Origin of the sequence: Limnohabitans sp. Rim8 (assembly GCF_943326455.1) — a bacterium.
In the GTDB taxonomy this organism is placed as follows: Bacteria; Pseudomonadota; Gammaproteobacteria; order Burkholderiales; family Burkholderiaceae_C; genus Limnohabitans_A.
The window spans coordinates 1-48711 of the sequence record NZ_CALPTI020000025.1 but is presented as its reverse complement, the minus strand read 5'-3'; the positions used below and the strand labels follow the sequence as shown (position 1 = coordinate 48711).

Here is a 48711-nt window from a genome sequence, read left to right as displayed (position 1 = left end):
GCCGTGGCCGCTTTCAAGAAAAGCTTTGCTTAATTTCTACCTGATCAAAAGGAGCCTCTGATGGCATCGGGCAAGGAACTACGCACCAAGATCAAATCGGTGGAAAACACCAAGAAGATCACCAAGGCCATGGAGATGATTTCCGTCTCCAAAATGCGCAAAGCGCAGGAGCGTATGCGCACGGCCCGGCCTTACAGCGAGAAGATTCGCAACATTGCGACCCATCTCGGTCAGGCCAACCCTGAGTATGTGCACCCCTTCATGAAGCGCAACGACGGCAAGTCGGTGGGTTTCATTGTGGTCACCACAGACAAGGGTTTGTGTGGCGGTTTGAACACCAACTTGTTGCGGGCAGTGACCGTTCAATTGCGCGAAACCCAGGCACAGGGCAAAACGCCTATGGCTGTGGCCATCGGCGGCAAAGGCCTCGGTTTTCTGAACCGGGTCAACGCCAAGGTGGTTTCTCATGTGACGCAATTGGGCGATAAGCCGCACCTCGACAAGCTGATTGGCCCCGTCAAGGTGTTGCTCGACGCTTATGCTGCAGGCGAAGTGAGCGCTGTTTACCTGTGCTACAACAAGTTTGTCAGCACCATGGCTCAGCAACCCACCATCGACATGTTGTTGCCATTGTCAACAGCCGATATGCAGGCAGAAACCAAAGCAGCCGGTCATACGCACGCTTGGGATTACATCTACGAACCCGATGCCCAAACGGTCATTGACGAGTTGTTGGTTCGTTATGCAGAAGCTTTGGCTTATCAGGCCGTGGCCGAAAACATGGCTTCCGAGCACGCAGCGCGGATGGTGGCCATGAAGGCCGCAACCGACAACGCAGGCAATGTGATTGGCGAGCTCAAGTTGGTCTACAACAAGACACGTCAAGCTGCCATCACCAAAGAACTGTCGGAAATCGTCTCTGGCGCAGCCGCAATCAGCGGTTGATTCCCAGTTCAGCAAATTCAAATTATTTGGAGCGAAAAATGCAAGCCCAAGGAAAAATTGTTCAGTGTATTGGCGCTGTGGTCGACGTGGAATTCCCACGCAACCAAATGCCCAAAGTTTATGACGCACTCAAAATGGAAGGCTCCGCGCTGACCCTGGAAGTGCAACAGCAACTTGGCGACGGCATCGTGCGCACCATTGCGCTCGGTTCCTCCGACGGGCTGCGCCGTGGTCTGGTCGTGTCCAACACCGGTAAAGCCATCACCGTTCCCGTGGGCAAAGCCACACTGGGCCGCATCATGGACGTTTTGGGTTCGCCCATTGACGAACGCGGCCCTGTGAGCCAAGAGCTCACCGCTTCGATTCACCGCAAAGCTCCAGCTTATGATGAATTGAGCCCTTCACAAGAATTGCTGGAAACCGGCATCAAAGTGATTGATTTGGTTTGCCCCTTTGCCAAAGGCGGTAAGGTGGGCCTGTTTGGTGGTGCCGGTGTGGGCAAGACCGTGAACATGATGGAGCTCATCAACAACATCGCCAAGGCACACAGCGGTTTGTCCGTGTTTGCTGGTGTGGGTGAGCGTACCCGTGAAGGCAACGACTTTTACCACGAGATGGCGGACTCCGGCGTTGTGAACCTCGAGAAGCTCGAAGAATCCAAAGTGGCCATGGTCTACGGTCAGATGAACGAGCCACCAGGCAACCGTCTGCGTGTGGCCTTGACCGGTCTGACCATCGCCGAATCATTCCGTGACGAAGGCAAAGACGTGTTGTTCTTCGTGGACAACATCTACCGCTACACACTGGCCGGTACCGAAGTGTCCGCTTTGCTCGGCCGTATGCCTTCTGCTGTGGGTTATCAGCCCACATTGGCTGAAGAAATGGGCCGTTTGCAAGAACGTATCACCTCGACCAAAGTCGGCTCGATCACATCGATCCAGGCCGTTTACGTGCCAGCCGATGACTTGACCGACCCATCACCTGCGACCACCTTTGCTCACCTGGACTCCACTGTGGTGTTGTCCCGTGACATCGCTTCTCTCGGTATCTACCCAGCCGTGGATCCTCTGGACTCCACCAGCCGTCAGTTGGATCCATTGGTGGTTGGTCAAGACCACTACGAAACAGCGCGTGCAGTGCAAGGTACATTGCAGCGCTACCGCGAACTGCGCGACATCATCGCGATCATGGGCATGGATGACTTGGCTCCCGAGGACAAGTTGGCTGTGGCCCGTGCTCGCAAGATCCAGCGTTTCCTGTCGCAGCCGTTCCACGTGGCTGAAGTCTTCACTGGCTCGCCAGGCAAGTACGTGACTTTGGCCGAAACCATCCGTGGTTTCAAAATGATTGTCGCAGGCGAGTGCGATCACCTGCCAGAGCAAGCCTTCTACATGGTCGGCACCATCGACGAAGCTTTCGAAAAGGCCAAAAAGGCAGCTTAAGCCCGCCTTGGGGCGACTGAGAAAGCCTCCCCAAAGCCCGCTTAAAAGCACCTTTTTAAGGAGTAAACATGAACACCATCCACGTTGATGTGGTCAGTGCAGAAGAGACCATCTGGTCGGGCAAAGCCCGATTTGTGGCCTTGCCTGGTGAGTCTGGCGAATTGGGAATTTACCCACGCCACACCCCCCTGATCACCCGCATCAAAGCCGGTTCGGTTCGCATCGAAAAAGCAGACGGCGGCGAGGAATTTGTTTTCGTGGCCGGTGGCCTTTTGGAAGTGCAGCCTGACTGCGTGACCGTTTTGTCAGATACCGCCATCCGTGGCAAAGACCTTGACGAAGAAAAAGCCAATGCCGCCAAACAATTGGCAGAAGAGGCTCTTCGCAACGCCAAAAGCGAAATCGATTTGGCGGTGGCCCAATCTGAGCTGGCTGTTTTGGCCGCCCAATTGTCTGCGCTGCGCAAATACCGTAAAAAGTAACGCGCTCGATCGGCCATGGCTGTCCCCTTGGGTACGGCAACACACACAACCCGGTGCAGCAATGCAACCGGGTTTTTTGTTGGCAAAATGACATGATGCACACGAAAAAACATGAGTATGAAACGTGAAAAAATGAATGCAGCTTTATTGAGCGGTACGCCTGATGATGTGGAGCAGGCTTTCTATGAGGCCTTGCACAATGCTGATCTGGACAAACTCATGGCGTGCTGGGCTGAAGAGGACGACATTGTGTGTGTCCATCCAGGAGGCGGCCGCATGATTGGCGTCGGCGCGATCAGGGCCACCTTTGAAAACATGTTCAACAATGGCAGCGTTCAGGCCTACCCAGAAAGAATCCACAAAATTGAATCCTTGGCGTCCTCCGTGCACCATCTCGTGGAGCGTGTAGAAGTCATCACACCGCAAGGCGCAAAGCATGCCTATGTGATCGCCACCAACGTGTATCACAAGACGGCGCAGGGATGGCGAATGGTGGCCCACCACACCAGCCCGGGAACAGCCAATGACACTGCAGATACCGGCGCGAAACCCACGGTGCTGCATTGATCCGATGAAATATGCTGCACCCGTTTGGCTGCCCGGAGGCCATGCTCAAACCATATGGTCTGCGTTGTATGCCAAGACAAGAAGCCGAACAGCATTGCCACTGCAGCGAACGCGCTGGAATACGCCAGATGGTGACTTCGTGGATGTCGATCACCAAAGTGCAAGTTGTGGAAGCAGACCGATGTTGGTGCTGTTTCATGGGCTCGAGGGCTCATCTGCCAGCCATTACGCGCAGGCCTTCGCCGATTGGTCGGCCGAGCAGGATATCCATCTGGCCATGCCTCATTTTCGAGGCTGCAGTGGTCAGATCAACCTTGCACCGCGCGCCTACCATTCTGGCGATCACGCCGAGATCGATTGGGTCCTCAAACGCTTGAAACACGAGCATCGACAAAGAGGTGGAAGCGTTTTGGTGGCTGCGGGGGTATCCCTGGGTGGGAATGCATTGATGCGTTGGGCAGCCGAACACGGGCAGCAGGCAAGTCAAGTCTCCGAAGCCATCGCCGCCATCTGCTCACCCTTGGATCTGGCTCAAAGCGGTGCGGCCATAGGCCAAGGACTGAACCGCTTGATCTATACCCCAATGTTCTTGAAAAGTATGAAACCCAAAGCTTTGGCCAAATGGGCGCAGTTTCCGGGCTTGTTCGACAAAAAAGCCATGTTGAAAGCTTCTGATCTCTATGAGTTTGACAATGTCTTTACAGCCCCTTTACATGGTTTCAAAGATACCCAGGATTACTGGGCCAAGGCATCTGCTAAACCGTTGATGCATGACGTCCGAGTGCCCGCATTGGCCTTGAACGCCTGCAACGATCCGTTTATTCCCGTTCATAGCTTGCCCCAAAAAAACGAAGTGTCCAGCAGTGTCACTTTATGGCAACCCAAGCATGGAGGGCATGTGGGCTTCGCATCAGGTGCGTGGCCAGGCCATGTCTTGGACTTGCCGAAAGCGGTGGGCAGTTGGCTCTTGGCTGCAGCAGGTCAGCGCACCTTGAGGCCGCAGTCGTGAAAGGGGTGATGAATGGATGACATTGTTCGACAAGCCATGAGCAAGTGGCCCAATGTGCCCGATTGCTTTGGGTGGCTTGGACTGGATGCGCGTGGTCAATGGCTGATGCGCGATGACGGGGTTCAGGCATTGGGGACTTTTCAGGAGGGCCCGGCCGCCGCAAAGGGTTCAGTGTTGAAGCATGAAAAACTCATTGCCTTCATTGAGCGCAATTACGCTTGCAATGAGCAAGGCTGGTGGTTTTTTCAAAATGGCCCGCAAAGGGTTTACATTGAGTTGGCTGTAACGCCTTTCATCTGGCGTTTAAGTGACACTTTTGAGGTGCAAGCACACACAGGCTTGCCAGCCAAAGCTCGGACCTGTTGGTTAGATGAAACTGGCAAAGCCTATCTGGACACCGACTTGGGATTTGGACTGGTGCACACCATGGACGTACCAAGGCTTGCAGCGGCCTTGGAGCGAGGGATATGGGATTGTCAGGAATGCCAATCCAGTGAGTTGCCAATAAACCATGGATTCGAATGCAGCCCGCAGGCTGCACATGATCGGCAAGCCAAACAGACATAAAAAAACGACTCCTCGGAGTCGTTTTTAGAAAGAGCAGAATGCTTATTTGGCAGCTTCAGCGGCAGGTGCTTTGGGTGCTTCGAACTTGCCGCCAGCACTGTTGGCCAAGTAAACCACTGCACGTGCAATTTCGATGTCGTTGAAGTCGCCCCCAGCTTGAGCACCCATCGCGCCCTTGCCTTTCAAGGCAGAGTTGACCAAGCCATCAAGACCTTGGCCTAAACGTGCACTCCAAGCGCTCGCCACTGCGAATTTGGGGGCACCAGCTGCACCGGCGTCGTGGCATGCAGCACACTGTGCTTTGTAGACCTCATCGCCATTTTTGAGAGGGCGGTTGGCATCACGCACTTCGACCGTGCCAATTTTTTGAATGCGAAGTGCGGTGGCTTTGTCGACGTCAACGGCGCCAGCAGCTGGTTTGTTATCCGAAGTCACATAGAACACCAAGCCGATGATGATGAACACGGGAATGACAAATGACGCAAAACTCAGCATCAGCATTTGCATGGGGGTTTTGACGGGGCCGGTGTGGGCTTCGTGTTGATCGTGGCTGTTGTCGCTCATGAAATCCTCATTGGGGAGTGGCCGAAAGGGCTGTCTTGGTTGTCAAAATCAACTGCGAATTATAGCGGCCCACCCTTTACCGTTCTTTCAAATTGCCTCAGTCAATGAACAAGCCGTGTGATAATGATCAAGTCAAAAGTGCGGCTGTAGCTCAGTGGATAGAGTATTGGCCTCCGAAGCCAAGGGTCGTGGGTTCGATCCCCGCCAGCCGCACCAATTGAACTCGGCAAGGTTGACTGACCTTGACGACCTTCAAAGCCTGCTGGATGCCACGATGCCGATCAAATAAGCATGCAGCCAAACCGATGAAATCGGGCCAGGAACCAATTGGACGGTCGATGCAGACGGGTTTGACGCAGAGGAAAACAGGCCTTTTTCTTGCGTGACGATCACCATCGGCAAAGGTGATTGGCCCCGCTTGTTGAATTTCTCGAGAGCTTTCAAGGTTTTCTCTTGCTGCACCAGCGGGGCAGACAGTTCCATAACAAGCATATCTGGGCGGTTGGTAGACAGGTCCAAAATTGCTTCTGTGACCGATTCAGAAAAACTGACATCAACGGGCAAGCCCCACTGATTCAAATTGTTTTTGAATGCTGGAATCCATTCTGAATTTTCAACCATGACATTGATGTGCTGTCGGGTCGCTGTTTTGACTTTGCGATGCAAAGGAATGTTGACTTGGCTTTGGTACTCGGAAATCGAATCGAATGAAATTCGGCGGTGACCACCACGGGTCTTCCAGCCCTTGAGCTCACCTTGGTCCACCAACGTTTGCACAAGCGTTGCCGACAGCCCCAGCATTTTCGCAGCACTGGCCGTGCTCAAAAATTGAGACTGAGTGGCCTTGGATTTGGGCTCTTCCAATTTGGAGGAGTTCAACATTCGATCGACATCCTCAAGTGGTGAACAAACGGTAAGGTCTTTGGCGAGCAATGCACTGGCTCAACATAATCGACGAAAGCAGGCGTGGTGATTGAAATGAATGGACGATGCTTCATTAAAAATGCCAGTTGTCGCAAAAATGTCATTATCAATACGAAGAAACAAAAGTGAATCACCCAAAAGGATTAGCCTGCAAAAAATCGGGAAAAATGTTAAATGATGTCAAGCCATCAATGGGGTCAAAGGCCGCTTTCAGAACGCCAGTGATGAATCAAACACCGTAACGTTCTCTGTAGGCCTGCACAACCGGCAGGTGTTCACCCAATGGGCTTTGACTGTGTTGGGCCAAAAAATCAAGCAAGTCTGACAGTTGAGCAATGCAGCAAACCTGCATACCCAAAGTGTTGCGCACATACTGAACCGCGCTATGCGGGACGTCCTTGACCGAACCATCGGCTTGCTTCTCAGTGGCCATCTCTTGACGGTCCAGTGCGATGGCAATGGCATGAGGAATGGCCCCGGCTGCCTGAATCAGGGCAATCGACTCCCTTGCGGCGGTACCTGCGCTCATCACATCGTCCACGATCAACACCCGGCCCTTTAGGGGGGCTCCCACCAATGAGCCGCCTTCGCCGTGGTCCTTGGCCTCTTTGCGGTTGTAGGCAAACGGCACATTTTTCCCCAAACGCGATAACTCGACCGCCACTGCGGCGCCCAGGGGGATGCCCTTGTAAGCCGGACCAAAAATCATGTCGAACTCGATCTCGCTGGCGAGCAAGGCTTTTGCATAAAATTGCGCCAATCGGCTGAGTTTGGCGCCATCGTCAAACAGTCCGGCGTTAAAAAAGTACGGGCTCATGCGACCGGCTTTGGTCTTGAATTGCCCAAAGCGCAAGACGCCTGAATCGACCGCAAACTGCACAAATTCCTGAGCAAGCGCCTGTGTATCGGCGCTGCTTGCCTGTCCTGTCACCATGGGGAAATCCTTGTTCAAACTCACCAGCCTCAACCTCAACGGCATCCGCTCGGCCACGACCAAAGGCGTTGAAGCCTGGCTGGCGCAAGAAAAACCTGATTGTATTGGCGTGCAAGAGGTCAAAGCGCAGGCCCCTGACGTGGCGGGCAAGTTTGAAGAACTGGCCGGTTTGAAGGGGCACTTCCACTTTGCCGAAAAAAAAGGTTACTCGGGCGTGGCCGTTTACACCCGCCACGAACCCAGCGACGTGGTGGTCGACTTTGACGGCGGCGAGTTCGACGCCGAAGGCCGCTATGTGGAGCTGCGCTTCGACACGCCCACACGCAAGATGTCCATCATCAGTTGCTACTTCCCCAGCGGCTCTTCCGGGCCGGAGCGACAAGAGGCCAAGTTCCGGTTTTTGGACAAGATGTACCCCCACCTGATGGCCCTCAAGGCCGAACGCGACTTCATCGTGTGCAGCGACGTGAACATCGCCCACCAACAAGCCGACCTGAAGAACTGGAAGGGCAATCTCAAGAACAGCGGCTTTTTGCCTGAAGAGCGCCAGTGGATGACCGAGCTGACCACTCAAGGCGGTGTGGTCGATGTGTACCGCCACCTGCAGCCGCACACCACCGACGACTGTTACACCTGGTGGAGCAACCGGGGCCAAGCCTATGCCAAGAACGTGGGCTGGCGTCTGGACTACCACTTGGCCACGCCCGCCCTGGCCGAAAAAGCCCGCAAGGAATCGATCTATAAGGCCGAGAAGTTTTCGGACCATGCGCCGTTCACGGTGGAATACGATTTCAGCCTGTAAGCACGGGTCCAGGCTTCAATTTCGGGTGTAGGTCAGCATGCGGCCCTTGTAGGCGGGTGCAGCTCCCATTGCAGGACGGTCCAGCAACTGCTCATGCAGGCTAAAGCCAGCCAGTGTCATGCGCTTGTGAAAAGCAGCGCGGTTGCCTCGGTTGGGGTCAACCACCCACACCTGCGATTGGGCCGCGGCATGTGCATGGATGAAGCTGGCCAATGCGCCTTCGTCGTCGCGCTCATACAAGATATCGCTGCCCACAATCAGATCAAACAGGCCTACAAGCTGCGTATCTTTGGCCGCACTCAGCACAGGCAATCCGTCTTCGCGCAGTGCCGCACGCCCCCAAAGCCCATGCCGGTAGGGCAGCGGCGGCAGATCATTGAGGCGGGTGTTTTCGTCCAAAAATGCACGCGCCAAAGGGTGGCAATCGCTGGCCGTCACCAAAGCCCCCCGGCGGTGTGCCACCAAACTGGTCAAACCCAGGCCGCAGCCGATTTCCAAAATGCGCTCCCCTGTGACGGGACGCATAGCCATGCGTTCCGCCAAGTGCATGCCAGAGGGCCACAGCATGCCAAACAAGGGCCACGTCGCCGATGAGATGCCCAAATTCAAGGCCTCGCCCAAAGGGTCGTGGAATTGGTTGAGGTCGAGCAAGGCGCGGATGATCAAGTCGTCCGTGCCCTCAACCGCGATGCTGTCCTGACGCGTCAGGTAGCCGGGTGATGAAGGATGCAAAAAGGCAATCGGTGCAGCGCGAGTGCAAAAACCAAAAGGCGCTGGCTGGGGTCACTGTACACCCAGTGAGGTCTGCGCCTTAGCTGGCCATATGGCCAGCTACAGGGGGCGCCATGCATCAAGGACGCACCGCGATCTCGTTGCGCACAGAGTTGACGCCTTTGACACCGCGAGCGATGGTTTCGGCTTTGTTGCGCTCTAAAGTGCTCTTGGCAAAACCGGAAAGCATCACGGTCCTGTTCAGTGTTTCCACGCTGATGGACGAGCCCGCCACGTCTTTGTCTTCAAAAAAGCGTGACTTCACCAAGGTAGTGATGCCCGCGTCGTCGATGTAAGCGCCTACAGATTCTTGTCCACGCGTGACAGCGCAGCCAGATGCAAACACCAGAACCAGAGAAGCGGCCAATGTGGCCCAAGTCGTTTTTCGAATCATGTTGAAGTCCTATCGTGCAGTTGGTCGAAACAGCCAAGCCAAGGCTTGACACCTTGTTTGAAGCCATACCCCACGGTATGGCCATTCAAGAAAATTCATCGTATGCACGAACGGGCGCTGAGTCGGTGCGCTAGAGCGCACAAGGTGCGCCTCATTTAAAGAATCCGCCATTGGTGTGACAACCCACAGACATGTCGTGACGGGCCTCCTAAAGTGAACGTCTCTCTTTTTCATTCACTGCAAAGGCCAATATGTCCGATTTAAAAACCGCAACCGAAAAAATGTCTTCGTTCGGCGCAACCGTCAACAGCAATGTGGATGAGTTGCTCAATGAAGCAAGACCTGTTTTGAGTCGAATGACCGACCGTGTCAAAGACGAGCTGCACGATCTAGGTGAATCCGGCAAAGAAGCCATGTCCGACGTCAAGCACAAGCTGGAAAAAGAAGCCCGTCATGTGCGTGTCAGTACTGAACACTTCATTCAGCACGAGCCCATGGCTTCGGTATTGATTGCAGCCGGTACTGGTGCTGCTGCGGCCTTGGCGGTGTCTTGGTTCATTCGCTCACGCCAACGCTGATGCTCAAACTGCTGCTGAAAATGATGTTGCTGCCACCGGAGCTGATCAAGTCCCATGCCCAAGGCTATGTGGATTTGGCCAGCGAGGTGGGTTCGCGCTACCTGTGCACGCTCAAAAACAGATGGGTGATGTTTGCATTGAGCGCGTTGACCTTGGTGTTGGCCTTGATCTTCGGTGGCGTGGCCTTGATGCTGTGGAGCACAGCCACTCAACTGGACGCATCGCAAGCGGCGGTTTTGTGGGGCTTGCCCAGCACCTTTTTGGTCATCAGTGCGCTGTTAGGGTGGCGCGCAAAAAGCCTGCGTCTGCCGTCCTTGTTGCAAGACATTCAGTCACAGCTGCAGTTGGACCTCGAAGTCATTCGAACGGCTGATGCGCCATGAGTGCTGAATTGACGCCCCTTCAGCGTCTGGCCATTTCACGAAGCCAGTTGGCGCACGCTTTGCGTGATCCTGTTTGGTTGTTGCTGCTGCAGCGCTTTTTGAAGGAAAAACCGCCTTCTTAGTTGAGATCACAACCAAAAAGCCTGCGCCACTTTGTGTGGTGCAGGCTTTTGGGGGAGTCATGTGGGTGGTGCGCTGAGGGTCAGGGCCTTCGACCTTGTATGACACGCACCAAGACCACCACCAAGGCGATCACCAACAGAAGATGGATCAGTCCTCCCAAAGTGACCGATGAGACCCAGCCCAACAACCACAAGAGCACCAGCGCAATCGCCACACTTTCAAGCACAGCGACATCTCACTTTTTGGATTTGTCAATTTCATGACCAATGACGCCCCCGACCGCGGCGCCCCCTAATGTCCCGGTGGTGCTGCCCCCAGTCAGGATCGAGCCCCCAATGGCCCCCACCCCAGCCCCGATGGCGGTGTTTTTCTCTTGTTGTGTCATGCCAGCGCAGGCGGTCAAAGCCAGCGTGGTCATAGCGAGCAGGGAGGTCCCTGCCATGCGAATCAGTGGATGAGCGGTGTGCATAGATGAACTCCTTGTTGAGGCATGCGAAGACTTGACCGCTGTTCGCGACAACACGGCGCAGGCCGATCAAGCCATTTCAGGATAAGGAGCGTGCAGTGCACCGTCTGTGGCTTGGCGCACACGGGTGGGTAACAGGCGCAAAGGCCCTGCATTCCTATAATTCCCGAATGCTGCAATACCAAACCATCCCCGTCACGCCCTTTCAGCAAAACTGCTCCCTTGTGTGGGACGACCAAAGCTACCAAGCTGCAGTGGTGGATCCAGGTGGCGATTTGGATTTGATTTTGGCCGCGGTCCATGGACACGGCCTGAAGCTGGAACAGATCTGGATCACGCACGGCCACTTGGACCACGCATCGGGTACGGCCGATCTGGCCGAGCAATTGGGCGGCCTGCCCATCATCGGACCGCACCCGGCAGACCAATTTTGGATTGACGGGTTGCCCCAAGCTGCAGCCGCTTATGGTTTCCCACCTGCAAGGGTGTTCAAGCCTACTCGGTGGCTGGCCGATGGCGACACCGTCACGCTGGGGGCGCACACCTTGCAGGTGCGCCATTGCCCAGGACACACGCCAGGCCATGTGGTGTTTTATTCGCCGGAGATCAAGCGTGCCTTTGTGGGTGATGTGCTGTTTGCGGGCAGCATTGGGCGCACTGACTTTCCGCAAGGCAACCACGATGATTTGATCGCCAGCATCACCCAGCGTTTGTGGCCCATGGGCAACGACACGGTGTTCATCCCCGGCCACGGCCCCGAAAGCACGTTCGGGCGTGAGCGGCAAAGCAACCCCTATGTCGGCGGCACCTGAAGCGTGCCGGGGTGCTCAGCCCTTGCGGGCTTGTTCGTACAGGTGCTGGACTTTGGGCAGGTTGGCCTGAAGCTCTTCGATGCGGTTGTTGCCACTCGGGTGTGTGGATAAAAAAGACGGCCCACCGTTGCCGCTGGCCGATTGCATCTTTTGCCAAAGCGTCACGCTGGCTTCGGGCTTGTAGCCACCGCGTGCTGCAATTTCAAGGCCTACCAAGTCAGATTCGGTTTCGTCATCGCGGCTGTACTTCAGGGTGAGCAGTTGGGTGCCCAAGTTGGCTGCGGCATCGCCCAAAGCGCCCAAACCCAAAAGCTGTGAGGCGATCGAGAGGCCAAAACTGGTGGCTTGGCTTTTGGCCAAACGAGCGCGGGCATGCTCTCGCAGCGCATGCGCCATTTCGTGGCCCATGATCATCGCGGCCTCGTCGTCGCTCAGTTTCAGCTGGTCCAGGATGCCAGTGTAAAAAGCGATCTTGCCGCCGGGCATGCACCAAGCGTTGATTTGTTTGCTGCCGATCAAGTTGACTTGCCAGCGCCAGTCGCGTGAGCGTGGGTTCCAAGGTGCGCTGTGAGGAATCAGCCTGTTGGCAATGGCTCTAAGTCGCTGCAACTGGGGATGGTCGTCCGGAGCCAATGCGCCTTTGGCTCGGGCTTCGGCCAAGACCTGCGTGTACTGTTGCTGTGCCGAATTTTCGAGGGTTTCGGCAGGCACCAATTTGCGCAGGCCAGACGCTGAGCCCACATCCACCTGGGCCAAGGCGCCTGTCGTGCCCGCAGCTGCAGTGGCGCCAGCGGCCAACAGAAAGGCACGGCGGGCCTGCCAACGGGGTGAGTCCGATGGTGGCGTCGTGTCGGCGGTGGATGATTTGAAATCGCAAAGAAAGCACATGGTTGGCAAATCATAACGAATGCTTCGGGTTTGCCGCATCCCAAAGCGCTTTATTCGGCCCGTGCAGCAGCCGATAATCTGCCCATGCTTGAAACTGCTGCCCCAAATAACCCTTCCACGCCCGCCACCGTGCGCACCTGGCGCGAGGCGCTGCGCTTGTATTTGCAGCCCGCCAGCTTGCGCATGCTGGCGCTGGGTTTTGCAGCCGGCCTGCCCTTGCTGCTGGTCTTGGGCACGCTCAGTTTCAGGTTGCGCGAAGCGGGCATTGACCGCAGCACGATTGGCTACCTCAGTTGGGTAGGCTTGGCCTATGGCGTGAAATGGATGTGGGCGCCCTTGGTGGACCGAATGCCCATTCCTTGGCTCACACGGCAGCTGGGGCGCAGGCGCAGCTGGTTGCTGCTGTCGCAACTCGTCATTGCCGGCGGTTTGGTGGGCATGGCGCTCAATGACCCGTCTCAGTTGCTTGGCCCTTTGGTGGCCTGTGCTCTGGCGGTGGCCTTCGCATCGGCCACCCAAGACATTGCCCTGGACGCCTACCGCATCGAGTCGGCCGAGGTGAACGCTCAAGCCGCATTGGCAGCCAGTTACCAAACAGGTTACCGCTTGGCCATGATCTGGGCCGGGGCAGGCGTGTTGTGGATCGCGGCCTGGGCGCAAGGCGATCAAGTTACAGGCTATGCCCAGTCGGCTTGGCAAGCGGGTTATTTGGTCATGGCGCTCAGCATGTTGCCGGGCATGCTGGTGGTTCTGAGGTCACCCGAACCTGTGCCCGCGCCCTTCAAGCCTGCACGCAATGTGGCCGAGTGGCTCAAAGGTGCGGTGCTCGAGCCTTTTGCTGATTTTTGGGTGCGCTACCGCTGGCAGGCGGTGCTGTTTTTGGCGCTGATTGCGGTCTACCGCATCAGCGACGTGGTCATGGGCATCATGGCCAACCCTTTTTATGTCGACATGGGGTTTACCAAAAGTGAAGTGGCGGGCGTGACCAAGGTGTACGGGGTGATCATGACTTTGGTTGGGGCGTTTGTTGGCGGGCTGCTGTCGGCCCGGTTTGGCGTGATGCGTGTGCTCATGCTGGGCGCGGTGCTCAGTGCGGCCAGCAACTTGTTGTTTGTGTGGCTCAGTGGTGTGGGGCACGACGTGCAAGCCCTGGTGTGGGTCATCTCGGCCGACAACCTGGCCAGCGGCATTGCGTCTGCGGCCTTCATCGCCTATTTGTCATCGCTCACCAATATCAGCTATTCGGCCACCCAATACGCGCTGCTCAGCTCCATGATGCTGCTCTTGCCCAAGTTCATCGCTGGGTTTTCGGGTGATTTTGTCGATGCCTACGGTTACGCCAACTTCTTCACCGCCACGGCTTGGTTGGGTGTGCCTGTGTTGGTGTTGGTGGCGTTGGCGGCGCGGGTGCATGCGCGTGCGCCGGGACATGGATCGCCTCGTTCCTCGCGATGACGGCTCTCCCGTCACTGCGAGCAAAGCGCGGCAGTCCATGGATTGCTTCGTGCCTCGCAATGACCACTGTTTGCCATGGCGAAAAGTCTCACCCGCTTTTCTGCAAACAATGTTGAGAGCCCGGCTTTGCCCACCATGACTGACTTTGGCAGGACTTTAAAATGTACGCTACATAATTGATTCTGCCCAAGCTTCTTTAAATGCTGCAATTGCTCATGTGCGCTTCACCGCACATTTGCGTTACGGCCTAAAGATCGTGGTTATGGAGCAAGTCACTTACTGCAAGTTGTTGACTAGCGGTAGGTACTATGTTGCGTTGTACCGTTTGTAGTTCAATACGCACGAGTGACTATGTTCTTTATAAGGCCAATAGCCGTAAGTTCGGACAAAATGACTTCATGTAGGTATCATGCAGTACCCAATTTGATCTTTTCATAATAAAATAGTTAAAATTACACAGGAGCACAAAATTGTTTATAAATCAACTAAAACTCTCGATCTTGGTTAAAATCATTATCAAATATCCTTTCATTCTGCTTAGTGGGCTATTAAAGGGAAGGCGGTCCGCGAGATTTCTATCGCTACTCCCACCTTTTTTTAAAAATCAACTAATTTTCGATAAAAAGAAGATGTTATTTTTAAATCCGAAAATTCGAAGTTATGTCGACTTCCTAACCCTTCGTCAGATATTTCAAGGGAATGACTACGGACTTGAGAAAATTGGAAGAAGACGGGAGTTATTGGCCCATTACCAAAAAATCGTTCAATCCGGCAAATTGCCTTTGATCATTGATTGTGGCGGAAATATTGGCTTGGCTTCGAAATATTTCAATAATGAATACCCGGAAGCTATTGTTGTATGCATTGAACCTGATCATTTAAATATAGAGCAGGCAAAAGTTAATAATAAATCAAGTAAAGTACATTTTTTGGAAAAGGCAATTGGTTGTCGTGTCGAGAGAGGTACAGTTGTTGACCCTGGCCTTGGGGAATGGGGCTACCGCATGGAAGTTTCTCACGATGGCAGGACAGAAGTTGTTTCAATTAACTCTCTTCTGAAGACTTACGATGAAAATACTTATTCGCCTTTTATTGTGAAAATTGATATTGAAGGTTTTGAGGAAAATTTATTTTCGCAAAGTACTGAATGGATCAAGAGATTCCCACTTTTAATTATTGAGCTGCACGATTGGATGCTTCCAAAATCTGCAAACTCATCAAACTTCTTAAAGGTAATTGCTCCACTGAATCGTGATTTTGTCTTTTATGGTGAAAATATATTTAGCATAGATAATGAGTTCATATGATAAATTTCGGTCGCTACTTTTTAAAGATTTTTTGCTCTAGAGTTGCCTGTCAATCGCACAAGGGCGGACAGCAATCGATTCAGTGGTATCCTTTACTTGGGCCTATTATTTATTGATATAAATTTGAAAATTATGAAGTTTAATAAAATTTTTTGTATACGTATTCCGCCAAAGGTTGCTTGGCCTCTTTCTGGTCTGGCAAAATCCCGACGAATTGACCATTTTATTTGGACGGAATTAAAAAATTATCAGATATCACGGCAATTACACCATGTTGATTGCTATGGGTTAAATGTAAATAGTGAATGTAAAATTACTTTATAAAGCAGTATGAATGTTTTTGTTGTGGGCGGCGCGGGCTACATTGGTAGCCACATGGTCAAACGGCTGGGGCAGCTTGGATGTGCCGTGACCACGCTGGACAACCTGAGCAGCGGCCACCGAGATGCGGTGCTGTGTGGCGACTTCATTCACGGCGACTTGGCCAATACCGCGCTGTTGGCACGGCTGCTGCAGCCTGGTCGCTTCGATGCGGTCATGCACTTTGCCTCGTTCATACAAGTGGGCGAATCTGTGCAAGATCCGGCCAAGTATTACGAAAACAACGTCACCAACACTCTGCTCCTGCTGGACACCATGCGTGCCGCTGGGGTGAACCGCTTTATTTTTTCGTCTACAGCCGCCACATTTGGGGAGCCGCAGTACTCACCTATTGATGAACAGCACCCCCAGCAGCCCATCAACCCATATGGGCGCAGCAAGCTGATGATTGAGCAGGTGCTGGAAGACTACGACCGCGCCTACGGCTTGAAGTCGGTGTGTTTACGTTACTTCAACGCCGCCGGGGCCGACCCGGATGGCGATCTGGGCGAGCGGCACGAGCCAGAAACCCACCTGATCCCCTTGGTGCTGCAAGTGGCATCTGGCCGACGTACGCACATTTCGGTGTTTGGGCGCGACTACGATACGCCCGACGGCACCTGCATTCGCGACTACATCCACATCAACGACCTGTGTGAAGCCCATTGGCTGGCGCTGCAAAGCCTGATGCAAGGCGCTGGCAGCCAGCGGTACAACTTGGGCAACGGCCAAGGCTTTTCGGTGCAAGCAGTTATCGACGCGGCCCAACGGGTGACGGGACACAAAATTGCCGTGCAGTACGCACCTCGGCGCACAGGTGACCCAGCACGGCTGGTGGCCGACGCCACCTTGGCCCGCCAGCAACTGGGCTGGACGCCCCAATTTGCCGATCTCGACACCCTGGTGCGCCATGCTTGGGCTTGGGAAAGAAACTCTCAGATCAAACTGTGATGACCACTGAAACGACGCACCGACACACCAACAAGCGCTATTCTGCGACGCTGTTTTTGCTGACCTACAACCAGCAAAACACGGTAGAAGCCGCCGCCATGTCCTGCTTGAACCAAGCTTGTGAGCCTATTGAAATCGTGTTCAGCGACGACTGCTCCAGCGACGGCACCTTGGCCAAACTCCACAGCATGGCAGCGCAGTACCAGGGACCGCACCATGTCCGGGTGCGCCAAAACCACAACAATTTGGGCATTGCCGATCATTACAACCAAGCTGTTAGTGAAGCGAGCGCCGAACTGATAGTGGTCGCGGCTGGCGACGACCTGAGTGCTCCAAATCGCGTGGCGCGTGTCTTGGAAGCCTGGCGCGCCAGTCATGGGCGCCTCAACCTTATCGCCAGCTATGCCACTAGCATCGACCGCCATGGAAAAGACCTGGGTTTGATTCAAACCGGACACCTGGAAAAATGGCCCGACGCAAAGACCTGGTGCAAAAAAAGGCCCTATGTCATCGGAGCTACATTTGCCTTTCACAAAAAACTCTTCACGGTATTTGGCCCTTTGGACAATGGTGTCGACTACGAAGACCAAGTGCTGAGCTTTCGTGCAGCCACTCTCGGGGGGGGCTTGACCATTCCGGAGCCCTTGGTGCAGTATCGTCAAGGTGGCTTATCTAGCCGATCCGTTCCAAATTCCGCTGAGCTTCTTACTCACGCCCACAGCAAATACAGACGGCAGTTGGCGGTGTACACACAAATCACAAAAGACTTGGGCACAATTGGACAATCCCATCTTTCTAGAACGAAAATCGCAAGGTATATTGAAAAAAGCAATGTTGTCCTTGAATTAATTAGCAAAACATCACCGTCATTCTCAGACTTGCTGCACATCTCCGTTAAATACAAAAAATCTCCAGGGATTTTTTGGACCTTGATGCGATTTTTTTATATTAAATATCCTCGAGCGACTGTTTTTTTTGGTAAAAGAATTTAATTGGCTGCATATGAAAAATCTAATAAAAAAAATTCGCCGCTGGAATAATCAGCGAATTGGAGGTCGACGTGAATCAAACAAAAATATTTTGAATCACCCTCATCGCCTGGGCATTTTGGGGATAATGAAAAATGAATCCATGAACATATTGGAGTGGGTTGAGCATTATCAAAATGAAGGCGTGACAGCTATTTATTTGATTGACAACGGTAGCACCGATGATACCATAGAAAAAATACAAGGCCATATTCAATCGGGTCTTGTTAAGCTGATCATGCTTCCGGAAAAACACAAACAAAAACAACACTATTGGACGGCATTTGAGCATTTTAAAATAAATGAAACTTGCCAATGGTTGATCATTGCGGACATCGATGAATTTTGGTTTTGCAAGGATGGCACTAAACTCAACGATATTTGGCCGCAATACCATGGCTACGACGTTGTATATGTGAACTGGAGTATATTTGGCAGCAATGGATATGACAAACACCCGTCCAGTTTGCGAAAATCGCTCACAAAAAAGCAAACTCATTTGACATCAAATATGTTTACCAAATGGGCTTGTAGAAGCAGTATCATTCAATCGATTGAAAATATTGATATTCACAAAGTGATTGGCGGTTGTTCATCGCGAACGATTGCTGACAATCAAATGTTTCAAATCAACCATTATGTTATACAAAGTAAAGAATACTTTGAAAAAGTCAAGATGACCCGTGGTGATGTGATCAAAGCAATGAATGACGATGTGCGTGATTGGGCCTACTTTGAAAGGTACGAGGTAACGTGCACTGAAACCGATGAGGTTCTCTCGAAAAGGATCAATTAATAAAGTCGTCTGTACTTGTGGATTAGGGCTTTTCTATTTTTGAAAATAAACTGTTGTACACCCCATTGAATGCATTGATTGAACTCGGTTTAGCAGCCATCTAGGTTTATTTTTTAAAAGGCCAGTTGTTTTACTGTGAATTTTCGGATGCATCGACCCTGTAAAACTCCAGCAGCCCCAGTGAACGCTGGTGATCTAGGGTGATAACGGAGGGTCGAAATTTTCAAATAGATATTCAATGAAGCTTTTTTGGGGTTCTATGAAAGCAGCGCCAAGACTGATGACTTTTGCAGCAACTACCTGAATTCACTAGTTGATGCGTATGATCTTTAAAAAAAGTATAGGCCTTTGCTGTGCCTGTTGCAAGCGAATGGTTTGGATGTTTTCTTTGAAAAATTGGCCGAAACCCTTGTCCTTAACCGACTGCAAAACGCTGGTCAACGCTGGGTGCTGGCGTGAAATGAATTTTGCAGGGACGACTCTTTAATGGCAGTAAGGCTCACAAGCCGCCCAAACTCAGTCAAACTCTCAGGATGAGGCTCACAAAAGATATATCATGGGTCAAGTGCGCGCTACCAACCAAGTGACTTGGCATGAATGACAACTTAGTGCATTAAACTTGGCAGGCATCGCAAATCTAATTTCTAAGGGAGAATATATTATGAAGTTCAAATTGGGTCGTTTGCTATCAATAATTAAATCAAGAGAGCTTAAATTCCATACAGGCCAATATGGTGAAGATGTTTTTCTACACAAGCAATTTCGACGACTGACAAGTAAAGGATTTTATATTGATGTTGGTGCCCATCATCCATATGCAATATCAAATACTTCCTACCTGTGGTCTCTTGGTTGGAATGGAGTAAATGTAGATGCAAGCAAGGCTGCAATTCAAGAGTTCAAATCAGCAAGACCGGATGACTTAAATATTTGTGCCGCAGTTGTTTCAGCAGATAAAGCCCAGCCTGGTAGTAGTATTAGATTTTATTTTAATAAGGATATTGATAATAGCGCAACATGCGACGTTGATATTGCTAAAGAGCGCGGGCTACTGAATTCCGTTGACGTACCATGTGTTAGTATGGCGAGTTTGATATCGCAAGCAAAGTCTAATTTTGGCGGAAATTTTGATTTCCTAAATGTGGATATTGAAGGCTTTGATGAAGTTGCTATTTCCGATATTAATTCATGGCCTGAGAAGCCAAAAATACTTATGATTGAGATTTACTCAAGAGACATGGTTGAACTGCTTGCGCGTCCGTCGGTTCATATGCTGATGAACGCAGGCTATTTGTTGGTTGAAAGGATGGGGCACACTGCAGTGTTCAAGCGTATCGAGGAAAATGCTTAAATATAGAGCTTAGCCACTATGTTCAGTAAGTTTTTTGTGCTGGCTATTTTTTGTATCTGGCAGTGCTTTTAAGCCAACGACTTCTCGTCCTCTTAACCAATAAGCTACTCTGATAAAGGCTATATGGACTTGGCCTAGCACTCGTCGAGCTTTTATCCGCAAGAAAGTTAAGCGGTTCGGGAAACTGGGGGGGGTTTTTTCTCTGGCAATCAAAGATTCTGTAGAAATAGGCGCAGGTTGCCCAAAATGAACAGCGACATTCATTTGAACCAAGTTGGCTGGAACCAACTGCCATGCTCGCCACCCGCGGAATTCGTTGATAAAAGCATCTGCCAAAGCGGCACCATTTTTTTGGTAACGCTCAATCAGCATGAGGGCTCCAGATGGCCACAGCAGATAACCAGCAGCACCTGCGCTGTTCAGATGTAAACGTTGCATCTTCAGCTCATCGACATATTCAGATTGCCCTAAGATTTTTTTCCCCCATGTTTCCAAACAAATGTAGTCTGCGCAGGACGTTTGACCTAGGGTAAGGATGTCTTGATACCAATGTTCACTCAAAATCACATCATCCTCAAGGACTACTGCTGGCCCACAGCTCTGAGAAATGCGCTGCCAAACTCGTAGATGGCTCAGAAAACAACCTATCTCGGTTTTTTTCAGCGGACGCTGCCAACGAAATGCGTGCTGTAGAAATTCTTCGTCAGAAAAATCTTCCACGCCTACGGCGGCTTCCCAAATGGGCTCAAAACCCAAGCGCTGGGCTTGCGCTTCCTGAAATATCCGACGGTGTTGAGCCGAGGCCAAACTGATGATGTGAACGGGTACCGTCATGCTTGACCTTTCCATGCCCAAACCACGACACCGATCAAACGCCCCCACATGCGCGCAATCAGCTTGGGCGAAAACAGCATCACGCGCAGCGGCAATGCCAAGGCAGTTTGCCAGATCAGTTGTTGGCGCAAGCGCTCAGCGGTAGCAGGGCTGTCGTGTTTGGTTGCAAAGATCAGTTTGGATTGGGCGTGGTGGAAGCCGCGCCCATATTCGCTGCGCCAAGGCGAGGCCCCTTTAACCGAGCCACGCGAGCGGTGCAGCGCTTGTACGCTCGGCACCACCACCATAGGAAGTCCCGCTTTGAAAAAGCGCAAGCATAGGTCATCGTCTTCGTAGTAAAGGAAGAAGGTTTCGTCAAAGAAACCGGTGGGCTGGCATGCGCTCATGCGCAGAAGCATGGCCGCCCCACACACAAAGCCCACACTCGTGGGGCCCGTTGCGCCAGGGCCTTTGGACGTCCACTGGGTACTGGGCCAACGGTAATTCACATCGGGGTGGCCTTTGGCATCGACGAGTTGTGGTGCCAGCATGGCGGCTTCAGGAAATTGGTCCGCTGCGGCCAAGAGCTGTGTCAACTGTTCAGTTGACAACTCACAATCAGGATTGAGCAGTAAAGCAAAGGGTGTCGTCACTCGCGTCAAGGCGCGGTTGTTGGCTGCACCAAAGCCCAGGTTATTGGGCAGTGCGATGACCTGAGCGTTAGGCAGGTGTTGCGCAACAGCTTGGGCGCAACCATCGTCGCTGCCGTTGTCTACCAAGATGATATGGGGGCAAGCTGCAAGTTGGTGGCCTAACGCAGGCAAACAATGAGCGCTGTTGAAAGTGACAATAATAACTGTAGTGTCATTTATGCTGGATGCTATCGATTTGGAGTAATGATGATCCATGGCATGAAATCCGTTTAGATGTTAGATAAGCCAAAAGTAAGAGCCATATTGATTTTTTGGTTTATCAACAGAGAAGCTGGATAGAGGATTCAGTTGTTATTTGCTTTAATTAGTATGCGTTAAGAGGATATGCGATATATGTTTGGGTGTATTTATCTTTGGGAATAAAAGTTACTTGGATGAAATAAATTCCCATAGCAGATGGCTTCTTCGGTTCATTATCGAGTCAATAATCGTTTTAACTTTGATTTTTAAGCTGGGGTTGGCAGGGTGGTAGTCACCTCTTGGATGTAGTTTCCTTTGCCTGATAAATTCGAAAGAACCTTTAAATCCATACATGTTTGCCATCGGCTCATTCCCAGTAAAGTAACGATGGCTTTTGGTGGTCAAAATATTCACATGTGTTGGGTCTGTGAATGCAAGTTGATGGGGATAAGCCGGGAAAACAGCATAAAACTTACCGCCAGGTTTTAGAACTCTACTGATTTCATTCATCAACTCAATAAATGGAAGATGACTTTGATGGTTGCTGTGATCAATCGCAACCCTTGGAATGTGCTCTAAAAAATCATAGGCAGAAACACTATCAAAGAATGAATCCGGGAAGGGTATAGGCTCCAGAACAAGATTTGCGGACAGGATTTGAGTCACACCCGGTGCAGATAAACCATCTCTGATGTCAATGCCGTATAACTCTTCGCATTTATAGGGATTTCTGGGGGCTGTACCGCAACCGAGATCAAGATGTTTTGTCATACGGCCTCAGTGGTGGTGCCCCACCACCTCCCCGGCTTTCAGTTTGTACACGGTGCCGCAATAAGGGCACTTGGCCTCACCGGTTTTGGATACATCCAAGTAAACCTTGGGGTGGCTGTTCCAGATTTTCATGTCAGCCTTGGGGCTGGGGCAAAACACACCGCCCTGGGGGTTCAGGTCGGTGGCCAGCAGTTCAACTGATGCGTTGCTCATGGTTCAGACCTTGGTCAGCCAGTGGGCGTACTTGGGGTTGCGGCCGTTGACGATGTCAAAGAACGCAGTCTGGATTTTTTCGGTGATCGGGCCACGGCTGCCCACGTAATCGCCCTTGCCCAGCTCGATCCGGTCGAGTTCGCGAATCGGTGTGACTTCGGCTGCAGTGCCCGTAAAGAAAGCCTCGTCGGCAATGTAGACCTCGTCTCGGGTGATGCGCTTTTGCACGATCTCCAACCCTAAGTCTTTGGCGATGTGGAACACCGTGTTGCGGGTGATGCCGTTCAAGGCGCCAGCCGACAAGTCAGGCGTGTAGATCACCCCGTTTTTGACCACGAAGATGTTCTCGCCCGCGCCTTCAGACACAAAGCCCGAGGTGTCGAGCAACAAGGCCTCGTCGTAACCCTCGTCGGTCACTTCCATATTGGCCAAAATCGAGTTGGTGTAATTGCTCACCGCCTTGGCTTGGGTCATGGTGATGTTGACGTGGTGACGGGTGTAGCTGCTGGTCTTGACGCGGATGCCGCGCTTCATGCCTTCTTCGCCCAGGTAGGCACCCCAGGTCCAGGCCGCCACCATCACATGGATGGTGTTGCCTTTGGGGCTGACGCCCAGCTTTTTGTCGCCGATCCAAGTCAAGGGGCGGATGTAGCCGCTTTCCAAATTGTTCTCGCGCACCACGGCACGCTGGGCTTCGTTGACCTGCGCTTGGGTGAAGGGAATGTTCATGCGCAAGATCTTGGCACTGTTGAACAGGCGCTCGGTGTGCTCTTGCAGGCGGAAAATGGCCGTGCCTTGCTCGGTTTTGTAGGCGCGCACGCCTTCAAAAGCGCCGCAGCCATAGTGCAGGGTGTGGCTCAAGACATGGATCTTGGCATCGCGCCAGTCGACCATCTGGCCGTCCATCCAGATTTTGCCGTCACGGTCTGACATGGAGGGAATGACAACGCTCATGAAAGTGTCCTTTAAAGAAACTGCAAAAAATAGGGTTGACTGGGATTTTAAGGGTTTGACTCTTCTGGGACTACCTCGGGGCGCACCAAAGCCCACGCGGTCAACTTGCCGCCCACAAAAGTGCAGGTCACCACCGAATCACTGGAATCGGTCCAGCTGTAAATCTCGGGTTGGGCGTCTTTTTCTGTCAAAAGTTGGCCCAAAGAACGTGTCATGGCGATCACATGCATCAAATTCACGCCTTTTTTCAGTTTGGCATTGAGCATGACGGCGCTGGCCACATGGCCAATGGGCCGGTCGGCAGCTTTTTTAAGGATGGTGACCATGCGCGTGAAGTGCAGCAGCACCCACATGACGACCCCGCCCACGGCCAGGGCAATGCCCGCCCATTGAAAGGCCTGCCAGGCCCCGATGGTGAAAACAACAATGGCCAGCGGTGCGATGATTTTGGTGAAATTCATGGGGGCAGATTGTGCCTTGATTGCTTGGCGGCTTCTCATGCTGGATCAGTCCAATCCCCGCACCACTTGCATGGCTTCTTCGATGCGATCGACCGGGTAAATGGTCAGGCCCTCAAAAGCCTTGTCGTTTTTCTTGGGGGCATTGGCCTTAGGCACCACCGCCACCTTGAAGCCCAGTTTGGCCGCTTCTTTCAAGCGGTCTTGGCCGCGCGGCGCGGGGCGCACTTCGCCCGCCAGGCCCACTTCTCCAAAGGCCAAAAAGCCTTTGGGCAGTGCTTTGCCGCGCAGGCTGCTGGTGATCGCCAGCATGACGGCCAGGTCGGCCGCGGGTTCGCTGATGCGCACGCCACCCACCGCGTTGACAAACACGTCTTGGTCCATGCAGGCCACGCCTGCATGGCGGTGCAGCACCGCAAGCAGCATGGCCAAGCGGTCGCGGTCCAGACCCACAGACAGGCGTCGGGGCGATGGGCCACCGCTGTCGACCAGAGCCTGAATTTCCACCAGAAGCGGGCGCGTGCCTTCCAGTGTGACCATCACGCAGCTGCCGGGCACGGGCTCGGCGTGCTGGCTCAAAAAGATGGCACTGGGGTTGCTCACGCCCTTGAGGCCTTTTTCGGTCATGGCGAACACGCCGATTTCGTTCACCGCGCCAAAGCGGTTTTTGATGGCGCGGATCAGACGGAAGTTGGAATGCGTGTCGCCCTCAAAGTACAGCACCGTGTCCACCATGTGCTCCAGCACGCGGGGGCCGGCCAGCGCACCCTCTTTGGTGACATGGCCCACCAGCACGATGGTGGTGCCGGTGGATTTGGCGGTACGCGTCAGATGCGCCGCGCATTCGCGCACCTGGGCCACCGAGCCGGGGGCGCTGGTGAGTTGGTCTGAATACACCGTCTGGATGGAGTCGATGATGGCGATGCCCGGCTGGCGTGCCTGCAGGGTGTGCAAAATTTTTTCGAGCTGGATCTCGGGCAGCACAGGCACTTGCGAATCCGGCAGGCCCAGGCGGCGCGAGCGCATGGCCACTTGTGCCCCGCTTTCTTCGCCTGTGACATACAGCGTGTTCATGCCGCTTCGCTGCAGCGCGTCCACCGCTTGCAACAACAAAGTCGATTTGCCAATGCCTGGGTCGCCGCCAATCAGCACCACTCCGCCTTCGACCATGCCGCCGCCCAGCACGCGATCGAGTTCATCAATGCCGGTGGGGTGGCGTTCAAAGTCGGCTGCTTGAATTTGCGCCAGTGGCAGCACTTCGGACGTAGGCGCCAAGGATGCGTGCACCGAACCAAAGCGGTTTTTGCCAGCTGCGGGCTCGCCTGAACCCTCAATCAGGGTATTCCAGGCGTTGCAGCTGGGGCATTTGCCCATCCAACGGGCGCTGGTGCCACCACATTCGGTGCAAGTGAAAATCGATTTGTCTTTGGTCATAGAGCGATTGTGCCTTTGAGGTCAAACCGCTCACCGCCAGGCGTTGACCATTTCGCGGGTGATGTCGGCTGCGCTCAGATTGCGTGCGCTGGCGGCGTTTTGGCCCGACCACAGAGGCGTGAAGTCACTCAAGCCCTGAGCTTCCGCAGCGGCGCGCAAAGGGGCAATGCCTGCGGTGGCCAAAGGGAAGGCCGGTGCAGCGGGGTTCAGTGCCCCCAGCTCGCGCATCAGGCGGTTGACGATGCCGCGCGCTGGGCGGCCACTGAACAGGCGTGTCAATGCGGTGTGCTGCCCCTCGGGCGATTGCAAGGCCGCGCGGTGCAGGGCGCTGGTGGTGGCCTCGTGGCTGCACAGGTAAGCCGTGCCAACTTGCACACCCGTCGCACCCAGCGCTTGGGCTGCGGCCACGCCTTGCGCTGACCCGATGCCGCCTGCAGCGATCACGGGCAACTGCACGGCCTGAACAATTTGGGGCAACAGCGCCAATGTGCCCATTTGGGTGCTGAGGTCATCCGTTAAGAACATGCCCCGGTGCCCGCCCGCCTCCAGGCCTTGGGCGATCACCGCATCTGCGCCATGCGCTTGCAGCCACAGGGCTTCTTGCACGGTGGTGGCCGATGACAGCACCCAACTGCCCCAGCTTTTGACGCGGGCCAGCAAATCCGGCGTTGGCAGACCAAAGTGAAAACTCACCACCGCTGGGCGAAAGGCCTCCAGCACATCGGCGCTGTCGTGGCCAAAGGGGACGCGGCCTGCGCCAGTGGGCATGCCGGTTGGGTCCAGGCCCATCTCGCGGTAATAGGACGACAAAACCTGTTGCCAAGCGGCTTGCTGCACAGGGTCTGCCACGGGCGGGGTGTGGCAAAAAAAGTTGACGTTGTAGGGCCTATCGGTTGCCCTGCGCAGGGTTTGCAGTTCGGTCTGCAATGCTTCAGGCGTGAGCATGGCGGCCGCCAGCGACCCCAAGCCTCCGGCTTCGCACACGGCGGCGGCCAGCCGGTGGTTTTGCACCCCGGCCATGGGGGCCTGGATCACGGGACCGGCAAGATCAGAAAGCAAATCGGCAAAAGACATGGGCGACTCTTGGAAAGGGGCAGCAGAAAGACCAAGCTGCATCTTATGAGATGCGCACGCTCTGGGGCATGGCCCGATGACGGTGTGGGTGATGCTGAGCTGGTGAAAACCCTTGTGTCCGTTTGGGGAAATTCATTTAACATGTTAAATAAATGACCCCCAAAACTTCTTTTGTTCACCGCAACCTGCCACGCCTTTTGCTCGAAGCGCGCGAAGCCGTGATGCTGCACACCCGCCCCAGTCTGCGTGAGCATGGCTTGTCGGACCAACAGTGGCGGGTGCTGCGTGTGTTGGGCGAGCATGCGCACGAGAGCGGCGGCGTGGAAACCGGCCGTGTGGCCACCGAGGCTTTTTTGCTGGGCCCCAGCCTGACGGGTGTGCTGGCCCGCATGGAGCGCGATGGCCTGATCGAGCGCCAGCGATGCCCGCTAGACGCCCGCCGCACCGTCGTACGTGCCACCGCATTGGGCCTGGCCAAGGTGCAGGCCTTGTCACAAACCATTGAAGCGCATTACAGCTGGATGGCCGAGCATTTGGGGTCACCGCAATTGACCGCCTTGTACAACCTGCTGGACCAGTTGATTGCCTTGGAAGTGCCCGGCGACCAGCCCCAAACATCCGATACCGCGACGTCCGAGGAATAAACGATGCCCACGACCCCCACAAACCCCATGCCCTATCGGCCTTGGCAGCCCCAAGGCACGGTGTATGGCACTTTGCTCAACTTTCGCCGCGAATGGGACCTGTGTGCCCCGCGCATGACGCAAGACCCGCACAAGGCCGCGCCCCAAGCGCCCATTCTGTATGTGAAAAGTGCCAACACCTTCAGCCCTGCAGGGCAAGACCTGCTTTTGCAAGACGGCGTGACCGAAGTCGACATCGGTGCCTCGCTGGGCCTGGTGATCGGTGGCGATGGCCAAGTGGCGGGTGCCGCGCTGTTGTGTGATTGGTCGGTGCCGCACGCGAGCTACTACCGCCCGCCGGTCAAGTTCCGTTGCCGCGATGGTTTTTTGGCTTTGCCGCAGCAGGTCACCCAGGGCCAAGTGGCGGATTGGGCCGCGCTGCAGATCGTGGTGCGCCGCAACGGCGAGCGGGTGCAAACCTTGGATTTGCGCGAATTGATCCGCGACCTGCCCACGCTGCTGATCGATGTGGGCGAATTCATGACGCTGCAGCCCGGCGACGTGTTGATGGTGGGCACCGATGGCCTGGCCGATGGTGCGCGCCCACGCGCCAAAGCCGGGGATCGGGTGGAGATTTCCGCGTCGGGCTTTTCGCCAGTGTCTGTGCAAGTGGGAGGTGCCGCATGAAACACGCTCGCATCGCCTGGTCGGGCGCCATCCAGCAAGCCCTTGAGTCTGACGGCCAATTGCTCATCACCCAAGGCCCGCACAAGGGCCAGCGTGTGGGCTTTGACGACGTGGTCTGGTTGCCGCCGCTTGCACCTGTGCCCCAGCCGCGCACCGTGATCGCACTGGGCCTGAACTACGCCGACCACGCCAAAGAACTGGCCTTCAAAGCGCCAGAAGAGCCGCTGGCTTTCATGAAGGGCGAAGCCTCGCTGATCGGGCACAAGGCCTTTACGAAGCGCCCCGTTGACGTGAAGTACATGCACTACGAGTGCGAGTTGGCCGTGGTGGTGGGCCGCACCGCCCGCCGCGTGAAGAAGGCCGATGCCTACGACTTCATAGCTGGCTACACCGTGGCCAACGACTACGCCATCCGCGACTACCTGGAAAACTGGTACCGCCCCAACCTGCGCGTGAAAAACCGCGACACCTGCACGCCGATTGGTCCCTGGCTGGTCGATGCGGCCGACATTCCGAACCCGATGGCCCTCAAACTGCAGACCACCGTCAATGGCCAGGTCACACAGAGCGGCAACACCGCCGACATGATTTTTGATGTGCCCAGCCTTATCGAATACTTCAGCAGCTTCATGACGCTCCACCCCGGCGACCTGATCCTGACCGGCACGCCCGACGGCATCGTGAACGTCAACCCGGGCGATGTGGTGGTCACCGAAATCGAGCGCATCGGGGCGCTCACCAACACCCTTGTCAAAGCAACACCATGAAAATTGACCACCTCATCAACGGCACCCAAGTCGCGGGCAGTGACTACTTTGAAACCGTCAACCCCGCCACGCAAGAGGTGTTGGCCGAAGTCGCCTTGGGCGGCTTGCGGGAAGTGAATGCCGCCGTGGCTTCTGCCAAAGCCGCCTTCCCCAAGTGGGCCGCTACACCCACGACCGAGCGCGCCAAGATCATGCGCAAGCTGGGCGATCTGATCACGAAACACGTGCCCGAGATTGCAGAAACCGAAACCCGAGACTGCGGCCAGACCATCAGCCAGACCGGCAAGCAACTGGTGCCGCGCGCGGCCGACAACTTCCACTACTTTGCCGAAATGTGCACCCGCGTGGACGGCCACACCTACCCCACGCCCACGCACCTGAACTACACGCTGTTCCACCCGGTGGGCGTGTGTGCGCTGATCAGCCCTTGGAACGTGCCCTTCATGACCGCCACCTGGAAGGTCGCGCCATGTCTCGCCTTTGGCAACACCGCCGTGCTCAAGATGAGCGAACTCTCGCCCATGAGCGCCGCCCGGTTGGGTGAGCTGGCGCTGGAGGCGGGTGTGCCCCCGGGCGTGCTGAACCTGGTGCACGGTTACGGCAAGGAAGCGGGCGAGCCGCTGGTCTCGCACCGCGACGTGCGCGCCATTTCGTTCACAGGCTCCACCGTCACGGGCAACCGCATCGTGCAAAGCGCGGGCCTCAAAAAGTTCAGCATGGAGCTCGGCGGCAAGAGCCCCTTTGTGATTTTTGAAGATGCTGACCTGGACCGTGCGCTGGACGCCGCCATCTTCATGATTTTCAGCAACAACGGTGAGCGCTGCACCGCAGGCAGCCGCATCCTGGTGCAGCAAAGCATCTATGCCGACTTTGCCGCCCAATTTGCCGAGCGCGCCAAACGCATCACCGTGGGCGACCCGCTGGATGAGAGCACCATCGTCGGCCCGATGATCTCCCAAGCCCATCTGGCCAAGGTGCGCAGCTACATCGAGCTGGGCCCCAAAGAAGGCGCAACTATGCTGTGCGGCGGACTGGGCCAGCCCGGCTATGCCGCTGACTTGCCCGCACATGTGCAAAACGGCAACTTCGTTTGGCCCACCGTGTTTGCCGACGTAGACAACCGCATGCGCATTGCCCAAGAAGAAATTTTTGGCCCGGTGGCCTGCCTGATTCCCTTCAAGGACGAGCAGGATGCGATTGAAAAAGCCAACGACATCGAATATGGCCTGTCCAGCTACGTCTGGACCGAGAACCTCGGCCGCGCCCACCGCGTGGCCGCGGCGGTCGAGGCCGGTATGTGCTTTGTGAACAGCCAAAACGTGCGCGACCTGCGTCAGCCCTTTGGCGGCACCAAGGCCAGCGGCACCGGCCGCGAAGGCGGCACCTGGAGCTACGAAGTGTTCTGTGAGCCCAAGAACGTGGCGGTGTCGCTGGGTGGTCACCACATTCCGCATTGGGGTGTATGACAAACCCCCATCATCTGTCATACTTGATGTCATACATTCATTTTGAGTTTGTATGACAAGGAGTGTCCCATGTTGTCTGTCCGCCTGCCCGAAACTGTTGAACGAGAATTAGCCCAGTATTGCGCCGCACGCAAGCTGAGCAAATCGCACGTCGTGCAAGAAGCCCTTGCCGAGTATTTGGTGGCGGCCAAAACGGCCTCCGGCCAAAACGCAGTGCCTGAGCCTGATTTGTCGTTCCTCGCGCCAGACGATCCGATTCGGCAATTCATTGGCATCGTCAAGGATGGCCCCAGCACGGACGAATGGATGGCCATCACCCGCGGCGAGGACTGGAACAATCCATGATCCTGGTCGACACCAACGTCCTGCTCGACATCTACAAGGCCGACCCGATCTGGATGCCTTGGTCGTTGCAGCAACTGCGCAGCGCAACAGCCGGAGAACTGGGCACCAACATGGTGGTGTATGCCGAGCTGGCTGGGCACCCGGGAGAGCCTGCGCATCTGGATGCTTTTCTGGACACACTGGGCATCCGCCTGGCAGAGCTGTCGCAGCCTGCAGCAAGGCTGGCCGGGCAGGCTTTTCGTCACTACCGCCGACAAGGCGGCACCAAAACTGGCGTCTTGCCCGACTTCTTCATTGGCGCGCACGCGCAAGCCGAGGGCTTTCAGTTGCTTACCCGCGATGCGGGGCGCTACCGCAGCTACTTTCCGGGCATTGACCTGATCTGCCCCTGACCTTCATCAGCATCAACAGGACACCCTATGGGCCAACTCGCACTCGCCGCCAAAATCACCCACGTGCCCAGCATGTACTTGAGTGAGATTCCCGGGCCGCGCTTTGGCACGCGCCAAAGCGCCATCGATGGCCACCAGGAGATCAGCCGCCGCTGCCGCGCCGTGGGGGTGGACACGCTGGTCGTGTTTGACACGCACTGGTTGGTCAATGCCAGCTACCACATCAACTGCGCGCCGCATTACAAAGGCGTCTACACCAGCAACGAGCTGCCGCACTTCATCAGCAACCTGCCCTTTGAGTCACCCGGCAACCCTGCGTTGGGGCATTTGTTGGCGCAAGTGGCCAATGAGTTTGGCGTGGAAACCCTGGCCCACGACGCCACCACCTTGCAGCCCGAATATGGCACGCTGGTGCCGCTGCGCTACATGAACGAAGACCAGCACTTCAAGGTGGTCTCGGTCTCGGCGCTGTGCACCTCGCACTATTTGGCCGACAGCGCCCGCCTGGGGTGGGCCCTGCGCGAGGCGGTGGAGAAACACTACGACGGCAAGGTGGCTTTTTTGGCAAGCGGCTCGCTCTCGCACCGCTTTGCGCAAAACGGCCTTGCGCCAGAGTTTGCCCACAAGATCTGGAGCCCGTTTCTGGAGCAGCTCGACAAGCAAGTCTTGCAGATGTGGGCCAACCGCGAATGGCAAGCCTTTTGCGAGATGCTGCCCGAGTACGCCAGCAAAGGCCACGGCGAAGGCTTCATGCACGACACCGCCATGCTGATGGGCGCTTTGGGTTGGTCGGGTTATGACGGCGGCGTGGAGATGGTCACACCCTACTTTGGCGCCAGCGGCACGGGCCAGCTCAATGCCATTTTTGAAGTGACGCCGCAAAAGGGCGAACACATTCCCGCCGCCGTGGCCAGCAGCGCCGCAGGCTACACCGCTGTCAGCACCAGGCTTTGAGGAAATTTACACATGCCCCATCTCGTCATCCTCTACACCGGCCAACTTGACCACGAGGTCAGCATGACCGTGCTGTGCCGCCAACTGGCCGATGCCATGCTGACAGTCAAGGACGAAGAAGCCAAGCAAGTCTTTCCCTCAGGCGGCACCCGTGTGTTGGCCTACCCTGCACCGCATTACGCGGTGGCCGATGGGGGCGCAGCAGGGCGAGAGGCCGGAGGCACGGGCGACTACGCCTTTGTCTATCTGAATGTGCGCATGGGCCGTGGCCGCAGCGAGGCCACGCAGCAACGCGCCGGCCAGACCCTGTTGGATGTGGTCAAGACTTTTTTTGCCCCTGTCATGGCGCAGCGCCACATCGGCATCACGCTGCAGATCGACGAAGGCCCCGAAGTGTTTGATGCCAAGCACAGCAACCTGCATCCCTTGTTCAATAAGGTTTGAACCATGTCTGTATTCACCGAAGACCGCATCCATCAGCTTGCCCAAGAGTTGAACCAGTCCGAAAAATCACGCGTGCAGATCGAACACTTTTCTAAGCGATTCCCGGGCATGAGCATCGAAGACGGCTACCGCATCAACCGCGCCTGGATGCAGCTCAAGTTCGCCGAAGGGCGACAAATGATCGGCCACAAAATTGGGCTGACGAGTCGTGCCATGCAGGTTTCCAGCCAAATCGATGAGCCGGATTACGGCACGCTGCTCGACGACATGCGCTATGACTGCACGCCCGGGCAGGTACTGGACATTCCGTTTACCGATTTCATCGCGCCCCGTGTCGAGGTCGAGTTGGCCTTCATCCTCAAGAAAGAACTGCGCGGCCCCAACGTGACGGTGCAGCAAGTCTTGGAGGCGACTGAGTATGTGACGCCGGCGATTGAGATCATCGACTCGCGCATCGAGCAGTTTGACCGCCACACCAAAGTCATGCGCAAGGTCTACGACACCATCAGCGACAACGCCGCGAATGCGGGTATCGTGCTCGGGGCCAAGCGGGTTGATCCGCTGACCACCGATTTGCCTTGGTGCGGCGCAGTGCTGAGACAAAACGGCGTGGTCGAAGAAACCGGTCTGGCAGCGGGCGTGCAAGGGCATCCGGCCGTGGGCATTGCCTGGTTGGCCAACAAGCTGGCGCCTTGGGGCGAACACCTGGAGGCGGGCGAGATCGTGTTGGCGGGCTCGTTCACCAAACCTGCTGTGGCTAAAGTGGGCGATGTATTTGAAGCGGATTACGGGCCGTTGGGCAAACTGGAATTCAGATTCACTTAACACCAGGGCGTTTTGAATGTCCACGCTGAGCGGGTCCGGCTGGCCTGGTTGGGCGATGTGGCAGAGCGAAGCGCCTCTGAGCCCGGCCAGGCCAGCCGGATACGCTCAGCATCCCGGTCGAAGGCTTTACCTTAGGAAACTCCATGAACACCCCTGTGAACCTTTTCAAACAAGCCCTGCAAAACAAGCGCCCCCAAATTGGCCTGTGGATGGGGCTGGCCAGTGCCTACACCGCCGAAATCTGTGCCCTGGCCGGGTTTGACTGGCTGGTGATCGACGGCGAACACGCGCCCAACGACTTACGCAGCATCCAGGCGCAACTTCAGACCCTGGCCGCTTACCCCAGCAGCCACCCGGTGTGCAGGGTGCCAGTCGGAGATACGGCGCTCATCAAGCAGTACCTCGACCTCGGGGCGCAAAACATCCTGGTGCCCATGGTCGATACACCCGAGCAGGCCGCACAACTGGTTCAGGCCATGCATTACCCCCAAGACGATGGGCAGGGCGGAGTGCGAGGCATGGCGGGCGCACGGGCCTCGCGCTGGGGCCACTACCCGGATTACTTCAAGCGCGCTAACCAAGAAGTCTGCCTGCTCGTTCAGGTCGAGTCACGGCAAGCGCTGAAGAACCTGGATGCGATTGCTGCCACACCCGGTGTGGACGGCGTGTTCATCGGCCCGGCTGATCTGTCGGCCAGCATGGGCCATGTGGGCAATGCCGCGCACCCCGAAGTGCAAGCGGCCATTGAGGACGCCATCGCCCGCATCCTGAAGGCTGGCAAGGCCCCTGGCATCCTGTCGCCCGACCGCCAACTGGCAGCGCATTACCTCAAGCTCGGCGCGGTCTTCGTCGCTGTGGGGCTGGACACGCAAATCCTGATGCGTCACACCACCGATCTGGCCGCGCACTTCAAAGCCGAGGTGACTGCCATCGCCCCTCACAAAGGTGCAACCTATTAATTGGGATCTGACCCCAATTAGCCTGACCCCCATCAACGGCACAACACACAAGGAGACACCACATGTTCCCCACCCCCCAACCCTTGGTGCCTTCGCTGCAAGCGCAGGTGCACCCTGATGAATGGCAGGCCCGTTTGCAGTTGGCCGCTTGCTACCGGGTGTTCGCGCAGCTCGGTTGGACCGAGATGATTTACAACCACATCACGCTTCGCCTGCCCGACAGCGTGACGGGGGGTGACAAGCAGTTCTTGATCAACCCATTCGGTCTGCATTACAGCGAAGTGACGGCCAGCAATTTGGTCAAGATAGATGTTCAAGGGCGCGTACTCGACGGGTCCCCCTATCCGGTGAATCCGGCTGGCTTCACGGTGCATGCTGCGGTGCACGAAGGGCTTGCGGGGGCGCACTGCGTGATGCACACCCACACCACGGCGGGGGTGGCGGTAGCCTGTTTGCAAGGCGGCTTGCAGCAGACCAATTTTTACACTGCCCAGCTGCACAACATGGTGGCTTACCACGACTTTGAAGGCATCACGATCCATGCCAACGAAGCACCGCGCTTGCTGCGCAGCATTGGCGAAAAACAAGCCGTGATCTTGCGCAACCACGGACTGCTTGCATGGGGCCACACCTTGGCACAGACCTTCGCCGTGCTCTGGACATTGCAGCGCGCCTGCGAAATCCAGATGGCCACGCTGAGCATGGGCCAGCCGATTGTGGTGCCTGAAGCGATTGCTGACCAATGTACCCGTGATGCCTTGCAGTTCAACCCGAACCACGGCGCAGGTGAAGACGTTTTCCAGGCGCTGGTGCGCCAAGTTGACAGACAAGACACAGGGTGGCGCAGATGAAGGTTTGTATTTACGGCGCTGGCGCCATTGGCGGTTGGATCGGTGCGCGTTTGGCGCAGCAAGGCTGCAGTCTGAGCGCGGTGGCACGCGGCGCCACCTTGGAAGCCTTGCAACAAAACGGCCTGGTGGTGCTGCAAGGCGACCAAGAGATTCGCAGCTCTTTGGTGGCCCGAGAAAACCCCGCCGATTTGGGCGTGCAGGATCTGGTGATCGTGGCCGTGAAGGCCCCTGCCATGGCCGATGTGGCTCGCCGCATCGGTCCGTTGTTGGGCCCAGACACCGTGGTGCTGACGGCCATGAACGGCGTGCCGTGGTGGTTTTTGCAGGGCTTTGGGGGTACTTTGGCGGGTACCCATCTGGACTCGGTGGACCCGGGCGGCGTGATCGCGCAGCACATCCCGGCGGCACACATTGTGGGTGGCGTGGTGCACGCCAGCTGCTCGGTCGATGTGCCGGGTGTGGTACGCCACCACTTTGGCAATGGTTTGATTTTGGGTGAGCCCAGTGGCGTCGATACGCCGCGGGTGACAACTTTGGTAGCCCTTCTGGTGCAAGCGGGCTTCAACGCCACGGTCTCGCCTCAAATTCAGAAAGACGTTTGGTACAAGCTGTGGGGCAACATGACCATCAACCCCATCAGCGCGTTTACCGGGGCCACGACCGACGTGATACTGGACGACCCGCAGGTGCGTGGCTTTGTCTCCAGCATCATGCTCGAAGCCAAGGTCATTGGTGAGCGCATCGGCATACCGATCGCGCAAACCCCTGAAGACCGCCACGCCGTCACCCGAAAGCTGGGGGCCTTTCGCACCTCGATGTTGCAAGACGTCGATGCAGGCAAACCGGTCGAGTTGGATGCGCTGGTGGCCGCTGTGCGCGAGTTGGGCCAGTTAACGAAGGTGGCCACGCCCTTCACCGACGCATTGCTGGGCTTGAGCCGCCTCCATGCCTCTGGCCTGGGGCTCTACCCCAAGTCATGACGGCTGTGGCTTTCACGCTTTGACATTGACCCCATGAGCAAAACCACCACCACCGGTTTGACAGGCGCGGCTTTTGTCATTTTGTTATTGACCGCCTTCATGATGGGCGCCAACCATGTGGCGGCCCGAACCGCTTTCAACCATGGCTTGGACGTGGTGACAGCGGTCACGGTGCGCAGTGTCGTCACTGCTGGTGTGGTGGCATTGATCCTTTGGCACCAAAAAGTAGCCTTCAGCGTGCTGCCGCAGCAGCGCAAGTATTTGGCAGCAGTGGGGGTCCTGATCGCGTTGCAAAGCGTCTGTCTGTATTCGGCAGTGGCGCGTTTGCCGGTGGCCTTGGCTTTGTTGGCGTTCAATACCTACCCTTTGACCACAGCCTTGTGGGCTCGGATTTTGTATGGTCACCAGCCCGAGCGCGCCCTGCTGTGGGCCATGCCCGTGATGATGCTTGGATTGGCTTTGGCACTGGATGTGTTGGGCGCTGCATCTGGCTTGGGCGCGGCGCGGCATTGGGGCGAAATTGGCGCGGGGGTGGTTTTCGCTTTGATCGCCTCGGTGGCTTTTGGTCTGGCGCTGGTGTTGACGCAACACGAAACCGTGGGCGTTGACGGGCGCTTGCGCACCTTCACCTCGTTGACCACGGTGGGGGTTTTGGCCGCCTTGGTGGCCAGCACGCAAGGCGGCTTTCAGTGGCCCCAGGCGGAGCCGGGCTGGTGGGGCCTGGCCCTGCTGACCTTGTTGTACGGCACGGCATTCACCGTCATGTTCACTGTGTTGCCCAAGCTGGGCGTGGTCGGCAATTCGGCCATCATGAATGTTGAGCCCATATTCGCCTTGGTGTTGGCTTGGGCGCTGTTGGGCCAGTCGATTGCCGCCATGCAACTGGTGGGTGCAGCGGTGGTGGTGTCCACGGTGATGTGGCTGGGTTTGCGCAAGCCCAAGACTTGAATGCTGCCGTTTCCGTTTCCGCTGCCTTGGTCGGGTCTCAGCCTTTCAGGCCCTTGACCAATGGCTGCGCCAACCGTTCGCCTTCTTGCTCCCAAAATGCAGGATCGGCCTGGCGGATGCGGCCCATCGCATTGCCCATGTGGGCCGCAGCAGCTTGGCGGGCTTGCTCGGCATGGCCGGCCACGATGGCCGACAAAATGGCTTGGTGCTCGGCGCGTACCTCGGCCGCAAAGTCCAGCCTGCGTGCCTCGTTGGCCCGGGTCACTTGGGTGGCACCATGCAAAAATTGACTCAGGTACTGCAGTGTCTGGATCAAAAAGGGGTTGCGGGTGGCCTGCGCAATGGCCCGGTGAAAGTTCACATCTTCGGCCACCCCGTTGCCACCCGCCAAGACAGCATCGTTCAGGGCCTGTACCGCTTGCTCAATGTCCAGAATGTCTTTGGGATTGCGGCGTTGCGCAGCAAGGGCCGCCACTTCAGCTTCCAGTGCTCGCCGCACTTCCACCATTTGAATCACTGCTTCTTGCGAGACCGCATGCCGGGCTTCGAAGTGCAACGCGGGAATGGGCAATGCAGGTTTGACAAAAACCCCGCTGCCTTGCCGCGAATCCACCAAGCCCAGCGACTTGAGGCGAGAAACCGCCTCTCGCACGACGGTTCGGCTGACCCGAAACTGTTCGGCCAAATTGGCTTCTGTGGGCAATTTGGCGCCCGGCGCCAATCTGCCCTGTTCGATCTCGGCCATCAATTGCGCCGCTACTTGGTCCGAAAGACGTGCGCCGCTGGAGACGGGTGTGAAATGTTGGCTCATCGACTTGTCATACAAAAAACAAGCTCCAGCATACAGGGCTTCACCGGGAGGCTATGAACCTCCAGCGCAATGGGGCATTTCCACGACCCATACTTGCCCTAAATTACGTTTAGGTAAACCGATTTAACAATGGTAAATTACGGTTTGGGCGCCGCAGGGTGCTTTTTGACTGTTCTGGAGCTCGTCACATGGGTGCTTACGTCAACCCGATTTATCCGTACACATCCTCCACCGAGTGGATGACCACACCGCCGCAACGCAAGCCGCTGATCGTCATTGGCGCAGGGCCCGTGGGACTGGCTGCTGCCATCGATGCCCGTTTACAAGGCCTTGATGTTCTGGTGCTGGACGACGACAAGACCGTCTCTGTCGGCTCGCGGGCGGTTTGTTATGCCAAGCGCTCCCTCGAAATCTTGGACCGCCTGGGCATTGCCAATGAAGCTTGCGGCTTGGGCGTGAGCTGGAACATCGGCCGCACTTTTTTGGAAGAGGATGAGGTGTACCAGTTCAACCTGGTGCCCGATGCGGGCCACAAGCGCCCCGGCATGATCAATCTGCAGCAGTACCACGTCGAGGAAATGCTGATTGCACGGGCCCTCGAATTGGGCGCCGACATCCGCTGGCAGCACAAAGTGACCGCTGTGATGCGTCACGATGACCACGCCATACTCACCGTGGAAACGCCCGAAGGCGCCTTTGACATCGAGGCCGACTGGCTGGTGGTGGCTGACGGCGCACGCAGCCCCATTCGCCGCTATCTGGGCCTGGACATCGAAGGCCGTGTGTTCCAGGACCGCTTCTTGATTGCCGATGTGATCATGAAGGCCGACTACCCCGCCGAGCGCTGGTTCTGGTTTGACCCGCCCTTTCACCCCAACCAAAGCGTGCTGCTGCACAAGCAAAGCAACAACGTCTGGCGCATCGACTTTCAGCTGGGCTGGGACGCTGATCCCGAAGAAGAAAAGAAGCCCGAAAAAGTCATCCCGCGCCTGAAGGCCATGTTGGGCGACGAGCGGCCATTTGAGCTGGAATGGGTCAGCATCTACACCTTCCAGTGCCGCCGCATGACCGACTTTCGCCATGGCCGCGTGCTGTTCGCAGGCGACGCGGCGCACCAGGTCTCGCCCTTTGGCGCGCGCGGGGCCAACTCGGGCTTTCAGGACGCGGACGATCTGATGTGGAAACTCGGCTTGGTGATCAAGGGCCAAGCCAGCGAGAAGTTGCTCGACACTTACGCGGTGGACCGCCAATTTGCCGCCGACGAGAACATCATGAACTCGACGCGCTCGACCGACTTCATCACGCCCAAGAGCCGCACGAGCAAAACATTCCGCAACCAAGTGTTGGCGCTGGCCAAGCACCACCCCTTTGCGCGCAAGCTGGTCAACTCAGGCCGCCTGTCGGTGCCCTCTTTCCTGACCGGCTCGGTGCTCAACACGCCCGATACCGATGCGTTTGAGGGCAATATGGTGCCCGGCGCACCGATGGACGACGCGCCTGTGCAAGTGGATGGCCAAGACGCTTGGTTGCTCGACCAGGTGGGGCGCGGCTTTGCGGTCTTGCACTTTGTCGATGCTGCGCCCGATGCCCAGACGCTGGGCGCACTGCAAGGCCTGAAGCACAACGCGGTGCCGGTGGACAGCCTGATCGTGTCCCGCCAGGCCTTGCAAGTGCCCGGCTTGAAGGTACTGGTGGATGCGCAAGACTGGATGGCCAAGCGCTACGACACCAAGCCCGGCACGACCTATTTGCTGCGCCCCGATCAGCATGTGCTGGCCCGTTGGCGCAGCCTAGACAGCACCCGGTTGCAAGCGGCCATGTCCCGTGCTTTGGGGCAAGCGGGTGCACAGGCTTGAGCGCAATTGCTGAGAAAAGAAACGATATGCCTACCGATACAGCCACCGCCCTGAACACCGCGCCCAATTTCCATGAAGCTGGGCGCCGTTTTTTCCGTGACTTCTCGCCCGGCGATGAGTTTTATGAGCACCTGATCGATGCCCACAACGGCCTGAGCGACGAACAAAGCGAGGCGTTCAACGCCCGTTTGATCCTGCTGCTGGCCAACCACATTGGTGACTTGCGCGTGTTGCGCGAGGCCTTGCAAGCTGCCCGCCAAACCGACTGAGCCTTTTGGAGAACCTGATGAAAATCGACCGCATTCACCACGCCGCTTACCGCTGCAAAGACGCCAAAGCCACTGTCGATTGGTATGTGAAAAACCTGAACATGGACTTTGTCTTGGCCATCGCCGAAGACTTGGTGCCCTCCACCAAGGCCCCCGATCCCTACATGCATGTATTTTTAGATGCAGGCGGCGGCAACGTGCTGGCGTTTTTTGAGCTGCCCAATTCGCCCGAGATGGGCCGCGACACCAACACCCCTGAATGGGTGCAGCACATCGCCTTCAAGGTCGACAGCCTGCAAGCTCTGGAAGACGCCAAGGCCCGCCTGCAGGCCAATGGTGTCGACGTGCTTGGCCCCACCAACCACACCATCTTCAAAAGCATCTACTTTTTTGACCCCAACGGCCACCGCTTGGAATTGGCCGCCGACGTGGGCACGCCCGAGATGTACGCCAAGCTCGACGCATGCAAGTGGGACATGCTGAACGAATGGGCCCAAACCAAACGCGCGCCCAAGCATGCGGCCTGGATGCACGCGCCTGAGGTGCAAAGCTGAAGCCCTGCGCGTTCAGTGTTCTCCTGCCGCGGCGCTCCACAGGGCCAAGGGCGCTTGTCCGGTCATGTTTTTTTCGCGGTAAAGGCGAATGTCAAGCGGCACGTTCCATTCGCCTTGGCTGGCGCTGACCAGCCTGTTCGCGCCCAGGTCTTCCTCGACCAGGGTCCGGGGAAGCCACGCCAGGCCTCGGCCATCGAGCGCCATGGTGCGCAGAACCGAAGCCAAATGGGCCTTGAAAACCACTTGGGTCGGCACCGCTTTGAGTCGCTTGCCCAAGACAGCATCAAAAATTCGGCCCAGTCCCGATGCATCGGTGTAGCCCAGTACCGATGTGGGTGTTTTTTTCTCAGCCCCCAGAACGTGCAGAGGCCGCCCCCGGTCGTTGGGCCGGGATACGACGATCAATTCATCCGATCCAATCTTCAAGGCACTGTAATGCTCGGCATCCAGTGGGCTGGGGGCGAGAGGATGCGCATGGGTCAGCACAAAGTGCACTTTGCCTTGTTGCATCAGGACTTCGCAGCGCGACAACACATCTGACAACAACTCCACCCGCTCCATGGCAAACGATGATTCGATTTGGCGCAACCAGCGGGGCAAAAAAACAAAGGAAAGTCCGTGGGTACTCGCCATCCGGAGTGTGACAGCCTGTGTTTCTGCCACCTGCTTGGCCTCGTCCGGTAGTCGGGCAATTTGGTCCACCAAGTTTTCTGCCACACCCTTGAACCATTCGCCAGCGGCTGTCAAACGGGCGGGTTGGGAGCTTCGGTCTACCAAGTCGGTGCCGACCCATTCTTCAAGCGAACGAATCCTTCGGCTGAAGGCCGGTTGAGAGCTGCACCGGTCCTCCGCAGCACGCGAAAAATGGCCGGTTTGAGCCAGGGCCAAAAAATCTTCCAGCCAAATGAAGTTCATGTGTGGTTCGTCCAGTGCATGGCGCTAGCCAAAACGAGCATTGGCTTTCCTGACTCCCTCGCGGCAACATCACCCCCATCTCCAACCCCCACACGAGTGATGGCATGAAAATTGTTGAAATCCGCGAAAAAACCCTTCCCATCAGTTCCTCGATCAGGAACGCTTACATCGACTTTAGCAAAATGAACCTCAGCCTGGTGGCGGTGGTGACCGACGTGATCCGTGATGGTAAGCCGGTGATTGGCTACGGCTTCAACTCCAATGGTCGCTATGGCCAAGGCACGCTGATGCGTGAGCGCTTCATTCCGCGCATCCTGGAAGCCGCCCCCGCCTCTTTGGTGGACGAAACAGGCCACAACCTGTGCCCTCACAAAATCTGGCAAACCATGTTCACCAATGAAAAGCCTGGGGGCCATGGTGAGCGTTCGGTGGCGATTGGCACCATCGACATGGCCATCTGGGATGCGGTGGCCAAGATCGAAGGCAAGCCACTGTTCCAGCTGCTGGCTGACCGATACGGCGATGGCCAGCCCAAGCGCAAGATTTTTGTGTATGCCGCAGGCGGTTACTACCATCCTGGCCAAGACCATCGCAAGCTGCAAGATGAAATGCGCAGCTACCTGGACCGTGGCTACACCGTGGTGAAAAAGAAAATCGGTGGTGCCTCGCTGGACGAAGACCTGCGCCGCATCGACGCCGTCATGGATGTGCTGCAGGATGGCCAAAAATTGTGCGTCGATGCCAATGGCCGCTTTGATCTGGACACCGCGATCCAGTACGCCAAAGCCCTGTCGCAGTACGACCTGTTCTGGTACGAAGAGGCGGGGGATCCGCTGGACTTCGAGTTGCAAGCCACCCTGCGCAATTACTACAAGAATCCCATGGCCACTGGCGAGAACTTGTTCTCTATGCAGGATGCCCGCAACCTGATCCGTTATGGCGGCATGCGGCCAGACCGCGACTATCTGCAATTTGACTGCGCCTTGAGTTATGGCTTGGTCGAATACCTGCGCACGCTGGACATGCTCAAGGAACATGGCTGGTCGGCCAGCCGCTGCGTGCCGCATGGCGGCCACCAGATGTCCTTGAACATTGCGGCTGGCTTGGGGCTGGGGGGCAACGAGTCTTACCCTGATCTGTTCCAGCCTTTTGGCGGTTTCCCTGACGGCGTCAAGGTGGAGAACAGCTTTGTCACCTTGCCCGATTTGCCGGGCATTGGCTTTGAAGGCAAAGCGGACCTGTACCGCGAAATGCAGGCCTTGGCGTGTTGAACTGAGGGGCCAACTGTCTGGGGCTTGGCCTTAGCGTTGGCGAAGCCCCCACTGAGCGGCCACGGCAACCAGCGAGAAGCTCAGCATCATCCAGCCCAAATTGACGGCACCCTCGTGGGGCACCAGCCCCACCAGATAACCACCTGTGGCCCCGGTCAGTTGCTGCATGAGGCCAGCCACTGCAGCCGCCGAGCCGGCCAGTGCAGGCATGACGCCCACCGTGCCCGCGAGTGCTGGTGGGTTGATCAGACCATGACCCAAGCCCAGCAAAATCAAAGGCAAAGCCACGGCGAGCGCTGTTTGCACGCCACCCAGGCCCAGCGCCAATAGGATGAGTAAACCCGCCACCGTGAGGGCTTGGCCCCAAGCCATCACACGCGATTCGCCCGCCTGCGCGATGAGCCGCGAGGTCATGAAGTTGCCCAGGATGTAGGACACGGGCACGGCCATGATGAACCAGCCAATGCCGTCTGGACCGATGCCGTAACCCTTGAGCACGATGGGTGCTCCCGCCAGAAAGGCGTAAAACGTGGCGGTGGTGGCAGCGAGGATGGCCACGTACAGCAAAAAGCGCGGCTCGCGCATCAGGCGGGCATAGGCACTGAGCATGGCGCGCAGCCAATGGCCCGGGGCGGCTGCTGGTTTGGGCACGCGCGGCAAGCCCAGCCAAGCTGCAGCCAAAAGCAACATCGCCAACACGGCCAGCAACACAAAGTTGAGCTGCCAACCCCAGCGGACATGCACTTGTCCACCGATCAGCGTCGCCAGCGGCGGGCACATGCCCAGCGCCATGCCGATATAGGCCATGACCCGCGTGCGCTGAGGCCCGGTGAACAGGTCTTGCACCATGGAGCGGCCGACCACCATGCTCGCGGCACTGCCTGCACCTTGCAGTACTCGGGCAGCGGTGAGTGTGGCGATGTCTGTGGCCAGCGCAGCCATGACCGATGCCAGCCCTGCCACCACCAGACCGATCATCAGGATCGGCTTGCGCCCGTGACGGTCCGACAAGGGCCCGTACACCAACTGCAAGGCACCATAGGCGACCACATAGCCGCTGAAGGTCAGCTGTACATCGGCTTGACGGGTGTGAAAGATGGCGCCCCATTCCTGCATGGAGGGCAGGCACAAGGTCATGGCCAAAAGACCAAAAGAAATTTGAGCCAACACGTTGGCGATCAGCCAAGGGCTGTGGGCGCCCGGGCCTGGGTTGCCTGGCGCTGCTGACATTTCAGCTGCGCTGCAATTTGTAAACCGCCGTGCCCGCCATCAGGTTGGGAAATGTGCGCACCTCTTGGCCGCGCTGCAGACCAAAGGCGTCCAACACCTGCAGGTGGTTTTTATGGGCCAAGTCGCCAAAGTCGGCGAATGTGCCCACTCGGATGTTGGGTGTGTCGTACCACTGGTACGGTAGGCGCTTGGTCACCGGCATGCGGCCTTGCAGCACGCTCAAGCGGTTGAACCAATGCGCAAAGTTGGGAAAGGCCACAATGCCCACGCGGCCCACGCGCACCGTCTCTTGCAACATGGTCTCTGCGTTGCGCAAGTGTTGCAGCGTGTCGATTTGCAGCACCACATCAAACGATTGGTCTGCAAACAGGCTCAGGCCTTCGTCCAGGTTCAGTTGCAGCACATTCACGCCGCGCTGCACACAGGCGTGCACATTGGTGTCGTCCAGTTCTACGCCGTAGCCGGTGCAGCCATTGTGTTGTTGTAGATGCGCCAGCAGGGCGCCATCGCCGCAGCCCAAATCGAGCACACGCGCGCCTTGTGGCACCAGCCGTGCAATGGCTTGAATCATCAAAGCATCGCTCATGCGGCACCACCTTCGTGCAAAGACTTGGCCATGTTGGCAAAGTAAGAGCGCACCACGTTCATGTAACGCGCATCGTCCAGCAAAAAGGCATCGTGTCCGTGCGGCGCGTCGATTTCGGCGTAGCTCACGTCGCGGTGGTTGTCGAGCAGGGCCTTGACCATTTCGCGGCTGCGGGCGGGCGAAAAGCGCCAGTCGGTGCTGAAGCTGACCAGCAAGAACTTGCAGCTGGCGCGGGCAAAAGCCTGCGACAAATCGCCGCCAAAAGCGCGCGCCGGGTCAAAGTAATCGAGCGCCCGGGTGATCAGCAAATAGGTGTTGGCGTCAAAGTATTCGCTGAACTTGTCGCCTTGATAGCGCAGGTAGCTTTCGATTTGGAACTCCACGTCTTGCGTCGAGTATTTGTAGCCGGTGGCGTTGTGCGTCACCGCTTCGCGCAGCTCGCGGCCAAATTTCTCGTTCATCACGTCGTCGCTCAAGTACGTGATGTGGCCGATCATGCGGGCGATGCGCAGGCCGCGCTTGGGCACGACACCCTGCGCGTAAAAGTGACCGTCGTTGAAATCCGGGTCGGTCACGATGGCGCGGCGCGCCACTTCGTTGAAGGCGATGTTCTCGGCGTTCAGGTTGGGGGCGCTGGCCACCACCACCGCGTGCTTCACGCGCTGCGGGTATTGCAGTGTCCAGCTCAGCGCCTGCATGCCACCTAGGCTGCCACCCATCACGGCGGCCAACTGTTCAATGCCCAAAACGTCCAGCAAGCGGGCTTGGGCGTTGACCCAGTCTTCCACCGTCACCACCGGAAAGTCTGCGCCGTAAACGCGACCGGTGTCGGGGTTCACATGCATCGGGCCGGTCGAGCCAAAGCAGGAGCCCAGGTTGTTCACGCCAATCACAAAGAACTGGTCGGTGTCGAGCGACTTGCCGGGACCAATCATGTTGTCCCACCAGCCCAGGTTTTTGGGTTGATCGGTGTACACGCCCGCCACATGGTGCGAGGCATTGAGCGCGTGGCAAATCAGCACCGCGTTGGATTTGTCAGCGTTGAGCGTGCCATAGGTCTCGTAGCTCAATGAATAGCCACGGATGGCAGCGCCGCTTTGCAAGGGCAAAGGGGCTTCAAACAGCATGCTTTGGGATTGGGCAATCAGCATCGAATGTGTTCAGGTGTTCAAAAAAACAAAACCCGGCTTCGCAGTCAGCTGGGCCGGGTGTCTGTCAGATGAAACACACGCCATTTAGCTGAATTTCGAAACCATCACGGTTCCGGCGCCCGCAATCGGGTTCAAATCGGCGCATGTCGCAAGTATAAGACGAAGCGATTTCACCCCGGCCAGGAGCCCCCATGTCAGACCTTGATGGCTCGGACGCTTACAGTCCCGTTGAAATTGCCCGCCGTGTCGAGGCTGTGGGCGAGGCCAAGGCCCGCATGGCGGCGCTGCCGCTGGCGTTGCTGGGCGTGCTGGCCGGGGCCTTCATTGGCTTGGGGGCCATGCTGTTTGTGCTGGTCAAGTCCGATCCCACTTTGGGTTTTGCAGTCAGCGCATTGCTGGGTGGACTGGTGTTTTCTTTGGGCTTGTTCATGGTGGTGGTGGCCGGGGCCGAGCTGTTCACCGGCAACAACCTGATCGCCATGGCCTGGGCCGACGGCCGGGTCAGCACGGCGCAGTTGCTGCGCAACTGGGTCATTGTGTGTTTGGCCAACTTCGTGGGGGCCGCAGGACTGGCCTTGCTGGTGTGGGCCAGTGGCCATGCCAGCTTGAACGGTGGCGCGATTGGCCAGAAGGTGTTGCAGATCGCTTTGGCCAAGCAAGAGTTGCCGTTTTTCACTGCCTTGTTGCGCGGGGTGCTGTGCAATGTGCTGGTGTGCATGGCCGTGTGGATGGCCATGGGCGGGCGCAGCTTGGTAGACAAAGCCGTGGCGGTGGTGTTCCCGGTCATGGCGTTTGTGGCGGCAGGGTTCGAGCACAGCATTGCCAACATGTACCTGATGCCATTGGCCATGCTGCTGCAGCACGGTGGCCTGACGGGTGGGGCCCCCGTCACTTGGGGCGGCATGCTGGGTAATTTGATGCCCGTGATTTTGGGCAATGTGCTGGGTGGTGCGGTGTTGGTGGCAGGGGTGTACCACGTCATTTACAAACGCCACCGTTGTTTAAGCGCCCCAGCCCGATAGCGCGATGACGCCCAGCACAGCAAAGATGCCGGCTGAAATGATGTGCACCATTCGCAGTGGCACGCGCTTGGTGATGGCATCGCCGAACCAGACCACGGGTGCGTTGGCCAGCATCATGCCCAGCGTGGTGCCCGCCACCACAGCCAACCAAGCGTTGTATTGGGCTGCCAGCATCACGGTGGCAATTTGGGTTTTGTCGCCCATTTCGGCCAAAAAGAAAACAACCACGGTGGTCAAAAACACGCCCATGCGGGGGGCGTTGTCGCCCTCGTCGTCGTCCAGCTTGTCGGGAATCAGCATCCACGCTGCCATGGCGATGAAAGATGCACCCAGCACCCAACGCAACACATCAGGGCCCATCACGGTGGTGACCCAGCTGCCCACGGCGCCTGCCAAACCATGGTTGGCCAAGGTGGCTACCAGTATGCCCAATACGATGGGCCAGGGTTTGCGAAAACGGGCAGCGAGCACGAGTGACAAAAGCTGGGTTTTGTCGCCCATTTCGGCCAAGGCCACGATGCCGGTAGAGACGAGGAAGGCTTCCATGGAAAAGCGGGCCTTTGCCCGTTGTGTCTTTGCAGGAAGTCGATCTTAAGTGACCCACGCTGGGGCTTTTATAAAGTTTGGTTCGTTTTGGGTGCGCTTCTTGCTTGGATTTGGTGCGCCGAGGTTTTGAAATCCTCGAATGCACCAAAAAAAGGCAAAAATTCTCAAAGGACGACCGTGGAAGCACTGAAACAGGGCGCGGATGCGCTATTTATTTTGTTGGGCGGCATCATGGTGTTGGCCATGCACGCCGGATTTGCCTTTTTGGAGCTGGGCACAGTCCGCAAAAAGAACCAAGTCAACGCCTTGGTCAAGATCTTGGTCGACTTTTCGGTCTCCACGGTGGTGTATTTTGTGGTCGGTTACAGCGTGGCCTATGGCACCACCTTCTTTGTGGGGGCTGAGCAGTTGGCCGCCAAGAACGGCTATGACCTCGTCAAGTTTTTCTTTTTGCTGACCTTCGCGGCGGCCATTCCCGCCATCATTTCGGGTGGCATTGCTGAGCGGGCCAAGTTTTGGCCGCAGTTGATCGCCACGGCGGTGATCGTAGGCTTTGTGTACCCCTTCTTTGAGGGCATTGCCTGGAACCAGCACTTTGGCGTGCAGGCCTGGATCAAGGCCGTCACGGGCGACGAGTTCCATGACTTTGCCGGCTCGGTGGTGGTGCACGCCATGGGTGGTTGGATCGCTTTGCCGGCTGTGGTGTTGTTGGGCGCCCGTTACAACCGCTACCGCAAAGACGGTGTGGTGTCGGCGCACCCACCATCGAGCATCCCATTTCTGGCCTTGGGCTCATGGATTTTGATCGTGGGCTGGTTTGGCTTCAATGTGATGAGTGCCCAGACGCTGGACAAAATGTCAGGCTTGGTGGCGGTCAATTCCTTGATGGCCATGGTGGGCGGGACTTTGGCGGCTTTGGTCTTGGGTAAGAATGACCCGGGATTTGTGCACAACGGGCCGTTGGCCGGCTTGGTGGCGGTGTGTGCTGGCTCTGACTTGATGCACCCATTTGGTGCGTTGACGGTCGGGGCTGTGGCCGGAGGCCTGTTTGTGGTCATGTTCACCTTGACCCAAAACAAATGGAAGATTGACGACGTGCTGGGTGTTTGGCCCCTGCACGGCATTTGCGGCGCCTGGGGCGGTATTGCGGCGGGTATTTTTGGTGCGACCAGCTTGGGTGGTTTGGGCGGGGTCAATGTGACGGCCCAACTGATCGGCACCTTCTTGGGTGTGGCATGGGCCTTGTTGGGCGGCTTGTTGATTTATGGTGTTCTGAAAATCACCATGGGCCTGAAACTCAGCCAAGAGGAGGAATACGACGGTGCTGATTTGAGTATTCACAAAATCAGCGCCAGCCCTGACCGCGAGGTGAGTTGGTAAAACAACAGAAAACCAGTGAAAGCCCCGTTTTTAATAGGTATTGGGGGGTTTCCCCCTTGCCTTTTGGTTTGTTTTCACTCTCATAATTCGATGACTTTGGGGCGTGTTGCCGCAAGGTCTTGTTTGCGGTGACCCCATCAGTTTCGCTTTCCTTACGATGTTTTCAGGTATGTCGAATGCGTTGTCGAAGCTCCATCGCTTTTATCTTTGTGTTTTGAGGAGTCCCTTTCATGGGCAACAAACTTTACGTCGGCAACCTGCCTTATTCGGTTCGTGACAGCGATCTGGAACAAGCCTTCGGTGAATTCGGTGCGGTGACCAGCGCCAAAGTCATGATGGAACGTGACACCGGCCGCTCCAAAGGCTTCGG

At 56.5% G+C, this 48711-nt stretch carries 58 protein-coding genes, 1 tRNA gene and 1 pseudogene; 38 read left to right on the top strand and 22 right to left on the bottom strand.

Annotation, left to right across the window (positions count from 1 at the left end):
- The first annotated feature begins 60 nt into the window (after positions 1-60).
- The 6 genes from atpG to Q1M54_RS14285 all read left to right on the top strand — a co-directional run bounded on the left by atpG (position 61) and on the right by Q1M54_RS14285 (position 5012).
- The gene (atpG, locus tag Q1M54_RS14310; protein WP_300558551.1) at positions 61-945 is read left to right on the top strand and encodes a F0F1 ATP synthase subunit gamma; all 885 of its coding nucleotides are present in this window, start codon (positions 61-63) and stop codon (positions 943-945) included.
- Positions 946-983: 38 nt separating this feature from the next.
- Entirely contained in the window at positions 984-2387 is a 1404-nt protein-coding gene (gene atpD / locus Q1M54_RS14305; RefSeq protein ID WP_300558549.1) for a F0F1 ATP synthase subunit beta, read from the top strand.
- A gap of 68 nt (positions 2388-2455) precedes the next feature.
- Positions 2456-2869, top strand: a complete 414-nt coding sequence (locus Q1M54_RS14300) for a F0F1 ATP synthase subunit epsilon (protein ID WP_300558546.1) — start codon at positions 2456-2458, stop codon at positions 2867-2869.
- Between the two features lie 117 nt (positions 2870-2986).
- Complete coding sequence (locus Q1M54_RS14295; RefSeq protein WP_300558555.1) at positions 2987-3436, top strand: nuclear transport factor 2 family protein; 450 nt, start codon at positions 2987-2989, stop codon at positions 3434-3436.
- A 4-nt stretch (positions 3437-3440) separates the two neighbouring features.
- Positions 3441-4445, top strand: coding sequence for an alpha/beta fold hydrolase (locus Q1M54_RS14290; RefSeq protein WP_300558544.1), 1005 nt, complete (start codon positions 3441-3443; stop codon positions 4443-4445).
- Positions 4446-4457: 12 nt separating this feature from the next.
- The gene (locus tag Q1M54_RS14285; RefSeq protein WP_300558541.1) at positions 4458-5012 is read left to right on the top strand and encodes a DUF2946 family protein; all 555 of its coding nucleotides are present in this window, start codon (positions 4458-4460) and stop codon (positions 5010-5012) included.
- 42 nt (positions 5013-5054) lie between these two features.
- On the opposite strand, the gene Q1M54_RS14280 is transcribed toward Q1M54_RS14285, so the two are convergent.
- Complete coding sequence (locus Q1M54_RS14280; protein WP_300558538.1) at positions 5055-5576, bottom strand: c-type cytochrome; 522 nt, start codon at positions 5574-5576, stop codon at positions 5055-5057.
- A gap of 140 nt (positions 5577-5716) precedes the next feature.
- Between Q1M54_RS14280 and Q1M54_RS14275 the strand changes: the two genes are divergently transcribed.
- A tRNA-Arg gene (locus Q1M54_RS14275) sits at positions 5717-5792 on the top strand.
- A 36-nt stretch (positions 5793-5828) separates the two neighbouring features.
- Here Q1M54_RS14275 and Q1M54_RS14270 read toward each other — a convergent pair.
- Positions 5829-6458 (bottom strand): helix-turn-helix domain-containing protein, encoded by a 630-nt coding sequence (locus Q1M54_RS14270; RefSeq protein WP_300558535.1) that lies wholly within the window; start codon positions 6456-6458, stop codon positions 5829-5831.
- A 271-nt stretch (positions 6459-6729) separates the two neighbouring features.
- Positions 6730-7434 (bottom strand): orotate phosphoribosyltransferase, encoded by a 705-nt coding sequence (gene pyrE, locus Q1M54_RS14265; protein ID WP_300558533.1) that lies wholly within the window; start codon positions 7432-7434, stop codon positions 6730-6732.
- A 10-nt stretch (positions 7435-7444) separates the two neighbouring features.
- On the opposite strand from pyrE, the gene Q1M54_RS14260 reads away from it, so the two are divergent.
- Entirely contained in the window at positions 7445-8236 is a 792-nt protein-coding gene (locus tag Q1M54_RS14260; protein ID WP_300558553.1) for an exodeoxyribonuclease III, read from the top strand.
- 15 nt (positions 8237-8251) lie between these two features.
- Here Q1M54_RS14260 and Q1M54_RS14255 read toward each other — a convergent pair whose 3' ends face one another.
- Complete coding sequence (locus Q1M54_RS14255) at positions 8252-8968, bottom strand: SAM-dependent methyltransferase (protein WP_300558530.1); 717 nt, start codon at positions 8966-8968, stop codon at positions 8252-8254.
- A gap of 118 nt (positions 8969-9086) precedes the next feature.
- The gene (locus Q1M54_RS14250) at positions 9087-9401 is read right to left on the bottom strand and encodes a BON domain-containing protein (RefSeq protein WP_300558527.1); all 315 of its coding nucleotides are present in this window, start codon (positions 9399-9401) and stop codon (positions 9087-9089) included.
- Between the two features lie 251 nt (positions 9402-9652).
- Here Q1M54_RS14250 and Q1M54_RS14245 point away from each other — a divergent pair, with 251 nt between their 5' ends.
- From Q1M54_RS14245 to Q1M54_RS14235, 3 genes are read left to right on the top strand one after another with little or no spacing between them, the layout of a single operon-like run.
- The gene (locus Q1M54_RS14245) at positions 9653-9979 is read left to right on the top strand and encodes a hypothetical protein (RefSeq protein ID WP_300558524.1); all 327 of its coding nucleotides are present in this window, start codon (positions 9653-9655) and stop codon (positions 9977-9979) included.
- Positions 9979-10362, top strand: coding sequence for a hypothetical protein (locus tag Q1M54_RS14240; RefSeq protein ID WP_300558521.1), 384 nt, complete (start codon positions 9979-9981; stop codon positions 10360-10362). Before Q1M54_RS14245 ends, Q1M54_RS14240 begins: the two co-directional genes overlap by 1 nt.
- Positions 10359-10484: a hypothetical protein gene (locus tag Q1M54_RS14235; protein WP_300558518.1), complete on the top strand. Its 126-nt coding sequence runs from the start codon at positions 10359-10361 to the stop codon at positions 10482-10484. Before Q1M54_RS14240 ends, Q1M54_RS14235 begins: the two co-directional genes overlap by 4 nt.
- A gap of 80 nt (positions 10485-10564) precedes the next feature.
- On the opposite strand, the gene Q1M54_RS14230 is transcribed toward Q1M54_RS14235, so the two are convergent.
- Positions 10565-10711 (bottom strand): lmo0937 family membrane protein, encoded by a 147-nt coding sequence (locus Q1M54_RS14230; RefSeq protein WP_019426856.1) that lies wholly within the window; start codon positions 10709-10711, stop codon positions 10565-10567.
- A 9-nt stretch (positions 10712-10720) separates the two neighbouring features.
- Complete coding sequence (locus tag Q1M54_RS14225; RefSeq protein WP_300558513.1) at positions 10721-10954, bottom strand: glycine zipper 2TM domain-containing protein; 234 nt, start codon at positions 10952-10954, stop codon at positions 10721-10723.
- A 167-nt stretch (positions 10955-11121) separates the two neighbouring features.
- Between Q1M54_RS14225 and Q1M54_RS14220 the strand changes: the two genes are divergently transcribed.
- Entirely contained in the window at positions 11122-11763 is a 642-nt protein-coding gene (locus Q1M54_RS14220) for an MBL fold metallo-hydrolase (protein ID WP_300558510.1), read from the top strand.
- A 15-nt stretch (positions 11764-11778) separates the two neighbouring features.
- Here the strand turns inward: Q1M54_RS14220 and Q1M54_RS14215 are convergent, their stop codons facing one another.
- Positions 11779-12651: a M48 family metallopeptidase gene (locus tag Q1M54_RS14215; protein ID WP_300558507.1), complete on the bottom strand. Its 873-nt coding sequence runs from the start codon at positions 12649-12651 to the stop codon at positions 11779-11781.
- Between the two features lie 84 nt (positions 12652-12735).
- On the opposite strand from Q1M54_RS14215, the gene Q1M54_RS14210 reads away from it, so the two are divergent.
- The 6 genes from Q1M54_RS14210 (at position 12736) to Q1M54_RS14185 (ending at position 19899) form a co-directional block, all read left to right on the top strand.
- The gene (locus Q1M54_RS14210) at positions 12736-14106 is read left to right on the top strand and encodes an AmpG family muropeptide MFS transporter (protein ID WP_300558505.1); all 1371 of its coding nucleotides are present in this window, start codon (positions 12736-12738) and stop codon (positions 14104-14106) included.
- Between the two features lie 629 nt (positions 14107-14735).
- A complete protein-coding gene (locus tag Q1M54_RS14205; RefSeq protein ID WP_300558502.1) occupies positions 14736-15413 on the top strand; it encodes an FkbM family methyltransferase in 678 nt (225 codons plus the stop codon).
- 330 nt (positions 15414-15743) lie between these two features.
- On the top strand, positions 15744-16724 hold the full coding sequence (gene galE / locus Q1M54_RS14200) for a UDP-glucose 4-epimerase GalE (protein WP_300558499.1): 981 nt from the start codon (positions 15744-15746) through the stop codon (positions 16722-16724).
- A complete protein-coding gene (locus Q1M54_RS14195; RefSeq protein WP_300558496.1) occupies positions 16724-17716 on the top strand; it encodes a glycosyltransferase in 993 nt (330 codons plus the stop codon). The genes galE and Q1M54_RS14195 overlap by 1 nt, the downstream gene beginning before the upstream one ends.
- Before the next feature lie 10 nt (positions 17717-17726).
- Positions 17727-18548, top strand: coding sequence for a glycosyltransferase family 2 protein (locus Q1M54_RS14190; RefSeq protein ID WP_300558493.1), 822 nt, complete (start codon positions 17727-17729; stop codon positions 18546-18548).
- Between the two features lie 661 nt (positions 18549-19209).
- On the top strand, positions 19210-19899 hold the full coding sequence (locus Q1M54_RS14185) for an FkbM family methyltransferase (RefSeq protein ID WP_300558490.1): 690 nt from the start codon (positions 19210-19212) through the stop codon (positions 19897-19899).
- A 9-nt stretch (positions 19900-19908) separates the two neighbouring features.
- Here Q1M54_RS14185 and Q1M54_RS14180 read toward each other — a convergent pair whose 3' ends face one another.
- The 8 genes from Q1M54_RS14180 to Q1M54_RS14145 form a co-directional block, all read right to left on the bottom strand.
- Positions 19909-20733 carry a glycosyltransferase family 25 protein gene (locus Q1M54_RS14180; protein WP_300558487.1) on the bottom strand — a complete coding sequence of 275 codons (825 nt, stop codon included), beginning with the start codon at positions 20731-20733 and terminating at the stop codon, positions 19909-19911.
- Entirely contained in the window at positions 20730-21620 is an 891-nt protein-coding gene (locus Q1M54_RS14175; protein ID WP_300558484.1) for a glycosyltransferase family 2 protein, read from the bottom strand. The genes Q1M54_RS14180 and Q1M54_RS14175 overlap by 4 nt, the downstream gene beginning before the upstream one ends.
- Positions 21621-21791: 171 nt before the next feature.
- Positions 21792-22376: a class I SAM-dependent methyltransferase gene (locus Q1M54_RS14170; RefSeq protein WP_300558481.1), complete on the bottom strand. Its 585-nt coding sequence runs from the start codon at positions 22374-22376 to the stop codon at positions 21792-21794.
- A 6-nt stretch (positions 22377-22382) separates the two neighbouring features.
- Entirely contained in the window at positions 22383-22589 is a 207-nt protein-coding gene (locus Q1M54_RS14165; RefSeq protein ID WP_300558478.1) for a zinc-finger domain-containing protein, read from the bottom strand.
- A gap of 3 nt (positions 22590-22592) precedes the next feature.
- The gene (locus tag Q1M54_RS14160) at positions 22593-23543 is read right to left on the bottom strand and encodes a branched-chain amino acid transaminase (RefSeq protein ID WP_300558475.1); all 951 of its coding nucleotides are present in this window, start codon (positions 23541-23543) and stop codon (positions 22593-22595) included.
- Positions 23544-23590: 47 nt separating this feature from the next.
- Positions 23591-24004, bottom strand: a complete 414-nt coding sequence (locus tag Q1M54_RS14155) for a glycerate kinase (RefSeq protein ID WP_300558472.1) — start codon at positions 24002-24004, stop codon at positions 23591-23593.
- A gap of 45 nt (positions 24005-24049) precedes the next feature.
- Positions 24050-25435 carry a DNA repair protein RadA gene (gene radA / locus Q1M54_RS14150; protein ID WP_300558469.1) on the bottom strand — a complete coding sequence of 462 codons (1386 nt, stop codon included), beginning with the start codon at positions 25433-25435 and terminating at the stop codon, positions 24050-24052.
- Between the two features lie 30 nt (positions 25436-25465).
- Entirely contained in the window at positions 25466-26509 is a 1044-nt protein-coding gene (locus tag Q1M54_RS14145) for a nitronate monooxygenase (RefSeq protein WP_300558466.1), read from the bottom strand.
- Between the two features lie 152 nt (positions 26510-26661).
- Here Q1M54_RS14145 and hpaR point away from each other — a divergent pair, with 152 nt between their 5' ends.
- The 13 genes from hpaR to Q1M54_RS14080 all read left to right on the top strand — a co-directional run bounded on the left by hpaR (position 26662) and on the right by Q1M54_RS14080 (position 36750).
- The gene (hpaR, locus tag Q1M54_RS14140; protein WP_300558463.1) at positions 26662-27153 is read left to right on the top strand and encodes a homoprotocatechuate degradation operon regulator HpaR; all 492 of its coding nucleotides are present in this window, start codon (positions 26662-26664) and stop codon (positions 27151-27153) included.
- A 3-nt stretch (positions 27154-27156) separates the two neighbouring features.
- Positions 27157-27819 (top strand): fumarylacetoacetate hydrolase family protein, encoded by a 663-nt coding sequence (locus Q1M54_RS14135; protein ID WP_300558460.1) that lies wholly within the window; start codon positions 27157-27159, stop codon positions 27817-27819.
- Positions 27816-28586, top strand: a complete 771-nt coding sequence (locus Q1M54_RS14130; RefSeq protein WP_300558457.1) for a fumarylacetoacetate hydrolase family protein — start codon at positions 27816-27818, stop codon at positions 28584-28586. Before Q1M54_RS14135 ends, Q1M54_RS14130 begins: the two co-directional genes overlap by 4 nt.
- Positions 28583-30052 carry a 5-carboxymethyl-2-hydroxymuconate semialdehyde dehydrogenase gene (gene hpaE / locus Q1M54_RS14125; protein ID WP_300558454.1) on the top strand — a complete coding sequence of 490 codons (1470 nt, stop codon included), beginning with the start codon at positions 28583-28585 and terminating at the stop codon, positions 30050-30052. Before Q1M54_RS14130 ends, hpaE begins: the two co-directional genes overlap by 4 nt.
- 69 nt (positions 30053-30121) lie before the next feature.
- Positions 30122-30397 carry a hypothetical protein gene (locus Q1M54_RS14120; protein ID WP_300558451.1) on the top strand — a complete coding sequence of 92 codons (276 nt, stop codon included), beginning with the start codon at positions 30122-30124 and terminating at the stop codon, positions 30395-30397.
- Positions 30394-30789, top strand: coding sequence for a type II toxin-antitoxin system VapC family toxin (locus Q1M54_RS14115; protein ID WP_300558448.1), 396 nt, complete (start codon positions 30394-30396; stop codon positions 30787-30789). Before Q1M54_RS14120 ends, Q1M54_RS14115 begins: the two co-directional genes overlap by 4 nt.
- 27 nt (positions 30790-30816) lie before the next feature.
- The gene (hpaD, locus tag Q1M54_RS14110; RefSeq protein WP_300558445.1) at positions 30817-31743 is read left to right on the top strand and encodes a 3,4-dihydroxyphenylacetate 2,3-dioxygenase; all 927 of its coding nucleotides are present in this window, start codon (positions 30817-30819) and stop codon (positions 31741-31743) included.
- A 12-nt stretch (positions 31744-31755) separates the two neighbouring features.
- Positions 31756-32187: a 5-carboxymethyl-2-hydroxymuconate isomerase gene (locus Q1M54_RS14105; protein ID WP_300558442.1), complete on the top strand. Its 432-nt coding sequence runs from the start codon at positions 31756-31758 to the stop codon at positions 32185-32187.
- 3 nt (positions 32188-32190) lie between these two features.
- Complete coding sequence (gene hpaH / locus Q1M54_RS14100) at positions 32191-33012, top strand: 2-oxo-hept-4-ene-1,7-dioate hydratase (RefSeq protein WP_300558439.1); 822 nt, start codon at positions 32191-32193, stop codon at positions 33010-33012.
- Between the two features lie 143 nt (positions 33013-33155).
- Complete coding sequence (locus Q1M54_RS14095) at positions 33156-33971, top strand: HpcH/HpaI aldolase/citrate lyase family protein (RefSeq protein ID WP_300558436.1); 816 nt, start codon at positions 33156-33158, stop codon at positions 33969-33971.
- Between the two features lie 62 nt (positions 33972-34033).
- Entirely contained in the window at positions 34034-34822 is a 789-nt protein-coding gene (locus Q1M54_RS14090; protein WP_300558433.1) for a class II aldolase/adducin family protein, read from the top strand.
- On the top strand, positions 34819-35802 hold the full coding sequence (locus Q1M54_RS14085; protein WP_300558430.1) for a 2-dehydropantoate 2-reductase: 984 nt from the start codon (positions 34819-34821) through the stop codon (positions 35800-35802). Before Q1M54_RS14090 ends, Q1M54_RS14085 begins: the two co-directional genes overlap by 4 nt.
- A 33-nt stretch (positions 35803-35835) precedes the next feature.
- A complete protein-coding gene (locus Q1M54_RS14080) occupies positions 35836-36750 on the top strand; it encodes a DMT family transporter (RefSeq protein ID WP_300558427.1) in 915 nt (304 codons plus the stop codon).
- Between the two features lie 37 nt (positions 36751-36787).
- Here the strand turns inward: Q1M54_RS14080 and Q1M54_RS14075 are convergent, their stop codons facing one another.
- Positions 36788-37561 (bottom strand): FadR/GntR family transcriptional regulator, encoded by a 774-nt coding sequence (locus Q1M54_RS14075; protein ID WP_300558424.1) that lies wholly within the window; start codon positions 37559-37561, stop codon positions 36788-36790.
- A gap of 188 nt (positions 37562-37749) precedes the next feature.
- Between Q1M54_RS14075 and Q1M54_RS14070 the strand changes: the two genes are divergently transcribed.
- From Q1M54_RS14070 to Q1M54_RS14060, 3 genes are read left to right on the top strand one after another with little or no spacing between them, the layout of a single operon-like run.
- The gene (locus Q1M54_RS14070) at positions 37750-39417 is read left to right on the top strand and encodes an FAD-dependent oxidoreductase (RefSeq protein ID WP_300558421.1); all 1668 of its coding nucleotides are present in this window, start codon (positions 37750-37752) and stop codon (positions 39415-39417) included.
- A gap of 26 nt (positions 39418-39443) precedes the next feature.
- A complete protein-coding gene (locus Q1M54_RS14065; RefSeq protein WP_300558418.1) occupies positions 39444-39686 on the top strand; it encodes a DUF2783 domain-containing protein in 243 nt (80 codons plus the stop codon).
- A gap of 17 nt (positions 39687-39703) precedes the next feature.
- Positions 39704-40240, top strand: coding sequence for a VOC family protein (locus tag Q1M54_RS14060; RefSeq protein ID WP_300558415.1), 537 nt, complete (start codon positions 39704-39706; stop codon positions 40238-40240).
- A 12-nt stretch (positions 40241-40252) separates the two neighbouring features.
- On the opposite strand, the gene Q1M54_RS14055 is transcribed toward Q1M54_RS14060, so the two are convergent.
- Positions 40253-41155, bottom strand: coding sequence for a LysR family transcriptional regulator (locus Q1M54_RS14055; RefSeq protein WP_300558412.1), 903 nt, complete (start codon positions 41153-41155; stop codon positions 40253-40255).
- 104 nt (positions 41156-41259) lie between these two features.
- Here Q1M54_RS14055 and Q1M54_RS14050 point away from each other — a divergent pair, with 104 nt between their 5' ends.
- Positions 41260-42426 carry a mandelate racemase/muconate lactonizing enzyme family protein gene (locus Q1M54_RS14050; protein WP_300558409.1) on the top strand — a complete coding sequence of 389 codons (1167 nt, stop codon included), beginning with the start codon at positions 41260-41262 and terminating at the stop codon, positions 42424-42426.
- Between the two features lie 30 nt (positions 42427-42456).
- Here Q1M54_RS14050 and Q1M54_RS14045 read toward each other — a convergent pair whose 3' ends face one another.
- The 3 genes from Q1M54_RS14045 to Q1M54_RS14035 are packed head-to-tail and all read right to left on the bottom strand — an operon-like array spanning position 42457 to position 45393.
- Positions 42457-43656 carry a Bcr/CflA family efflux MFS transporter gene (locus Q1M54_RS14045; protein ID WP_300558406.1) on the bottom strand — a complete coding sequence of 400 codons (1200 nt, stop codon included), beginning with the start codon at positions 43654-43656 and terminating at the stop codon, positions 42457-42459.
- A gap of 1 nt (position 43657) precedes the next feature.
- Complete coding sequence (metW, locus tag Q1M54_RS14040; protein ID WP_300558403.1) at positions 43658-44242, bottom strand: methionine biosynthesis protein MetW; 585 nt, start codon at positions 44240-44242, stop codon at positions 43658-43660.
- Complete coding sequence (locus Q1M54_RS14035) at positions 44239-45393, bottom strand: homoserine O-acetyltransferase (protein ID WP_300558400.1); 1155 nt, start codon at positions 45391-45393, stop codon at positions 44239-44241. The genes metW and Q1M54_RS14035 overlap by 4 nt, the downstream gene beginning before the upstream one ends.
- A 191-nt stretch (positions 45394-45584) precedes the next feature.
- Between Q1M54_RS14035 and Q1M54_RS14030 the strand changes: the two genes are divergently transcribed.
- Entirely contained in the window at positions 45585-46415 is an 831-nt protein-coding gene (locus Q1M54_RS14030) for a formate/nitrite transporter family protein (protein WP_300558397.1), read from the top strand.
- Here the strand turns inward: Q1M54_RS14030 and Q1M54_RS14025 are convergent.
- Entirely contained in the window at positions 46395-46961 is a 567-nt protein-coding gene (locus tag Q1M54_RS14025) for a TMEM165/GDT1 family protein (RefSeq protein WP_300558394.1), read from the bottom strand. The genes Q1M54_RS14030 and Q1M54_RS14025 overlap by 21 nt on opposite strands.
- 177 nt (positions 46962-47138) lie before the next feature.
- Between Q1M54_RS14025 and Q1M54_RS14020 the strand changes: the two genes are divergently transcribed.
- On the top strand, positions 47139-48341 hold the full coding sequence (locus tag Q1M54_RS14020) for an ammonium transporter (RefSeq protein ID WP_300558393.1): 1203 nt from the start codon (positions 47139-47141) through the stop codon (positions 48339-48341).
- Between the two features lie 230 nt (positions 48342-48571).
- Positions 48572-48711: pseudogene (locus tag Q1M54_RS14015) on the top strand (RNA-binding protein); the annotation flags it as partial.

Excerpts from the sequence above, each read along its gene's own strand:
- atpG (WP_300558551.1), top strand. The coding sequence starts at position 61 with ATGGCATCGGGCAAGGAACTACGCACCAAGATCAAATCGGTGGAAAAC.
- atpD (WP_300558549.1), top strand. The coding sequence starts at position 984 with ATGCAAGCCCAAGGAAAAATTGTTCAGTGTATTGGCGCTGTGGTCGAC.
- Q1M54_RS14300 (WP_300558546.1), top strand. The coding sequence starts at position 2,456 with ATGAACACCATCCACGTTGATGTGGTCAGTGCAGAAGAGACCATCTGG.
- Q1M54_RS14295 (WP_300558555.1), top strand. The coding sequence starts at position 2,987 with ATGAAACGTGAAAAAATGAATGCAGCTTTATTGAGCGGTACGCCTGAT.
- Q1M54_RS14290 (WP_300558544.1), top strand. The coding sequence starts at position 3,441 with ATGAAATATGCTGCACCCGTTTGGCTGCCCGGAGGCCATGCTCAAACC.
- Q1M54_RS14285 (WP_300558541.1), top strand. The coding sequence starts at position 4,458 with ATGGATGACATTGTTCGACAAGCCATGAGCAAGTGGCCCAATGTGCCC.
- Q1M54_RS14280 (WP_300558538.1), bottom strand. The coding sequence starts at position 5,576 with ATGAGCGACAACAGCCACGATCAACACGAAGCCCACACCGGCCCCGTC.
- Q1M54_RS14270 (WP_300558535.1), bottom strand. The coding sequence starts at position 6,458 with ATGTTGAACTCCTCCAAATTGGAAGAGCCCAAATCCAAGGCCACTCAG.
- pyrE (WP_300558533.1), bottom strand. The coding sequence starts at position 7,434 with ATGGTGACAGGACAGGCAAGCAGCGCCGATACACAGGCGCTTGCTCAG.
- Q1M54_RS14250 (WP_300558527.1), bottom strand. The coding sequence starts at position 9,401 with ATGATTCGAAAAACGACTTGGGCCACATTGGCCGCTTCTCTGGTTCTG.
- Q1M54_RS14245 (WP_300558524.1), top strand. The coding sequence starts at position 9,653 with ATGTCCGATTTAAAAACCGCAACCGAAAAAATGTCTTCGTTCGGCGCA.
- Q1M54_RS14240 (WP_300558521.1), top strand. The coding sequence starts at position 9,979 with ATGCTCAAACTGCTGCTGAAAATGATGTTGCTGCCACCGGAGCTGATC.
- Q1M54_RS14235 (WP_300558518.1), top strand. The coding sequence starts at position 10,359 with ATGAGTGCTGAATTGACGCCCCTTCAGCGTCTGGCCATTTCACGAAGC.
- Q1M54_RS14225 (WP_300558513.1), bottom strand. The coding sequence starts at position 10,954 with ATGCACACCGCTCATCCACTGATTCGCATGGCAGGGACCTCCCTGCTC.
- Q1M54_RS14220 (WP_300558510.1), top strand. The coding sequence starts at position 11,122 with ATGCTGCAATACCAAACCATCCCCGTCACGCCCTTTCAGCAAAACTGC.
- Q1M54_RS14215 (WP_300558507.1), bottom strand. The coding sequence starts at position 12,651 with ATGTGCTTTCTTTGCGATTTCAAATCATCCACCGCCGACACGACGCCA.
- Q1M54_RS14210 (WP_300558505.1), top strand. The coding sequence starts at position 12,736 with ATGCTTGAAACTGCTGCCCCAAATAACCCTTCCACGCCCGCCACCGTG.
- Q1M54_RS14205 (WP_300558502.1), top strand. The coding sequence starts at position 14,736 with ATGTTATTTTTAAATCCGAAAATTCGAAGTTATGTCGACTTCCTAACC.
- galE (WP_300558499.1), top strand. The coding sequence starts at position 15,744 with ATGAATGTTTTTGTTGTGGGCGGCGCGGGCTACATTGGTAGCCACATG.
- Q1M54_RS14195 (WP_300558496.1), top strand. The coding sequence starts at position 16,724 with ATGACCACTGAAACGACGCACCGACACACCAACAAGCGCTATTCTGCG.
- Q1M54_RS14190 (WP_300558493.1), top strand. The coding sequence starts at position 17,727 with ATGAAAAATCTAATAAAAAAAATTCGCCGCTGGAATAATCAGCGAATT.
- Q1M54_RS14185 (WP_300558490.1), top strand. The coding sequence starts at position 19,210 with ATGAAGTTCAAATTGGGTCGTTTGCTATCAATAATTAAATCAAGAGAG.
- Q1M54_RS14180 (WP_300558487.1), bottom strand. The coding sequence starts at position 20,733 with ATGACGGTACCCGTTCACATCATCAGTTTGGCCTCGGCTCAACACCGT.
- Q1M54_RS14175 (WP_300558484.1), bottom strand. The coding sequence starts at position 21,620 with ATGGATCATCATTACTCCAAATCGATAGCATCCAGCATAAATGACACT.
- Q1M54_RS14170 (WP_300558481.1), bottom strand. The coding sequence starts at position 22,376 with ATGACAAAACATCTTGATCTCGGTTGCGGTACAGCCCCCAGAAATCCC.
- Q1M54_RS14165 (WP_300558478.1), bottom strand. The coding sequence starts at position 22,589 with ATGAGCAACGCATCAGTTGAACTGCTGGCCACCGACCTGAACCCCCAG.
- Q1M54_RS14160 (WP_300558475.1), bottom strand. The coding sequence starts at position 23,543 with ATGAGCGTTGTCATTCCCTCCATGTCAGACCGTGACGGCAAAATCTGG.
- Q1M54_RS14155 (WP_300558472.1), bottom strand. The coding sequence starts at position 24,004 with ATGAATTTCACCAAAATCATCGCACCGCTGGCCATTGTTGTTTTCACC.
- radA (WP_300558469.1), bottom strand. The coding sequence starts at position 25,435 with ATGACCAAAGACAAATCGATTTTCACTTGCACCGAATGTGGTGGCACC.
- Q1M54_RS14145 (WP_300558466.1), bottom strand. The coding sequence starts at position 26,509 with ATGTCTTTTGCCGATTTGCTTTCTGATCTTGCCGGTCCCGTGATCCAG.
- hpaR (WP_300558463.1), top strand. The coding sequence starts at position 26,662 with ATGACCCCCAAAACTTCTTTTGTTCACCGCAACCTGCCACGCCTTTTG.
- Q1M54_RS14135 (WP_300558460.1), top strand. The coding sequence starts at position 27,157 with ATGCCCACGACCCCCACAAACCCCATGCCCTATCGGCCTTGGCAGCCC.
- Q1M54_RS14130 (WP_300558457.1), top strand. The coding sequence starts at position 27,816 with ATGAAACACGCTCGCATCGCCTGGTCGGGCGCCATCCAGCAAGCCCTT.
- hpaE (WP_300558454.1), top strand. The coding sequence starts at position 28,583 with ATGAAAATTGACCACCTCATCAACGGCACCCAAGTCGCGGGCAGTGAC.
- Q1M54_RS14120 (WP_300558451.1), top strand. The coding sequence starts at position 30,122 with ATGTTGTCTGTCCGCCTGCCCGAAACTGTTGAACGAGAATTAGCCCAG.
- Q1M54_RS14115 (WP_300558448.1), top strand. The coding sequence starts at position 30,394 with ATGATCCTGGTCGACACCAACGTCCTGCTCGACATCTACAAGGCCGAC.
- hpaD (WP_300558445.1), top strand. The coding sequence starts at position 30,817 with ATGGGCCAACTCGCACTCGCCGCCAAAATCACCCACGTGCCCAGCATG.
- Q1M54_RS14105 (WP_300558442.1), top strand. The coding sequence starts at position 31,756 with ATGCCCCATCTCGTCATCCTCTACACCGGCCAACTTGACCACGAGGTC.
- hpaH (WP_300558439.1), top strand. The coding sequence starts at position 32,191 with ATGTCTGTATTCACCGAAGACCGCATCCATCAGCTTGCCCAAGAGTTG.
- Q1M54_RS14095 (WP_300558436.1), top strand. The coding sequence starts at position 33,156 with ATGAACACCCCTGTGAACCTTTTCAAACAAGCCCTGCAAAACAAGCGC.
- Q1M54_RS14090 (WP_300558433.1), top strand. The coding sequence starts at position 34,034 with ATGTTCCCCACCCCCCAACCCTTGGTGCCTTCGCTGCAAGCGCAGGTG.
- Q1M54_RS14085 (WP_300558430.1), top strand. The coding sequence starts at position 34,819 with ATGAAGGTTTGTATTTACGGCGCTGGCGCCATTGGCGGTTGGATCGGT.
- Q1M54_RS14080 (WP_300558427.1), top strand. The coding sequence starts at position 35,836 with ATGAGCAAAACCACCACCACCGGTTTGACAGGCGCGGCTTTTGTCATT.
- Q1M54_RS14075 (WP_300558424.1), bottom strand. The coding sequence starts at position 37,561 with ATGAGCCAACATTTCACACCCGTCTCCAGCGGCGCACGTCTTTCGGAC.
- Q1M54_RS14070 (WP_300558421.1), top strand. The coding sequence starts at position 37,750 with ATGGGTGCTTACGTCAACCCGATTTATCCGTACACATCCTCCACCGAG.
- Q1M54_RS14065 (WP_300558418.1), top strand. The coding sequence starts at position 39,444 with ATGCCTACCGATACAGCCACCGCCCTGAACACCGCGCCCAATTTCCAT.
- Q1M54_RS14060 (WP_300558415.1), top strand. The coding sequence starts at position 39,704 with ATGAAAATCGACCGCATTCACCACGCCGCTTACCGCTGCAAAGACGCC.
- Q1M54_RS14055 (WP_300558412.1), bottom strand. The coding sequence starts at position 41,155 with ATGAACTTCATTTGGCTGGAAGATTTTTTGGCCCTGGCTCAAACCGGC.
- Q1M54_RS14050 (WP_300558409.1), top strand. The coding sequence starts at position 41,260 with ATGAAAATTGTTGAAATCCGCGAAAAAACCCTTCCCATCAGTTCCTCG.
- Q1M54_RS14045 (WP_300558406.1), bottom strand. The coding sequence starts at position 43,656 with ATGTCAGCAGCGCCAGGCAACCCAGGCCCGGGCGCCCACAGCCCTTGG.
- metW (WP_300558403.1), bottom strand. The coding sequence starts at position 44,242 with ATGAGCGATGCTTTGATGATTCAAGCCATTGCACGGCTGGTGCCACAA.
- Q1M54_RS14035 (WP_300558400.1), bottom strand. The coding sequence starts at position 45,393 with ATGCTGATTGCCCAATCCCAAAGCATGCTGTTTGAAGCCCCTTTGCCC.
- Q1M54_RS14030 (WP_300558397.1), top strand. The coding sequence starts at position 45,585 with ATGTCAGACCTTGATGGCTCGGACGCTTACAGTCCCGTTGAAATTGCC.
- Q1M54_RS14025 (WP_300558394.1), bottom strand. The coding sequence starts at position 46,961 with ATGGAAGCCTTCCTCGTCTCTACCGGCATCGTGGCCTTGGCCGAAATG.